This is a genomic window from Pedobacter mendelii (assembly GCF_014635725.1).
Lineage (GTDB): Bacteria > Bacteroidota > Bacteroidia > Sphingobacteriales > Sphingobacteriaceae > Pedobacter > Pedobacter mendelii.
Map to the genome: position 1 here is coordinate 1 of NZ_BMDJ01000015.1, position 57,671 is coordinate 57,671.

The window sequence follows — 57,671 nt, forward strand, 5'->3', positions numbered from 1 at the left end:
ATGCCAATACGGTAACTTTTAGTTCCGCCTTTTCACTTTTGCAGCCAGATGGACTTAGTTTCTGACTTACATAATATTTTATTTCACCTGCAGCCAAAGTAATAGGTGTTGGTGCGCCAGAAAGCACAGTTCCATTCGCATCATACCAGGTGAGGTTTGAACCAGTTGCCGTAAGCGGCAATGCAGCCTGGTTTTGGCAGTAAGTTAAACTAGTAGTTGCAGGAGCCGGTGGCAATGCCAATACGGTAACTTTTAATTCCGCCTTTTCACTTTCGCAGCCCGCCGGGCTTAATTTCTGACTTACATAATATTTTATTTCACCTGCAGCAGAGGTAACAGGTGTTGGTGCGCCAGAAAGAACAGTTCCATTCGCATCATACCAGGTGAGGTTTGAACCAGTTGCCGTAAGCGGCTGGATGTTCTGTTGATTAAGGCAATACTTTAAATCTGTAGTTGCAGGAGCCGGTGGCAATGCCAATACGGTAACAGTAATTTTTGTATTTGCACTTTCGCAACCATTTGGGTTCGCTTGAGTAACATAAAAATCGGTCGATCCAATATTTACAGTCGAAGGAATATAACCATCAGAAAGTATGGTTCCCTGACTATCATGCCATATCAATTTAGTTTCAGTAAGATTAGCAAAAAGAGGTAATGAAGGTTGATTTTGGCAATAATCTACATTATTGGAAGAAGGAGGATTCGGTCTTTTATAAATCGAAACAACAAAATCACTAATTTTTTCACCACAACCAATTGCCTTTGCTGTAATTGTTGCCGAACCAAAATATTCTAACGCCCAGGTAACGGTTCCTGTCGATGAATCTATTGAGCCAGATTCTGCAGGTAGTAGACTGTACACAATAGACTCACTATTGTTTGATACTGCTTTGTAAGTATCACTACCTGAACCTGTGCATCTAGTTGAAGTCAGTCCAGCAGCAAAAACCGGGGCCATAACCTCGCCTTTAACAATAATTCTACCTTTTTTAGAAACCCTGATTCCTCCAACTGTTGTAACAGTATATTCCAGTCCATCTAAAGGTGTCACCGTATTGGGTGTACCAGTAATTTTTATGGTCTTGGTTGCTGGGTCGTATGAGGAAGCAGTCAATCCATTAGGTAATCCTGTAACCTCGGCTCCAGATGCACCACCCCCAACTAAATATACGATATCATTTATTGGTGTATTTACACAAATGCTCCGATCAGCAGAACCTAATGGGGTTAAAGTTAATTCACCAAGTGTCGTTGAGGTTTCAGCCCAGCTATTATCATTTACAGGATTACCATCAACCTGTGTACCGGTAATACTTGCTTTATTTATGTGTGTACCTTCACTAACCACTTTTGCTTTTATCAAAAGTGTTGCTTCTCCTCCAGCAACCATAGAACCAATTGTCCAAAGTCCTGTTATTGGGTTGTAACTGCCCTCGGAAACGGTACTTAAAACATAGTAATAACCAGAAGGGAGTAAATCTGTAACCGATACACCAATAGCATTACCTACTCCTAAATTTTTTGCTTTTAATGTAAAAGTTACAATCTGATCTATTTCTGGGAGTGGGATATCAACTGTTTTCTCAATGGATCTATCAATATTACAAAGAGAAATAATTAAAGGGAGTGATTGAGCACTTAGGCCACATTCTAACGTTGAGCTTACTGTATAATTTCCTGATACTGTCGCCACGTAGGTATTGTCAGTAGCTCCAGCAATCTCCACTCCATTTAAAAACCATTTGTAGGGACCACCGCTGGAAGGGTCGGCAGTTAGTTTTGCAGCTGCACAATCCGTTAAATCGACACTAGGCTGTACTGCTTTCTCTGGAAATCGAGAAATAAAGTTCGACATGGAGAAATCACTACTTTGCTGTACCATAGATACTGTAAGTCTGTTGATACTATTAATTGTTATTACATCTGGATAACTAATGTTCGCATCCGTAAATTTAATCAGGTAAAGTCCTGTAGAACCTAGTTGTTTGCGTAATCCAATACCTGAAATGGTTTCAATATCTTTGGCAGTATAAGTTACTCCAGAACCCTTAGTGGTTAAATTAATTTTATCAGCATTTTTAGTAACGATGTATCCAAAATATGGAAGGTTACCATTGTTATAAGATGTAAATTTATAAGTTTCTACCTGTCTTGATCCAGCACACGAGGCTATAGGAACTAATGTAGCAACATCTACTTCGCAACCACCCCCAGAGGATACACCGCCTGTTCCCGAAAAAACTAAAATATTTTTATCTGCAACAATTCTAGAAGAAGAAAATCTACCTGTATTGCTTGATGTATTGTATGAACCATTAATCCAACCGTGATTAAAGGTTTTAAAATCACCTGCCGCTGTAAGGGTAATATTTTGAAAAGTCTTTTGAACACCATTCTCATCAAAAAACTCTACACGAATTTTTGTATTTGGTTCGGTACTAACTATTGTTGTTTGCTCTGCCGTTAGATTCCCTTCTCCCCTAACAATAACATATTCTGAGCCAAGTGAAGAAATTGGGGGAATAGGGTTATAAGCTCCATCACCACAACCTCCAGGTGCATCCAACCTTGCAGAAGTATTCATAACCGCAGCTCCGGATGACTCCACTAATGTTCCAATTGGGCACTGAAAAAGATAACTTTGACCAGCATTTAAAGTGGTAACTGCAACGCCTGCTATTTTTATAATTGTATTATTTTCAATCGCCATTATGCTGTATGTAGGCCGCTCATTACCAGCCAAATCATCATCACGATAGTAGCCAACCCGAAAAGCGGTACCTACACCCGCATCTCCAAAGCTGAACAAAGAAGCGTTACCTTTAATGTTTGCATCATTCCCATCACTACCCAACTGGTCAGAAGCAATATTTCTTAAATTAACAGCAATAGAACCATCAGCAGTAACAATCAACCCACCATCATTAATCACAGTATTAAGCGGATGAATCGGAAGTGAACCAGGTAAGCCGTCAAGTCTTTGTCTATAGGGCACACCTGCTGAACAGGTAAAGTTAAATAGGAGCGTACCGTCGCTTTTTTTAATTGTACCAGATATGGTAGCGAGGCTTTCGGTGGTAATAATTATCTGGTTTGCTCTGCTCCAGTACTGCCATGGTGCTGGTGCAATATAATGCTTGGAATAAGATGGTGGTTTGGCCGAAGTAGGTTGAAAAACTCTTTTAAAATTTGAATAGGTATTTGATTTTAGTGCAAAAGAAGAAAATAATTGTGGATTAATTACTTTAACATCTCCATATTGTTTTTTTGCATCGTTGGTTGTGGAAATATTTCCTGCGTGCAAAACTTCCGCAGAAAATACGCAGAGAATAAAAAAAACTAAAGCAGAAACTTTAAATAATATCGCGTTAATCATCAGCTTTCAACAACTCCAAAATTCAACATCACTATTTGTGAAAAAAGATCAAAATAGCCCAATAATAAAAATTAATAGTTTTTAGAAGAAATCATCCATTGCTCGAATTCAAACAGCATATCAAGAAATAAATAAGATCTATTTTTTAAGTTTTTCATTCAAAATTAATAGAATTGAGTTGAACAAATTATACTTAAAATGATTTTGTGACGTTAGCCAAGATGCTTATAACCAAACGATTACAAAATTTAAAGGATTAGCATTATAAATACTACATCAATAGAATAAAAAAGGTATAAAAATCACAAATAATCAACTGATAACCAGCTGATAAAACTAAAAAATCTAAGAAAATATAATTAATATAATGATTTGATAGTATTGCTAGAATTTTACACGAAAGTATAATTGTGCGTTTATTTTACGATATGACATATTCAGAGAAATGTTAGCGCTTAATAAAAGTTTGTTGTTCTTTTATGGCAAATCGACTTAACCAAATAAACAAATTACATTTAGAATCATCGTAACTACCAATCAGATCCCATGCATGAGTAAAAGTTTTTTCCAAAACTAAATTACACTTGGTTTCGTCTTTTATATTACGTGTAATTAAACCATAAATGGCAGGCGCATAGAATTTATATAAAGACTTGAATACCTCTTTATCTTTCGATTTAAGCTTGGCTAAAGAAATTTCATTTGCAGATACCCAAACCTTTGATAAAGGTAAGGAGGGAGCTTGATTGTTAATAATTGTCATCTGCATTATTCACATTATTCAATTGTCTTACAATTAGATGGTCAACATTAAGTTTAGCATATTGTTTAGCAAAAACATTAATAAAGTGACAACTTAAAAGAATAAGAACCTTTTTAAATTTATATTGTGAAAATATTTATCGCTTATTTTTTGAGCGAAACAAGGCAAATGTTGCAGAGATAGCCAACCCATCTCGAGATATTTAAGGATATTACAGCCATTAAGAAGCATAAACAAATTATTAGATAAATTTTAAACAAGCTCTAAGCTATTCAAATAAAGATAAAAGCATTTTAATTTCCATATTATCAATCAGGTTTTAAAAATTTCATTGTAAAAAATACTTACTTAACGAATTGATTAAAATTCATAGCTAACAGATACATTTATTTGCTTATGTTATTTGCTTAGAATTAATAAAATTCAAATTATTTTTTAATATGGGTATATAGCCATTTAGGTAAAACTAAAATTTCAATAATTAAAACCGATTTTGTATTTCTTCTGTTTAATAGTTAATAAGTCAACTTAAAACATTCACCTATGAAAAATCAAGATTATAATTTAACTGCAGAATATGATGTTACCAATATCGATCAATTTCAAATTGACCGCTCTGAGCATAATGAAAAACTCGAATTCGATATTGAAAATTCAGCCGATATTGAGCCAGACCCAATAGACAAAGAAGATGATGATGACAGCGAATACTCGGATGATGAAGTAGAATTCGCAGATGGTGAAGGCACTTTACTAAATGAAGAGTTTGATGAAGAGGATAATACAGATGAGTAACGTTATTTTCTAAAAATAAATTTTTTAAAAAAAGGAAGCTTAACAGTTTCCTTTTTTTAAAATTATAATTTGAAAAACATTACTTACTTTTAAGTATAATAACTGCCAAAGGTGGCAAGTTAACTGCTATAGAAAATTCTTGATTATTGTAAGGTTCTTCAACAGGCAAAATATCCCCTTTATTATTAATTCCACTTCCATAAAAGATAATATCATCAGTATTAAATATCTCATTCCACTTTGTTTTAAATGGAACACCGATTCTATAATTTTCGCGTACAACTGGTGTGAAATTTAATGCAATTATTAATGTATCCTTAGCTTTTGGGCCTTTACGCATGTATACGAATACAGATTCATCTCTGTTATCTGCATCTAACCACTCAAAACCTTCATAACTAAAGTTAAAATGGTATAAAGCAGGTTCTTTCTTATATAAAAAGTTTAGGGCTTTAACGGTTTCCTGCATACCTTTGTGTGGAGCGTATTGCAGAAGATGCCAATCCAGAGATTGTGTAAAATTCCATTCATTTGTATCTGCAAACTCATTACCCATAAATAGAAGTTTTGCCCCTGGATGCGTATACATGTAAGCATAAAGTGCCCGAAGGTTCGCAAACTTTTGCCATTCATCGCCAGGCATTTTATAAAGCATAGGAGATTTGCCATGAACAACTTCATCATGAGAAAAAGGCAACATAAAATTTTCGGTAAAAGCATAGGTCATGCTAAAACTGAGTAAATTTTGATAATGCTTTCTATCTAAAGAATCAACTTTAAAATACTTTAAAGTGTCATTCATCCAGCCCATCATCCATTTCATACCGAAACCTAATCCGCCCGTATGAACTGGATGCGTAACGCCAGAAAATGTACTGCTTTCTTCCGCAATGGTTTGCACACCTTCAAAATTACCGTAAATGGCAACATTCAAGTCCTGAAGAAATTGAATTGCTCCTAAATTTTCACTTCCACCATATTCATTTGTCGCCGAATCTACGTCTTCTCTGGAAAAGTTGAAATACAGCATTGAAGCAACTGCATCAACTCTTAAACCATCAGCATGATATTTATCTAACCAGAATAAAGCGTTGCTAATTAAAAATGAACGGACTTCATTCCGGTCGTAATTAAAGATGTAAGATTTCCAATCAGGATGAAAACCTTTTCTCATATCTGCATGTTCATACAAATGCGTTCCATCGAACTCATACAGGCCATGCCTGTCGCCAGGAAAATGTGATGGAACCCAATCGAGGATTACAGCAATATTTGCCTTGTGCAGTTCTTCGATTAAGAACATTAAATCTTGCGGAGAACCATAACGCGAACTGGCTCCGAAGTACCCGGTAATTTGATAACCCCAGCTTGGGAAAAACGGGAATTCCATTATTGGCATTAATTCTACATGGGTGAATCCCATCTCTAGAATATAAGGTACTAAAGCTACTGCAACTTCTCTGCAGTTTAAAACTCTTTCTGGTTCATTTGGATCGCGTTGCCATGAGCCTAAATGAAGCTCATAAACAGAAATTGGTTGATCTAAAGCATTTAATTTTGGTCGCTTGGTTAGCCATGATTTATCTTTCCATGTGTAATTCGTATCCCAAATTATACAAGCTGTTTGCGGTGGGTGTTCCCAACGGAGTGCATAAGGATCGCCCTTTAAATGTTCAGACTCATCGAAACCCTTAACAAAATATTTATAAACATCTCCTTTTTTAAGATTTGGAATAAAACCTTCCCAAATGCCTGATTTATCCCACCTTTTATTTAGGGCATGAGAATTTCTATCCCAACCATTAAAATCTCCAACTACCCCAACATTGATTGCATTTGGTGCCCAAACGGAGAAATAAGTCCCTGAAGTTTTTTCGACTGTTATCAAATGAGAACCCATTTTCTCATATAGACGGAAATGCTTACCAACAAGAAATAAATCAACATCGTAATCGGTAAATAAACTATGCGGCCACACGGCTAAACTCTTATCAATTTCAGGCAATGCTGCTTTTACTGCCTTGTTAGCGGGTGTTTTTGCAAATACTTTTTTTGCTGCTGACATTGTGTATTTCGGTTAGATATTAATAAACCCCGAAAGCTTTCTAAAGTTTTCGGGGTTATAGTTTTACAGACTAAAAATCTGTATTTCGGAGAAGTTTTTGTTACATTTAAAATGTAAACTGCTTTTATCGTCAGTATAAAAATCAAGAATTTCTTTTCCGTCGACAATTATTTTTTTCACCTTAAACTTAATACCCAACACATTACAATCATATAACTCATAATTTGGTGTGTATAAACCCTCTGTGAGTTGACTAATTTTTAGAGTTGAGACATCTCCCCTAACCGTAAATTTCTTTTCGAGGTAAATATCCTGTTCATAAGCGAAAGTATCACCATGATCTTCGTATAAGAAAGAATTCACTTCGTAATCGCTATAATATATGTTTAGCATTACCTCGGTAATTGCTTTTTCATCAACATACTGCATTACAGGATACTCAGGAATTACGGATCCGGCTCTAACAAACATTGGCATACTATCAATTTTCGCCTCTACAAAATGCTCGCTCTCGCCTGCTAAAACTTCATTTGTCCAGAAATTATACCAAGTTCCTTTAGGCAAATAAACTGTTCTTGCTACAGCACCTTGCTCTAAAACAGGGCAGATTAATAATTTATCGCCATAACAAAACTCATCCTGACGAAAATGATTACTGACATTTTCCTGCTCCAGCATAACAAGAGGCCTTAGAATTGGAAAACCATAGCGGTGATGTTCCCAAAAAACTGAATATAAATAAGGCATTAAGCGATATCTTAATTCAATAAATTTACGGTTAATATCTTCAAAGAAATCGCCAAAACTCCATGGTTCGCGTTCGGCTGTATCTCCTGCAGAGTGTGCCCTCATAAAAGGCGAAAATGTTCCTAATTGTATCCAACGTGTAAATAATTCACCGTCAGGTTCACCGCTAAAACCACCTATATCCGTACCACAAAAAGGTACGCCAGATATTGATAAACGCTGGCACTGAATATTTCCCATTTTTAAATGTTCCCAACTTGCGAGGTTATCTCCTGTCCAAACACTGGCATAGCGCTGCATACCTGAATAACCAGCTCTTGTAATGGTAAACGGGCGTTTGTTACGCATCAGTTTTTTCAAGCCTTCATAAGTTGATCTTACCATTTGCATACCATATACGTTATGCGCTTTTCTGTGCGAACCACGAAAACCATCATAATTATGGCGAACATCGTTAGGAAACGTTCCTGAACCAAAAACGGCAGGTTCATTCATATCGTTCCAAAAACCTGCAACACCCATATCAACCAATTCCTTGTATAAATTACCCCACCAGCTACGAACCTTTGGGTTTGTAAAATCAGGGAACTGGCAACGGCCCGGCCAAACATGCCCTTCCATATAGTAATCATCACTTCGGCGACAAAAAAATCTTTTTTCTTTTCCTTCTTTAAAAACCCAATAATCATCATCAACTTTAATTCCCGGATCAATCATTACAACGGTTTTAAAACCATCATCCGAAAGTTCTTTTATCATTCTTCTCGGATCGGGAAAATATTTTTTATTCCAGGTAAAGCAACGGTAACCATCCATATAATCTATATCCAGATAAATGGCATCGCATGGTATTTTTCTTTCGCGGAATTGTTTTGCAATTTCTTTAACTTTCGATTCAGGGTAATAGCTCCAGCGACATTGCTGATAACCTAAAGTCCACTTCGGTGGCATAGGATGTGTTCCGGTTAGGCTTGCATAACGTTTAACAACATCCATCATGTGCGGCCCATGAATATAATAGTACTGTAACTCGCCACCATCTGACCAAAAACTGGTTTTACTCACATCTTCTCCACCGAAATCAAAATATGATTTGAAGGTATTATCAAAGAAAATACCGTAAGCAGCCTGATTATGCAGGCCTATGTAAAATGGTATAGTTCTATATAGAGGATCTTGATTCCAACCAAAAGAATATGCATCAGTATTCCAGTTTTCAAACCTACGCCCTCTTAAATTGAAATTACCTGATTTATCTCCTAGTCCAAAGAAATTCTCTTCAGGATTGCACTTTTTGGTGGCATAAATATAATATCCACCGAAATCGGTATTCTCTTCCCAATGCATGGAGTTCGCTTCATCAACCATTATGGTACCGGTAATATTATCGGAGAACGAAATGTGGAAATTTGCTTTATCAATTTTACAGGTTACCGAGTGTGTTGAAACCGTAAAACTGTCATCATGCTCCTGCATTTTAAACACAGAAACTTTTTGATCAACTTCTGGTACTGCATAAGAAAAATCATCTAAAAAGACACCATGTGGCGCTAAGCGAATGCGAATAATCTCATCACTAACAACCCTAACTTCAACCCTTGCATCGCCATCTGAGAAATAAAACCGATTACCTTCTTTTTTTACTTTTTTAACTGTACCTAAATATTGCTTAACAATCGGTTTAACAGATATATCGACAGGATTATTTAAATGTTGCACCTCTTGCTCTTTCGCAATAAGCTCATTCACCTCGTTCGATTTGTCTTGTGTCTCTTCCATCCTTATTTATTGAAAATTAAATTAATAGCGCTTAAACTGGAATGTGCTTAAGAAAGTACTATAATACAAATATTTTGCAAAAGGCGAAGTAATAAATCATAAAAAAGCCCTCATTACTTTTCAACGCAATGAGGGCTACTGTAAGTTAATTTATTTTAAGGATTAAAAGTAAATGCCAAATAATAAATAGCACCTGCCGCCGGGTTACCATACGATGTAATATAATACTTGTTCATAACATTTGAACCACCCAACTTAATAGATGAATTTACCGAAGGAATTTTCAAACTAACCTGTGCATCCAATGTACTGTAAGCAGGCACATTGCCTGAAGCAAATGATGAATTCCAGTAAAATTTATCCTGCCAACGGTAAGAAATGTTGAAACCAAAGTTCTTGATGATTTCTTTATTACCCAAACCTAGATTGAAACGAACTTTTGGCGTATTAAAGTCATTTATGTAATTAACAGGAAGATCACCAATTTGATTATAAGATACGTTTCCACTCAAACTCCATTTATTCATTAAATAATCTAAGCCTAATGCTGCTCCATAAGAGTTAACCTCTCCTGTTGCGTTAACCGGAACACCGAACTTTACAAAAGTAGGACTAGCAAGTGTGCCAACATTCTGATAAACATCAACCGCAGTAATAAAATCTTTATAAATATTATAATAGCCGTATGCATCTACCAATAAGTTTGGTAAAATTAAACCTTTATAGCCTAACTCATAAGATTGAACACTTTCAGGACGGACTCCTTTTGCATCAAATGTATATTGTTGTAGCAAGGCTGGGTTGGGAACACCAGTTGCAACAGATCCTAAAAATGCACGATAGCTTACATCAGTATAGGCTTTATTTACATCGAGTTTGTACTTTCCGAACATAATTTCAGGCAAACCACCAATTAAGCGTTGAGAACCACCGCCTACAGATAAATCTATATATTGATTTTGAGTTGTAGGATTTCGGTAACCTGTTTGATAAGAAGCCCTAATGTTATTGTTTTTTGCTACTGTAAAAACACCGGTAATACGAGGTGTAAAACGACCTTCGAAGTTCATACTCTTATCATATCTTCCTGCAAAAGTGAACTTAACCTTATCATTGAATAGCTTTTTACCTATTTGCGCAAAAGCACCATATTCGTTAATATCGATTGATTGATTCAAATCATTAAAAATTGTTCCTGCAGAATTAAGATCATATAAGCGATAAGATGCACCTACCTGAAATTCAACAACGTTGTTAAATGCATTATTAAAATTGTACATACCCTCATAATGATATAAATTGCTTTTATCATCAAACTTAGCACCATAAACACTCTTTGTAGGATCTGTAGCATTAATTGAAGTTGCACTAATGGTTGTATTCATGATGGTATTCATGGCTGTTGCAAATTGTGGTGAACCAGGTTCAAAGCGACCTTGGTTAGCTACGCCTCTAGCAAATGTATGCGCTGCAACATCACCTTGTCCAGCGGCTCTTGCACCTACATAATTACCTATATATTGAGGAAACCATGTAGTTGAAGGTTTAGAAACCTCGTTTATATAACTACCTAGAATAGATGAAATATAAGAATCTCCTGAACGCTCTTGAGTGGTATATCCTTTCAGATAGAAATCCTGTCCTTTAACTTCCAGTTTGTATTGACCTATGCTAAAATTACGTAGAGAATAACGATCAGAACCGGTATAAACAGATGTTCCTGTTCCCCAGTTTGCCTGTGCAACCGCTTGAACGGTGTTAGTAATATTGTAGTAAACCGCACCAGATGCTTTTAAAGATTTTGTATCGTAATCTACCAGATTCACTTCATTGTATCCGGTTCTTGATACATTTTGATCAGGAATTAAATTCGCTTTTAAACCTACATAAAAGGGGAAATAGTTCTGAACAGCAGGACGTAGTGCTGCAGGCAAATTAGCCAAAAAACCTGCTTGTTGTGCTGCATTTGGAACAGCAGCACCGAAAGCACCATCCATTAGTGTTTTAATATTTGGTATTGCACCGCCCGAACCTGCACTAATACCAGAAATAGTTGCATTTTGAACACTCAGAGCAACATTACGCATGTTTTGGCTAACCTCATCTCCGTAAGAATTAATACCATCATAATTAGTATCGCTATTTCTATCGCCGGCTTTGGCTGTTCTTGAAACTCTATCGAAATTCGAGTAATTATTACCAAACCAATCTTTGGCTTGCAAAAACGAGAATGCTGCCTTTACCCCAAATTTGTTATTCCAAGATTTAGCCAATCTAACATCTAATTGGTTAAAAGGCTGCACACTACTATTATCATCATTAACATGGTTAACGCCAGTTTTGTACTGAAAACTTGCACCCTGATATTTGAATGGGTCTTTCGAGGTCATCAGTAGCGTTCCGTTAATACCGCCAGCGCCATACAAAGCTGATGATGCACCTGGCAAAAGTTCTACATTATCAACATCTAATTCTGTAATACCTACAATATTACCAACCGAAAAATTTAAACCAGGTGCCTGGTTATCCATCCCATCAATATATTGATTAAAACGTGTATTGCCATTAGAATTAAAACCACGGCTATTAATAGATTTAAATGTTAAACTTTGCATGCTGCTCTCCACCCCTTTCATATTATTTAGGGCATCGTAAAAAGATGGTGCTGCAATTTCTTTAATAAAGGCAGCGCTCATTCTTTCAATTGAAACAGGCGATTCGAGTATACGCTCTGGAGTTCTTGATGCAGAAATAACCACATCGCCACCTAAAATAGTTCCAGCTTCCATTTCAATTACTATTCCTGAGGTAGAAGAGGTAATTTGCTGTTCTATTGCTCCATAACCAACATAGCTGGCCGATAAAGTAAAAGGAGCTTTTGCTGCTGTTGTAAAAGTAAATACCCCTGAAGAGTTTGTTGATGTCCCTCCAGATTGACCTTTAACTACCACAGTTACTCCAACTAACGGCTCTTTTGTTTGTTTATCTTTAACGGTTCCGCTTAACGTTATGTTTTGAGCCTGTACCGCAAACCCAGTTGCGCACAAAAGCATAAACACATAGAATTGTGTAAAAAGTTTGCTCATAAGATGAATTACTATTTGGTTAGAATTTTTTAGTTAATTAAACTTAAGCCCTTTTTTTGAATTAAACAAATTATGTTAGCATAATAATTTTTTTTAGAATTTTATAATTTTGATTGATATTTAGTTTGTTGTAATTTGCGATGATATCGCTATACAATTAATTTACACAGTGTTGATCTCTGGCTAACCATTATGAATAAAATTAAAGCTCTTTTCTGCATCCTCGTTCCAATTGCTTTAGCATTATTGTTAAATATAAAAATAGGTAGCACCCCACCACTACTAAAATTCTTAAACCCTTTTATGGGGTTTTGGCAAAATGCAGAGAACAACCACTTTTTATTTAACCACAAAGCAAAAATAAAAGGCGCTGTTGATGAAATAGAAATTGTGTTTGATGACAGAATGATACCTCATATCTTCGCTAAAAACGATCATGATCTTTATTTAGCCCAAGGTTACGTAACTGCTATGCATCGCTTATGGCAAATGGATTTTCAAACCCGATTTGCAGCTGGTAGAATTAGTGAGGTTGTTGGCGATAAAGCAATTGAGGTTGACAGATACCAGAGAAGAATGGGAATGGTGTATGGCGCAGAAAATTCCTTAAAAGGAATGATGGCAGACCCAAAAGCCAAAGAAATGATTTTGGCTTACACAGATGGAATTAATGCTTATATAAAAACATTGTCTCATGCCAATTATCCAATAGAATATAAAATTTTAGATTTTAAACCAGAAGACTGGACACCCATTAAATGTGCATTGTTACTTAAACAAATGTCAGCAGTTTTAGCAATGGGTTCTGATGAATTTTACATGACCAACATCATGAAAAAATTCGGCACCGATGTAACTAAAGATTTATTTCCTGATTATCCTTTTCGTGAAGACCCGATTATTCCAGTTGGCACAAAATGGAATTTTTCACCACTTCCAACACCTAAAACACCCGAATCATTTACCAATGCGAAAACTGGTGATGTGAAAACAAAAGAGAAAATTGAAGGTATAGGAAGTAATAATTGGGCATTATCAGGCTCTAAAACGGCATCAGGCTATCCAATTTTAGCAAACGACCCACATTTGGATTTAACTTTACCATCCATTTGGTACCAGATTCAGCTACACGCACCAGGCGTAAATACTTATGGTGTATCATTACCTGGGGCGCCAGGCGTAGTTATTGGTTTTAATGGGAAAATTGCATGGGGTGTAACAAATGTAGCAGCTGATGTACTTGACTTTTATCAGATTAAATTTAAAGATAATTCACACAAAGAATATTGGTATAATAATACCTGGAAACCAACAACTTCTCGCCTTGAAACTATAAAAATCCGAGGAAAAAAAGATGAAATCGACACCGTTTACTACACCCATCACGGCCCCGTAGTTTACTTCCAAAAACCAAAATATAGCAAAGCAAACAATGTTCCCGTTGGCGATGCATTAAGGTGGATTGCGCATGATGAATCAAATGAATTGATGACATTTTACTATCTAAATCGCGGTAAAAATTATGATGACTACAGAAAAGCTTTAACCTTTTATACTGCTCCTGCTCAGAATTTTGTTTTCGCAAGCATTGATAACGATATCGCAATAACACCAAACGGTAAGTTTCCTTTAAAATGGAAAGACCAGGGTAAATTTATTTTGGATGGAACGGATAAGGCTTATGATTGGCAAGGTTGGATTCCCGCGGCTCAAAACCCAACTGTTAAAAATCCACCTAGAGGTTTTGTAAGCTCAGCCAACCAATCTTCAACCGATAAAACTTATCCATATTATATTAATTGGGAATTTGCTCCTTACGAGCGTGGTAAACGCATTAACGATCGCCTTGGGGCAATGAATAAAGCTACCGCAGATAGCATTCGCCTTATGCAAACAGATAATTATAGTATTATGGCTCAAAATCTATTACCAGCGTTAATGCCATTAGTTAATAACGAACAATTAAATGCTACGCAAAAAGAGGCGTATGGTTATTTAAAAAAATGGAATAAACGTTATAATGCGGATGAAATTGCAGCAAGTATTTTCGAAATCTGGACCAAACGCTTAAGTTTTGACATCTGGAATGATGAATTTGAAGTTGAGGGTATTCCGATGCGTTATCCATCTAGAGACAGAACCGTAGAAATGATTTTAAAAGAGCCAAATGCGAAGTGGTTCGATAACATAAAAACTCCTGCAAAAGAAACCCTTTCTGATTTGGTTAATGAGGCTTTTAAGTATAGCTGTGATAGTCTTGAACTTAGGTTTGGACCAATTAACAAAGATTGGAACTGGGCAAACGTTAAACAAACCAATGTCCCTCATCTAGCAAAAATACCTGGTTTCGGCTCTAAGATTTTACTTATTGGTGGAGCAAAAAGCACTATTAATGCCATCAGCGAAGTCAATGGCCCATCTTGGAGAATGGTTGTTGAATTGGGCAAAGTACCAAAAGGACATGGCGTATATCCGGGTGGGCAATCGGGTAACCCGGGGAGTAAATTTTATGATAATATGATTGATACCTGGGCAAGCGGTAAACTTTACGATCTATTCTATATGCAATCTCCTGATGATAAATCAGGCACAATAATTTCTCGTTTAAAAATCTCTAAATAGCTAAAAATGGTTTTCATCGTTATACTAATCATCTGTTTTCTACTTCAAATGATAGCACCATGGTGGGTTATTATCGTAATTGCTTTTGCCACCTGCGGAATTATTGGCAAAACAGGTAAAATCGCATTTTGGCAATCTTTCTTTGCCATATTTTTGCTTTGGATAGGTTACGCATTATTCAAGAGTCTTCCAAATGATAATGTATTGGCAAGTCGTGTTGCAATAATGACAGGCTTAAAAATTTGGTGGGTTTTATTATTGGTTACCGGAATATTGGGTGGACTTGTTGCAGGAATAAGTGGCTATTGCGGGTATCAATTTCGCAAAGCAATGCTTATTAAAAAAACTGACGAAAAATTAGCATAAGGCTTCGTACTTTTGCCTTGTGAATTTAACTTCTAAAATCATCTTTTCTATTAAAAATTCTGAAGAATTTGATTCTTTAGCTTTGGGAATTTTCAGGCATCAAGCTAATAATTGCTTAGTTTATGCTGAATATATTCGTCATTTACACATTGATATAAATAAAGTAAAAAATATAGGTGAAATTCCATTTTTGCCAATAAGTTTCTTTAAAACGCATTCGATTTTAAGTAATTCGAATCCAATTGAGATAAGTTTTCGCAGCTCAGGAACAACAGGAACATCTCAAAGTAGCCACCATATAACTGATGTAAAACTTTATGAACAAAGTTATCTTCAGGCTTTTAATCAATTTTATGGCAATATAGAAGAATTTTGCTTCCTGGCACTCCTTCCTTCTTACCAGCAACGTGCGGGTTCATCATTAATTTATATGGTAAATGATTTAATCGAAAAAAGCAAACATGCGAAAAGCGGTTATTTTTTATATAATCATGATGAACTTTTTGAAACCCTAAAAGAGTTAAAATCAAAAAATCAGAAGACTGCTTTAATTGGCGTTACCTATGCCCTGCTTGATTTTATTGAAAAGCATGAAATTAATTTTCCTGACCTTATCGTAATGGAAACTGGCGGCATGAAAGGTAAACGTAAAGAAATGGTAAGAGATGAATTACACCAGCAACTTACAAAAGGTTTTAACGTACCAGCAATACACAGCGAATACGGGATGACCGAATTGTTATCTCAGGCTTATTCATTAGGAGAAGGAATTTTTAAATATCCTAATTGGATGGAAATTCTGATTAGGGACACTAACGACCCTTTAACATTAATAGAAGGTGGAAGGACAGGTGGTATAAACGTAATTGACTTAGCCAATATTAATTCATGCTCGTTTATTGCTACGCAAGATTTAGGAAGAATAATTAGTGATAAAAGTTTTGAAGTTTTAGGTCGTTTTGATAATGCAGATATTAGAGGATGCAATTTATTAGTTCAGTAAATTACAAAAGTCTACTATCAAAATTGAAATTTTTAACCTCAATAATTTTAATTTTGTCGGCTAAAGGATGATTGACATTCATCAAAAAGTTAAACTCATCATCTATTACTGAAGATGGAACTTTTAACAATAAAAAATCATTCTCTTTAACAAAATTATCTCCTAATTTAGATAACGATAATGGAGCAGGATAATTTTTCCAGTTTTCAGGAAGATCTGTGATACCTAACATTTTAATAGATTTTTCTGGCAACTCAAAAACAGTTAAACATAAATTCGTACAATTAATCATCGAATTTTTATTTACTAAAACCTCTAAAGCAGCTAACGCACGGGTACTCGCCATGTAATGCAAAGGTGTACCAACAGAATTCCAACGCCCGCCAAATAATTTAGCACCGGTACCACTATAATCTTTCGCGTGCAAACAATTAGAAATTCTGTATAAAACCATTAGCTAAAAACGCCATATTCTAATCTGCCTAAAATATTTAAAACCATTTCGAAACCAATTCGGGTATCTAATAAATTAAATGGAATTTCGCCATTAAGAGCAAAATTTGGTGCTTTAACCCAAGTATTAAATGCCTTTTCACTACCTAAAACTTTGATGCCACGCTCATATAAACGAGCCAATTCTATTGCCCTATCGGCATATTCTGTTTTAACCAATGTTGTTGGAGTGTAGCGTTGTAGGGTACGCTCTGAAATATGAAGCACATTTGCAACCTCTTCAATGGTGAGTGAAATTTGTTTTGCTAACGCTGTTAATGATTTTTTAGAAATCCCCTTTCGGGCTAAATTAAGCAAGTCAAAATCAGTTGGGTTAGCATACTGATTACCCATCATAGCCACCATCGGTGTTTGGGATATGGCCGTGTAAGCAACCATAGGCTCCTCAACTAAATTTTGTTTTTCAATTTTTCTTTTCATAAAAACAGACAATTATGCTCAAATATATACATTTTGTCTGGTATTAAAAATATTTCAAAAAAAATCCCAATTCTCATCAGGATTTTAGTATCGTAGTTAGTTAATATCATTCTACAATTAACAGGAAATAATTCTTTTTTCCTTTTTGAACAACAATAAATTTATCATTAATCAAATGCGTGGAATTAAAAATCTGAGCAGCTTCAGCAATTTTTTCTTTGTTAATAGAAACACCTCCACCTTGTATTAACTTTTTAGCTTCACCTTTTGATGAAGCTACAGCAGATTTTTCTGCTAACAATGTTGCAGCATCTATGCCACTAGCCAATTCTACTTTTGAAATATGAAATTGCGGAATACCTTCGAACATTTCTAAAACCTGATTTGCTGATAAGCTTTTCAAAAATTCAAGAGAACCGTTTCCAAATAAAAATTCTGAGGTTTTAATCGCGGTTTCGAGTGCTTCCTTAGAATGGGTTTTTATCGTTATATCTTCAGCCAAGGCTTTTTGCAAAATTCTTAAATGAGGTGCTGCATTATGCTCTACCTCTAAATTTTCAATTTCTTGTTTCGTTTTTAAAGTAAATATTCTAATCCACTTTTTTACATCATCATCAGATGCATTTAACCAAAACTGATAAAATTTGTATGGAGAAGTTTTTTCAGGATCTAACCAAACGGCACCACTTTCTGTTTTACCAAACTTAGTTCCATCAGCCTTTTTAATTAACTGAGTAGTAATTGCATAAGCCGTTCCAGCATCTTTTTTTCTAATTAGTTCTGTTCCTGTAACAATGTTTCCCCATTGGTCTGAGCCTCCCATTTGCATTAAACAGTTATTATTTTTCCATAAATAATAGAAATCATAACCTTGAATTAACTGATAGCAAAATTCGGTAAATGATAAGCCCGAATCACCTTCTAAACGTCGCTTAACACTATCTTTGGCCATCATGTAGTTAACGGTGATATGCTTGCCAACATCTCTTATAAATGTGAACAGGTTCATATCCTTAAACCAATCTGCATTGTTAACCATCACTGCACCATTGCCTTCATCCTCAAATTTTAAAAATTTAGCCAATTGCGCTTTCATACCTTTAAGGTTGTGCTCAATCATTTCTTCAGTTTGAAGGTTCCGCTCGTCTGATTTCCCTGAAGGATCGCCAACCATACCTGTAGCACCACCAACTAAGGCAAATGGCTTATGACCAGCATTTTGAAAATGAATTAGCGTCATGATTTGAGTCAAATGACCAACATGTAACGAATCTGCAGTAGGGTCAAATCCGATATAACCAGAAGTCATACCTTCATTTAATTTTTCTTCAGTATTCGGCATAATGTCGTGTAACATGCCTCTCCAACGTAACTCTTCAACAAAATTTGTCATGGTATAAAATTATTGCGCAAAGATAGTTTTTTGAGTGTAAAGCTGAAAGTAGAAATGTAAAGCCGAAATTTCTATTTCACAATGAATTGTTATATTGTGGTTAAGATATTTTTTCAAACAGAAATTCGAAGCTATAAAAACTATATTTACGATATGAACTTTCTTTCTCATTTTTACTTTGACAGGTTTAATAACAACTCTAATGTGGTAATGGGCGTTGTATTACCTGATTTGGTAAAAAATGCATCGAAAGCCGCAAACCTATATCCTCAAAAAAACGAGTTTTTATTTATTGGCAATATTGATGAAGAATCGCTATTAAAAGGCTGGAAAAGGCATTTAGCTGTCGATTTGGTTTTTCATTCTTCACAATTTTTCTTAGAAAAGACCGCTGTGTTAAAAAAGTTAATTATTCCGGTAGTAGAAAACACGCCTATCAGACCATCATTCTTAGCGCATATTGGTTTAGAATTGCTGCTTGATCATCTGCTTATCGAACACAATTTAATACATGTTAATCATTTTTACGACAAACTAAGTGAGGTAAACAAATCATCATTACGCGACTTTTTAGAACATTGTAAATTGAAAAATCAAGAAGCATTCTTTAAATTTCTTGATCAATTTATCAGTAGTAAATATTTACTGAGTTATCAAAAGTTAGAAAACATCAGTTATGCACTAAATAGAATTTGCATGCGACTGTGGCCAGAAACTTTAAGTGAAAAGCAAATTAATGAGATAACTTTTCAGCTTTCCATTTTTAAGGAAATCTTACAGAAAGATTTTATGGAAATTTTCGATTCAATTGAAAGCAAATTGGTGTAAAACGCTCAACAAATTATCCTTTTTATTAGTCATTTCATTAACCAATTCAACCCTTTTTTTATATTTGTTCCATGTCGCAATCTACCGTAAAAGAAGAAATGGATGCCTTGGTTGAGGAATTAAACCAGCATAATTATAATTACTATGTTTTGGCAATGCCAACTATTGGCGATTTTGAATTCGATAAAAAACTAAAGCTTTTGACCGAATTGGAGCTGGCAAACCCAGATTTTGCAGATCCAAATTCACCTACACAACGCGTTGGTGGCGACATAACTAAAAATTTTATTACAGTTCAGCATAAGTACCCAATGCTGTCATTAGGAAATACTTATAATGAACAGGATTTACGAGATTTTGATGAACGCATTAGAAAAGCAATTGGTGATAATTTTGAATACGTTTGCGAGTTAAAATTTGATGGTTTATCCATCAGTTTAACTTACCAAGATGGAAAACTAATAAGAGCAGTAACCCGTGGCGATGGTACAAAGGGAGATGATGTTACCAATAATATAAAAACGATTAATACCATTCCTCATCAGATAAAAACAGACAATGCGCCCGAACATTTTGAAATTCGTGGCGAAATTTTTATGCATAAAGCTGCTTTTCTAAAGCTAAATGCATCACGGGAAGAACTAGGTGAAATCCCTTATGCAAATCCCAGAAACTTTGCATCCGGCACAATTAAAATGCAGGATAGTAAAGAAGTAGCAAAGCGACCTTTAGATGGATTTATTTATTTCCTTTACACTGATAAAAACGAATTTAAAACCCATTGGGAGAGCTTAAACGCCGTTAAAGACTGGGGCTTTCATGTTTGCGAGCACAACAGGTTAGTTAATAACATAGATGATGTTTTGGCTTTTATTCACCATTGGGAAGAAGAGCGCTTTAAGCTCAGTTATGATATTGATGGAATTGTAATTAAAATAAATAGTTATGCGCAACAACAGGAATTGGGTTTTACGGCTAAATCTCCACGTTGGGCAATATCTTATAAATACAAAGCAGCTGAGGTAGAAACAATTCTTGAAAAAGTAACTTACCAGGTTGGCCGCACAGGCGCTGTTACGCCAGTTGCAAATTTAAAACCCGTATTACTCGCAGGAACAACCGTTAAAAGAGCAACCTTGCACAATGCAAATGAGATCGAAAGATTAGATTTGCATGAAGGTGATACAGTTTTTGTAGAAAAAGGTGGTGAGATTATTCCAAAAATTATAAGAGTTAATCTTGATAAACGCCTGCCAGGTACGGAAAAAGTTCATTACCTACATAATTGCCCGGAGTGTGGAACCGAACTCATCAGAAAAGAAGGTGAAGCGGTACATTATTGTACCAACGATGAAGGCTGTCCGCCACAAATTGTTGGAAAAATACAGCATTTTATTGGCCGAAAGGCGATGAATATTGATGGTTTAGGCGATGAAACAATTGAAACTTTCTATAAAAGAGGTTTATTAAATCATATTAGCGACTTATATACCATCTACCAAAAATCTGACCAACTAAAAAGTATAGAACGATTTGGCGAACGCTCTATAGAAAATATGTTGGGAGGGATAGAGAAATCTAAAGAAATGCCTTTTGAGAAAGTGCTATTTGGTTTAGGAATTAGATATGTTGGTGAAACGATTGCAAAAAAACTTGCCATTGGAGTTAAAAACATCGATAATTTAGCCAAGGCTACTTTGGAAGAATTAATTGCCATTGATGAAATCGGACAAAGAATCGCTGAAAGCATTGTTGAGTATTTCGGAAAACAAGAACATTTACAACAAATAGAATTGCTAAAATCGGCAGGATTACGCTTTGAAATAGAGGAAAAAGTAATAACGCTGGATAGTGATTCACTAATTGGAAAAACATTCGTAATTTCGGGCGTTTTTGAAGCACATAGCAGAGAACAATTGAAAGGTTTAATCGAAGCAAATGGAGGCAAAATCCTAAGCGGTATTTCAGGAAAATTAGATTATCTGGTTGCAGGCGACAATATGGGTCCATCGAAACTGGAGAAGGCAAATAAGTTAAATATTCCTATAATCAGCGATGCTGAATTGCTAAAAATGATAAATTAAATGATAGAATCCTTGAATGAACGAATGTTATCACATTTCACTAAATCACTCATTCAAAATTCAATAATTATAAATTAAAATGAACAAATTTCAGGGAACTGGTGTGGCATTGGTTACACCTTTTAACACAGATGGGTCTGTTGATTATGATGGTTTAAAAAATCTGATTAATCATTTGATAGATGGAGGGATAGATTATCTCGTTTCTTTGGGTACAACTGGCGAAACAGCAACAATGACAAAGGATGAGAAGAAGAAAGTGTGGGCCTATACTGCTGAAATTAACAATAACAGACTGCCTTTAGTCGCCGGCATTGGTGGTAATAATACGCTAGCCGTTGCAGAAGATATCAAAGCTTTTGATGCGACAGGTTATAGTGCAATATTATCTGTTAGTCCTTACTACAATAAACCAACTCAGGAGGGCATTTATCAACACTACAAATATTTAGCAGAAGTTTCTCCACTGGATTTAATTCTTTATAATGTTCCAGGGCGTACAATGAGTAATATGAATCCTGAAACAACATGCCGATTGGCACATGATTTTAAAAATATCATAGCAACTAAAGAAGCATCAGGAAGTTTTGACCAGTTCAATCAAATTATGCGTGATAAACCTGAAGACTTCCTATTGATTTCGGGTGACGATCCTATTACTTTACCTATGATCGCTTTGGGTGCTTCAGGAATTATTTCGGTTATTGCCAATGCAATTCCAAAACACTTTTCTACCATGGTAAGGCTTTGTTTAGCTGGCGATTTTAAAACTGCTATTCCAGCTCATTTAAGTCTGATTGAATTTACCCGTTTGGCTTTTTTAGAAGGAAATCCAGCTGGAGTTAAGGCAGCGCTTAAACACTTAGGAGTTTGTGGCGATACCGTGAGGTTACCACTTATTAAAGCGAGTTCAACACTAGAAGATTTAATAATAAAAGAGATAGAAAAGTTAAGTGTAGTTGCTTAAAAAAAAGGCTATTTAAAGAGAGACTGTATAATAAATCAATTTATCTTCGAATCTTGTCACGTTGAGCTTGTCGAAACGCCTTAAAAGGCAGTTTTTCAAGTCCTTCGACAAGCTCAGTATGACATTTCGTATTTACTATACAGCCTCTTTTGCGTTTAATTAGTAGCCTTTAGTGGTTTGAGCCGTTTTTAAATTAGCATTTCTATCTATTGCAGTTTGCGGATAAGGCATTAACATAAATTTATTATCCCAAACCCTGGTTTGTACAATGCTATTTGTAATGTCGTAAGTTGTTTTCATAACATCTATAGCAATATTCCAGCGTCGAATATCCGCGTATCTTTGTCCTTCACCAGCCAATTCTATTCTCCGCTCATTTCTAATAAAATCGCGTAGTTTTTCTTTTGTATTTATTGCTGTTTGATTTACGGCAGGCATACCCGATCTGGTTCTGATATCATCAAGTGCTGCATAAATTGTTGCATCAGGACCACTCAATTCGTTTTTGGCTTCTGAGAAAGCTAATAAAACCTCAGCATATCTTATAATAGGGAAATCTTGAGAACCATCCCATTCGTTTTGAGAACTTTCTGGCGATGGGTCTACCAGTTTTTTAAAGTTGTATCCTGTTACGCTATTATTTCCACCACCTTTACCCCAAGCGAAGCTGAAACCTGCGTTAATTCTTCCCCATGGTGTTCCCGGAAACAAAATGGATGCATACAATCTGGTATCACGGTTTTTGAATTCATCGTTGTAAGCTGCGTTTGGTTTTCCACTATTATAATTTGTTGCTCTAACATTTGCTGCAGGAGGTGTAAATGCATCACCATTTTTATTCCAGTAAGCATTAACTAAATCTTGCGTTGGCGTAATTGAACTCCATCCACCCAAATCACTAGACGGAAAAAGAGTCCTTAAACCATTTCCATAATCGTAAGATGAGTTGGAAATATTTTGAGATGCCAAAATTAATTCTTTATTATCAAGTTCATTAGCCGCCCAAAATTGTTGCTCATAACTTGCTAATCCTTTATAAAATTTATCTTTATCTGCAGCATTAGCAAATGTTAGGTAGCTGCTAAAATCATCTGTTAAATCATCAGCAGTTAATGTATTTTTTCTGAAAAGTTGATAACCTAATGATTTTACTTTTTCTGCACTTACAACTGCATCAGCATATTTTTGATATTGTAGCTGTATTCTGGCAAGAAAAGCCCAGGCAGCGCCAGCGGTAATTCTTCCACTCTGTACAATTGCTGGGTTTAAATCGGCCACCGCAGATTGGATTTCACTAATAGCAAAATTAATCACATCAGCTTCCGACGTTGGTGCAATAGCAGTTTCAGATGGTTCTGCATAAGCCGTTTTTAATAATGGAACCGGGCCAAATACTCTTGCTAAATCATAATAAGTTATTGCCCTTAACACTTTAGCTTCAGCAACGTATCTTTTCATCATTGCTACAGATAGTGGTGCTTTACTTACATTATCCAGAAAATAATTATACCTTCTGATGTAAACATATCTGCTACCATAGCCTTGATCTATTGTTGCATTTATATTCCCAGCAGCAATTGGTGTGGCATTACTTTCCCAAGGGTATTGTGCATAAGCATTATCACTTGCACCATCATCATAAGCATTGCTATATGCATTGCTAAAATAACCATAACAAGCATTTAAAGCGAGTGTTGCATCCTTCTCTGTTTTCCAAAAAGAATTACTGGATAGTTGGTCTTGTGGAACATAATCCAAATCTGATTTTTTGCAGCTACCCATCGCGATTACTGCAAAAACAAATGCTATATAAAATATTTTTTTCATGTGTTTATAGGGTTAGGTTTATGCCGAAAGAATATGTTTTTAAAGTTGGATAAGAAGCTCTCGCTGAAGGTGTTTCAGGATCGAAATCTTTTAATCGTTTATCTCCTCTTATTGTAAATGGATTATTACTTGAAGCATATACCCTTAAACCTCCAATTTTTAATTTATCTAAAACCTTTTTAGGTAGGCTGTATCCTAAAGCAATTGTTTTTACTCTAAAATAATCAGCATTAAATAGCCAGAAATCAGACTGAACGAGGTTTTGACTGTTATCTGCAGAGATTAAAACTCTTGGGTACACAGCATTTGGATTTGGATTAGCAGCTGTCCACCTTTCCAAAACATAAGATTTTGCACCTGCACTATTAAAAAATGCCTGAGATGCCTCACTCTCTAAATAAACTTTTACATCATTCACACCCTGACCCAAAACCGAAAAATCGAAATTTTTATAATTTGCTGTAAAATTAATTCCATATATAAAATACGGAACATCATTACCTGTAATTACACGATCATCTCCATCAATTTTTTTATCTCCATTTTGATCAACATATTTAATATCACCGGCTTTCGTTGCTGTAGATTGGAATGCATGCGAGGCAACTTCAGCATTTGAAGAAAACAAACCGTCAGACTGGTACATGTAAAATGAACCAATAGCTTGTCCTACCCTATTGATGTAATAACCGCTAGGTGCTGTTTCGTTAGTACCACCTAAATCAACAACTTTATTCCAAATTTTACTTACGTTACCACCAATTGAATAAGTAAAATCATTAACTTTTCCATTGTAGCTTAAAGAAAGTTCGAATCCTCTGTTTCTTACCTGACCAAGGTTTATTGATGGTGCTTCACCCGAAGCCAATCCCGCTTCTGCTGGAATGTTGGGATTAGACAGTAAAATATCTTTGGTTAATCTGTTGAATACATCTACTTGTAGGTTAAATGATTTAAACAAAGTTGCATCTAAACCAGCATTGTACATATCAACCTTTTCCCAGCTTAACAAATTGTTAAATATTTTACCAGGGTAAACGCCATCTTGTTTTGTTTCATCCAAAATCACCACTGTACCAGTGTTTAAGCCATCATAGAAATCGTAATTTCCTACGTTGTTAATATTACCCAATTTACCGTATGATAATCTAAGCTTTAATTCATTAACTGCTCTAACATCTTGCATGAAACTTTCTTTTGAAATACGCCAGGCAGCAGAAAATGAAGGATATAAGCCACTTCTATTTCCTGAGGCAAATTGAGATGATGCATCGTTTCTTAAACTAGCTTCTAATAAATATGTATCGTTAAATGAATAGTTTAATCGGCCAAAAACTGAAGCAAAAGCACGCTGTTGAATTCCACCACTTGCCGTTGTATTTTCTGGCAATTGCGAACCACCGTTAATTGCATTTAAATCGTTATTTACAAAATTTTTGCGAATGGTACTGATAGTTCGATTGTTATAGTTTTCATAAGATGCGCCCACTAAAGCTTTAAAATAATGCTTACCAACTGTTTTTTCATAATTCGCAGTTGCCTGTGCTAACATTCTACCAGTGTTTTCCCAAGATTCTGTTAGTTGATTGGTGGTTACAGCTGTACTTGCAATTGGCAATCCGGTAAAGAAATTATTAATGGGATTCATTGTGTTTATGAATGCGCTATTTAATGTATTGTAAAAATTGTAAGAGAACAAGCCGCCAATCTCTAGACCTTTTACCGGAGTGTAAGTTCCATTTAAATTGCCAATGAAGCGGTTTGTATTGTAAGAGTTTCTTCCTCCTTCTTCTAATTTTCTCAAGGTGTTATCACGTGCCAAAGTTGCATCAATAATACCTCCATTAACACTTCCCCATTGTCCATTAGTTTGCTTTGCTACTAAAAGAGGGGTTTCTCTTGATAATGTTGTAAAATTAATCGCACCTTTTTCATTATCGAAACCATCTCTTACAAACGAAAGATTGGTACTAATTTTAAATTTTTCCGAAACCTGGTTTTCCATATTTGCTCTTAATGAATAGCGCTTTAAATCTTTACCAGGAATTAATGAATTTTGAGTAAAATATGCACCACTTAAATAATACCTCGTTTTATCTCCACCAGAAATATTAAGTTGGTGTTCCATCATTGGTGCATTTTTTTTAAGCGTTAATGCAAACCAATCATTATCAGGATATTTATCGGGATCAGATTGATTTTTGATTATATCTAATGCTGTGGCAGAGTAAACTACAGATTTTCCTGCATTTGTAGCAGCTTCATTTCGTAGTACAGCATAATCGTAAGCACCAACAAAATCAGGAAGATACAAAGCAGTTTGATTTCCATAATAAGCATTATAGGTAACCTTAGCTGCGCCACTTCCTTTTTTGGTAGTAACTAAAATTACTCCGTAAGCTGCTCTGGAGCCATAAATTGAAGATGATGAAGCATCTTTTAACACAGAGATGTTTTCTACATCATTTGAATTGATACGGGCAAAATCTCCGGAAGGTACGATTACTCCATCGACAACGTATAATGGTTCTGATGCGCCTAAGTTACCTCTACCCCTTACATTTATACTTCCTAAATCAGCGCCAACATCTCCAGGAGTAGATTTAATGGCCATACCTGGCACTGTTCCCTGTAGTGCATTTATAAGCGAAGTTACAGGTCTGTTAACTATTGCCTTAGTATTTACGGTGTTTACTGCGCCTGAGAGGTTAATCTTTTTTTGAGTACCATAACCTACAACCACTACTTCATCTAAATTGGATAATGGTGCATCTGCAAGTGTTACATTAATTTCATTCTTATTGTTTATTGCAATCTCTTGCATGTTATATCCAATAAAAGAAAAAGTTAGTGTAGAATTAGCCGGAGCACTAATAACATAAATTCCATCAGGACTAGTGGCCACCCCAAGCGAGGTTCCTTTTACCCTTACGCTTACACCCGGTAATGGTTGCCCGCTATTATCTTTCACTACACCTTTAATACTAATTTGCGCATAACTCATTAGTGATAGAAAAGCACAAATACTGGTTAGGAATATTTTTCTTCTATTTTTTTTTACCATAAGACATTTTGTTAATTAGTTGTTTAGTTATGGTAAAAATATATTAATAATGAAGGCCAGAGCAGTTTTTACGGATACAAAATGCAGACAAACGTTTGATTCCTATCAAAACAATAGATTTCAGAAAGACCTATTTCTGTACAGAATCTTAGTATTTACCGCAAGTTGAATAAACATAAGCCATATGTTAATCAGAATATTGAAGTTGGGGAAAGAATAAATTGTAATGCTTACTACCTAACTACTACAATTAAGAATTGAGGCAGTATTTCAATTATAATTCTGGAATTGAATTGTAGAAATTTTTAAACGAGATATTTTTATGGTCAAACGATTGCGCAGAGAAATATTCTTATAGAGAATATTGAATATTTTTATAAAAACTATGAAATAGCAATTGAATTGATTTAACCTATTTTTGAGCATTAAATTGCTTACTAAAAGTTAAAGTAAATTTCAATCCGAAACTGATAATTAGAATACATCAAACATTTTCATACTTCTAAACTGAGCTAGCTGTATTCTCTAATTTTGAAGGAAAGTAACATTCAAATAATACTATATAAAAAAAAAGGCTGTCTCATAAATACAAAATGTCATCCTTAGCCTGTCGAAGTATTCTCAAAACTGACTTTTAAGGCGTTTCGACAAGCTCAACGTGACAAGGTGCAAAGATAAATTGATTTATGAGACAGCCTCTGTTTTTAAAATATATTTATTCGCCTAAGCTTTATTTTTCGTATCCTGAACTTCTAAACGAATGGCCTGCGCTAAATTTTTCAAATCTTGCATGCCTTTACGTATGCGTGTACCCGCTGCACTATTTCCTTTTGTATAAAACTTGTCTGCATCAGCTTCTAAAGCTGAAATTAAACTTTTGACTTCTTCGAATTTTTTCATTTTAATGGCTCCTGTAAATTTTAGGTTTTTAGTTTTGATTTTTTGTACCTCTAATTTAACGTGTTTAATTAAATAAAAAAACTTTTATCGGCACAAAAAAAAGCCTCTAAGTTGCTTTTTTTCCACATTTTAAACGTTTATGAACATCTATATTATAAAAAAAATAAATTAAATGACTAAAAATCAAATAAATTCAAAAAAAACAGCAAACAGTAAAGCCCTTTAAAATGAATTAAAGGGCTTTATAAATATTAATTTAAGCCTAAACTGCGGCGAATTGATTCTCTTTATAATAACCGTTTTCCAGTTTTTGAGAAACCTCACTAAATGCATCCAGCGTACGCTGTACATCTTCAAGGGTGTGAACTGCAGTTGGAATAAGGCGTAATTCTATTAAACCTTTTGGAATTACCGGAAAGATTACGATTGAGCAAAATATTCCGTAGTTCTCACGCAAATCATAAGTAATGGCCGTAGCATCAGTTAATTCTCCTTTTAAGAAAACAGGTGTTACCACGGTATCAGTAATACCTAAATCCAAACCACGTTCACGTAAACCCTTTTGTAAAGCCATCGCTATTTCCCAGAGTTTATCTTTAAGTTCGGGTTTTGTTTTCAAAAGTTCTAACCGTTTTAACAATCCGATAACCATTGGCATAGGCAATGCTTTGGCAAAAGTTTGAGAACGCATATTGTATCTCAGGAAGTTGGTAATATCAACCGTTGAAGCAACGAAAGCACCAATACCAGCCATAGATTTTGCAAAAGTTGAAAAATAAACATCGATATCTTCAATACAATCCTGCGCCTCGTGCGTACCCGCTCCTGTTTTACCCATCGTACCAAAACCATGTGCATCATCAACCAAAATACGGAAAGTAAATTCCTTTTTAAGTTCGATGAGTTCTTTTAATTTTCCCTGAGCACCACTCATTCCGAAAACACCTTCTGTAATTAAAAGAATACCCCCACCTGTTTCTTCAACCAGCTTTGTAGCACGTTCTAATTGTTTGCGGGCACTTTCAACATCATTGTGCTTATAAACGAAGCGTTTGCCCATATGCAGACGTAAGCCATCAACAATACAAGCGTGAGACTCTGCGTCATAAACAACAACATCATTTCTATCAACTAAAGTATCGATAATAGAAACCATACCCTGATAACCGAAATTTAATAAAAAGGCATCAGGCTTACCAACAAATTCAGCTAATTCTTGCTCTAATTGCTCATGATATTTTGAGTTACCGCTCATCATACGTGCACCCATCGGGTAAGCCATTCCAAACTTAGCAGCTGCTTCCTCATCTGCTTTTCTAACTTCAGGATGATTGGCCAAACCTAAATAATTGTTTAAGCTCCAAACCAAATGTTCTTTTCCGTTAAATTGCATGTGTGGTGCAATTTCTCCTTCTAATTTTGGAAACGAGAAATACCCATGAGACCATTTCTGGTGTTGCCCTAAGGGGCCCATGTGTTTCGTTATCTTATCAAATATATCCAATGTAATATGTATTTATTGTATTTAAATTGTTGCGAATTTAAGGTTTATTCAGCTTAAAATCAACCCGATTCATCTTTGTGATGTCAATTAAGAAAATTTAACAATCTAATTTTATGCCAAAAAAGCCCCGAGTACATATTCGGGGCCTTAAAATTATATTTGGTTTACATTAATCAACATTATCATGCAGGAAAGAATTGTTAGGTTTTATCTCAGTTCCCCCATCTTCATCATTGCTCAAAGTAAAACGACTAATCTGTGATTCTGAAGAATGCTGAACTTGTTGCAACTGCATTTGTTTACGTTTATAAGCAGGTTCATTTTCCAATTCTTGCAAACCATTTGTAGTACGAAGTTTCATGCTTAAATCTTTTAGACGCATTATACGTTCTCTTGATTTTTTTAGCTGTTCCTCTACCGATTCATCATTTTGGTTATCATCTAAACCAGCAATAGGTAATTCTGGTTCAGGCTCAGGCATTGCAGTAACAGGTTCAAATACAAACTCTGTTTCCGCCAGCTTAATTTCAAATTCAAAACCAGTTTCAGCAGGTGCTTCTGCCTGTGGCTCTTCTTCTACTAAAGTATGGCGAACCACATTATTTTCTGGCTCCTGATACTTTGGAGCTTCTGGCTTACTGAACATTCCGCCGAATAAGTCAGCTTGCGGAGCTTCTTCTTTTGTTTTTAAAACAGGTTCGTAAGATGGAACCGATTTAGGTTGTATAAAAGAATTAACAGGCTCAACAGCTCTAACTAACGGTGCTTCTTCTGGTGTTAATAATGATATTTTTTTCTTATTTTTTTCTTCATTTACGCGTTGCTCAGAGGTTTGGAAACCCGTAGCAATGATGGTAACAGAAAGTCTGTCACCTAAAGTTTCATCTGTACAATTACCCCATATCAAATCTGCAGATAAACCTGCCTTTTCTTGAATATAATCAGTAATTATCGAAACCTCATCCATGGTTACCTCACGTAAACCAGAACTTATGTTTAATAAAATATAACGAGCACCCTCAATTTCATTGTCTTTTAACAGTGGAGATGCAAGCGCACCTTCAACGGCTGTTAAAGCACGGTCTTCTCCATCGGCTGCAAAGCTACCCATAATCGCCACACCGCTATCTTTCATCACAGTGCGTACATCTTTAAAATCCACGTTTATGTAACCTGGAACTGTAATAATCTCTGCGATGCCTTTCGCGGCTGTTGTTAAAATATCGTCAGCCTGACCAAATGCAGAGCCTAAAGTCAGATTACCGAATATTTCACGCAATCTGTCGTTAGAAATAACAAGATAAGAATCTACATATTTCTTCAACTCTTCCATACCTTCATCAGCCTGTAACCTACGTCGCTTGCCCTCAAAAGAAAATGGTGTTGTTATAATTGCTACAGTCAAAATATCAAGTTCTTTAGCAGCTTTGGCAATAATAGGGCTTGCGCCCGTACCTGTTCCACCACCCATTCCTGCTGTTATAAACAACATTTTGGTGGTGCTACCAAGCATGGCTTTTATATCATCTATATTTTCTATTGCCGAGTTTTTTCCAACTTCAGGAATAGAACCGGCACCCATTCCTTCAGTTAAGCTTGCGCCTAATTGTACCTTGTTAGGTATAGGACTAGATTCCAAAGCCTGGGCATCGGTATTACAAATAATAAAATCCACACCAGTAATACCCGACAGGTACATATGGTTTACTGCGTTGCCGCCACCGCCCCCAACACCAATTACTTTGATGATTGACGACTTATCTTTTAACATTTCGAACTGCATAATCTTATGAATCAGTTGTTTAAAATTCTTAAATTCTGTTCATTACCAAACGTAATATTAACACTTTTTCAACATAGGTTTTCCACAAGTGTTCATAATGTGGAAAACTCATCTTTTGTTGAAAAAAATTAGCTTTTAAGGTAATCTTCATCGCTAACGTCCATGTCATCCTGAATGAAAGTCCTGGTTTTCGCAAGTAACTTATCAAATAAACCTGGTCCGCGTTTTTCCTTTTCTTTTGCTGTTTTTGGTTTTTCTACAAAAACACCAGGTTGTTTCATTTCTTCAATCAACTCTTCAGCTTTTTGAATTCCTTTAATTAATAAACCCACGCTGGTGGCATACATCGGACTTTTTAAATCATCGTAAATGGTTTTCGGCATATCTTCATATTTAGATAAATGCTCATTTGGATAACCAATGCGACAATCTAAACCTGTTACATATTCAACAGCCTGACTTAAGTGTTTTAATAAAGCGCCACCACCGGTAATCACAATACCGCCAATTAATTTTTTCTCGTAACCCGACGCTTTAATTTCATAATAAACATGCTCGATGATTTCTTCCATTCGAGCCTGGATTACGTAAGCCAGGTTTTTTACTGAAATTTCTTTCGGCTCTCTTCCGCGTAATCCTGGTACACAAATAATTTCGTTTTCTTTATTTTCTTCGGCTAAGGCAGAACCGAAACGCGTTTTTAATAACTCGGCCTGGTTGCGCATTACAGAACAACCTTCGCGTATATCTTCGGTAACGCTATTGCCACCGAATGGAATAACTGCCGTGTGACGGATAATGCCTTCATGAAAAATCGCAATATCAGTTGTACCACCACCAATATCAACCAATGCAATACCAGCTTCTTTTTCTTCATCGCTCAACACCGATTCAGAAGAAGCCAGCGGCTCAAGAATTAAATCCTGAGTTTGCAGACCAGCATTGTTTACACATTTAATAATATTTTTTACAGCAGTAACCTGACCTGAAATAATATGGAAATTAGCTTCTAAACGAACGCCAGCCATCCCAATCGGATCTTTAATACCAGGTTCATTATCGATGGTAAATTCCTGAGGCAAAACATGGATAATTTCCTCACCTGGAGGCATAACCAGTTTAAACATATCATCGATTAGTTTATCAATATCCTTCTTTCCTATTTCGTTGTTTAATTCCCTTCTGGTTAAGATACCCCGGTGTTGAAGACTTTTGATGTGCTGACCTGCAATACCCACATTCACAACTTGTATCTCTACATTAGATTGGCCGCTCGCAACTTCTACAGCTTGAGCAATCCCTTGAACGGTTTTCTGAATGTTAGAAACCACTCCTCGGGTTACGCCTGCAGATTCGGCTTTGCCAATGCCTAAAACTTCTATTTTGCCATGCTGTGTCCTGCGGCCTACAATAACACATATTTTTGTAGTACCAATATCCAGGCCAACTACAATTGGAGACTGACTGGTAAATTTTGCCTTGTCCATATTCGTTAATTTTGTTGAGTTATATATTTTATTTTCAGAGGGATCTTATTTATTCTTTTTTTCTGTTGTTGTTTTTTTCTGATTTGTTTCAGGTTTAATTGCCTTGGCACCTGCCATTTTCGCTGCAAAAGTTTTATCCTTTTTGGCTTCTGGTTTTGAATCTGAAGTTTTAGGTTTCTCCTTTTTCTCATCTGCCTTAGGCGTTACTGCCTTTGGCTTTTCTTTCTTCACTTCGGATTTTGTTTCAGCAGGTTTAGGTTTCGGGGCTTCCGTTTTAACAACCTTTGGCTTTAATGCAGCTACAACTGGCTGCTCATCACGCTGATCGGATTCCCTATCTTCTTTTACTTCGCCATTTTTAATGGCCTGCCCGATAACATCTCTTATTAAAGAATCTGATACCTTTCTGGTTATATTCAAACTATCTGCAGCGGTAAATTCTTTAGGTCTTTTAGCCATTAATGATGAATCTCTTTTCTCACAAACAATCTGATTGGTGTACTTAATATTTATTGTTCTATAAGTTTCCCACCCAACTTGCGGCATAGCTTTTTTATAGAAGATTAACAGATTTTTCATTTTTTTGTCTAAAGAATCTGCGCTGCCTAATATTATACGCTGATTCCCAACTCTTGGTATCAATTCGATATCATTTTTACCATCAACAATAATTTGTTCAATCTGATTATCCCAAAGTGTATCTTTTTTAATGTATTGTGCTGTTTTATATAAATCACGAGCCATTTGTGTTCTTAAAGTATCAACACGCGTACCAAAAACCTCCTGAATATTCCCAGTAGCAACAAGGACATCCGCCGTAAAGTTTGGCGAAATCGGCATTTTTAGCCCATCGTTATCAATATAAAAATCCTGCCCCAAAGAATTTAAAATCCTTAGGATTGGTTGTCTTTGCTTAATCTCTATGCGAAGTACGCCATCCATATCTGCATAAACTTTTGCAAAACCGATGTAGGGATTAGATTGAAGCTTTTGTTCAATTTGGTGAATATTTATCTGTTCTAAATTCCGTCCAACTAAAACGCCCTGATCTTCTCGTAAAATCTGATCAACTTCTTCACGTTCGATAAAATTATCAGCACCCGGAATTAATATTTTTACTTCGGTACATTTAACGGTTTGCTTTTTTACGTTGATGAAACTTAAAAGCACCACTACACCTGCAAGACTGATTAGCCAAGCGAAGCCAGTAAAAATTGCGCTCCAGTTTATCCGATTAAGCATTATTTATAATGTTTTTTAATGGTTCAATTAATGTATCTACATCACCTGCGCCAACTGTTAAAAGTAATTCAGGTTTAGTTTGTTTAACATGCTGAATAACAAAATCTTTTCCACATACTTTCTTATCCTCCAATGTAATTTTATCAAGCAAATATTGACCATTAATGCCTTCAATCGGTAATTCCCTTGCTGGATAAATTTCCAATAACATTAGTTCATCAGCTGTGCTTAAAACTTTTGCAAATTCATCAGCAAAATCCCGCGTTCTGGTAAACAAATGTGGTTGAAAAATAACCGTTAATTTTTTATATGGATAGAGTTGTCTTACCGCATCAAAGCAAGCTTTTAATTCTTCAGGGTGATGTGCATAATCGTCGATATAAATCTGTTTATCGTTATTCACTACATATTCAAATCTTCTTTTAACGCCTTTGAAGTTTGCAACGGCTTGCTTAATTTTTTCAGTATCAATGCCGAGTTGTAGAGCGATGGCAATTGCAACCGCTGTGTTTTCAACATTATGTTTACCAGGCAACATCAAACTCAAATCTTTTATGGTGTAGTTTACATCAGAATAATCGAAAATAAATTTTGATCCTTCTACGCGAAGATTTTCAGCCCTCGCATCAGCAGATGAACTTGCCGCATAGCTTACACTATTTTGAATAGGTAAACCTTCGTGAGCGTATACATGACCACCAGATTTTAGCTGTCCTGCAAAGAGATGAAATGATTCTTCCAGCTTACTTTTATCTCCATAAATATCGAGGTGATCAGCATCCATGGAAGTTATAACGGCCACATCAGGATGTAAAGTTAAAAATGATCTGTCGTATTCATCTGCTTCAACAACTACTACATTGTTATTTCCAAATAGAACATTGCTGTTATAATTACTTGTAATACCACCTAAAAAAGCCGTACAATCGTAACCGGTATCTTTTAAAATATGAGCAACAATTGATGATGTTGTAGTTTTACCATGCGTACCGGCAACTGCAATACAGAACATACCTTTACTAATAATACCTAAAACCTCTGAACGTTTTTTAAGGCTAAAACCTTTGTTTATAAATTGATTTAAAATTTTCGAATCTTTTGGAATGGCAGGTGTGTAAACAATTAACGTTTCATCATGATTATCCTGAAATTCAAATGGCAAAGAAGCTGCTTCATCCATATATGAAATAACAATTCCTTCCTGCTCCAGAGTTTCAGTTAGCTTGGTGCGGGTTTTATCGTAACCACACACTAACTGGCCTCGCTTAGCAAAATAACGGGCAATAGCACTCATACCGATACCACCGATACCAACAAAATACACCCTATTTATTTTACTTAATTCCATATTTTTAAGCTGAAAGTAGAAGCTACCTTTCAAATCGTTTAATTTTTTTAGCTTCGAGATTGTTTCTTAAATGCAATAACGTTTTGTAATTGCTTTGGTCTTTCGGTTTTATTCTTTTATCTTTTTATCAATTTTAAAACTTCATTAGCTATAATTTCATCAGCATTTGGAAGTCCCATTTTCCCAATATTATCAGATAAAGTAGCGCAAGTGCTTTTATCATTTAACAGCTTTAAAGCTTCTGACACCAATGTATCTTCAGCAGACCTATCATTAATTAATACAGCGGCATTGTTTTTCACTAAAGCCAATGCATTTTTAGTTTGATGATCTTCAGCCACATTTGGCGAAGGCACTAAAATCACTGGCTTTTTAATCAGACATAATTCTGCAATGGTTCCTGCGCCTGCTCTACTAATAATTACATCGGCAGCAGCATAAGCCAAATCCATTTTATTCAAAAACTCTAAAATCCGAACATTTGGATGATAGTCTGGTCCTAATCTTTCGATAATTCCTTTATAATAGAATTTACCTGTTTGCCATATCACCTGAACATCTTGCGCTATGATTTCAGGTAGGTGTTTTTCAATACTTTTATTTAAAGTGCCTGCTCCTAGGCTACCACCGGTTACCAAAATAGTTCTCTTTTGCGGATCCAGTTTCAAAAGTTCAGCACCCGAAAAATGTTTTCCCTTAATATCTATAACTTCCAGACGAACCGGATTTCCTGTTTTTAATGTTTTATCTGCCGAAAAAAACTGTTCCATATCATCAAAAGCGACACAAATTTTGGAAGCCTTTTTCCCAAGCCACTTATTGGTTACACCAGCATAAGAATTCTGTTCCTGGATGAGGTAAGGAATGCCTTTCAATGATGCAGCATACAATAACGGACCTGAAGCATAACCGCCAACACCAACTACTGCATCTGGCTTAAAATCAATTATCAGTTGCAATGCTTTGCGAACACTTCCTAAAACTTTAAACGGTAAAGCCAGATTCTTTACAATTGAGCCACGCTGTATTCCACTAATATTTAAGCCAACAATTTTATATCCTGCTGCAGGAACTTTTTCCATTTCCATACGGCCTGTTGCACCCACAAACAATATTTCACAGGCAGGCACAATACGTTTTAATGCATTGGCAATGGCAATGGCGGGAAATATGTGCCCGCCTGTGCCACCTCCTGATATGATAATTTTTGGGGAATTATTCATTTTTAATTAATTAGTGAATTTTGAATGAGTGATTGAATGAATTTTACAAGCGATTGCTTCATTCAATAATTCTATCATCTTAATTCAATTATTGTTTATTAGTACTTAATGTTTTTCTTTCTTTGGCCACAATGGCTAAAATTTAATTTACTTCTTTTAATAGTGGTTGAGCACTCAAAGAATCTGTAATATTTGATTCTGTTAAAATTTCAATCCAAAATGCTGTTTCATCAGCTTCTTCAACAACTATACTGAGTTTTGCATAAAACTCAGCCTTTGATCTGCTTCTGCAGGCAGCTCTGTAATTAGCTCCAACTGATGATGCAGATCGAATAAATTGCCTTCCAATTATTCTGGCCTCTTCTGCCTTTGGAAGTGATTGATAAAACCTTATCGAATCTAAAACAAGCTTTTTTGTTCTCGCCTTTATTGCAGTAACAAAATCTACTTTAGTTGCATGCTCCATCGTTATTTAAATAAATTAATAAAAAAAACTTTGGGATGCTTTATTCAATCACTCTCTCATTCAATCATTCTCTCACTCTCTCATTCAATCACTCCCTCATTCACCAATTCAACACCCTCTCATTCAACATTTTTTATCCAAATGCCGGTATCTCACCAACTATTACTTTATTACTAACTTTTGTTTTATCTGGTACTGCTTTACCCGCAACATTTTCTTCAACATCACGGCTAACACTTAAAATAATACCGAAAGCCACACTGGTAAATATCATCGATGTTCCACCCATACTTACTAATGGAAGTGGAACGCCAGTAACTGGACCTAAACCAACCGCTACAGCCATATTTGCAAAAGCCTGTATCGTTAAACTGAAACTCAAACCGGCAGCTAGCAATGCACCAAATGCTTTGGGTGCCCGGGTTACTATTTTTATACATCGGTATAAAAGCACCAGGTAAAGTATCATAATCACCATTCCTCCAAACGTTCCCCATTCCTCAATAATAATGGCAAAAATAAAATCAGAATAAGGGTGCGGTAAGAAATTGCGTTGTGTACTATTACCTGGTCCTTTACCGAAAACACCACCAGTAGCCAAGGCAATTTTTGCCTGATCTGCCTGGAAAGTTTTGTCAGAATGTTGCTGCTCTGGATGTACGAAAGTTTTGATCCTTGAAATATATGTTTTCCCTCGGGGACCAAATAATAAAACGATAACCAATAAAATGCCACCAGCAAAACTGACGATTGCAATTTGCTTAATACTAATCCTGCCAATTATTAAAAGCAAAATACTTACGCCAAACAGCATCATTGCCGTCGACATATTTGCATATGCAATTAGAACAGTTACTAAACATACTGAACCAATGATAGGAACAAAAGATTCTTTGATATCCTTTATATTTTCCTGTTTTCGGGATAGCATTCGAGCAAGAAAAGTTATGAGTGCAAGCTTTGCCAAATCTGAAGTTTGAAAAGTCAACCCAATAACTGGAATTTTCACCCAGCGAGAAGCATCGTTAACATGTGCTCCAAAAATTAGTGTGTAAACAAGCAAAGGAATTGTTATTATCATTAATATTTTAGAAATACCAGCATAATAGCGATAGTCTAGCAAATGGGATATGTATATCATCACAATACCCATTACCACAAAAATAAAATGTTTAAATAAAAACAACTTTTCAACCGCCTCGCCCCTTTTGTAAGCGAGCGTACCTGTAGCGCTGTAAACTGCCATTACAGATATTAGCGAAAGCAGGATGATGATTAACCAAATCCATCTGTCGCCTTTTGTTTTATTAAGTAACGTTTGAAACATCTGTTAACCTCCTTTTATAATTCTTTTACTGCCGCTTTAAACTGGTTACCGCGATCTTCATAATTTTTAAACAAATCAAAACTTGCACAAGCCGGAGAAAGTAAAACGGCATCTCCGCGCTTGGCCAAATGGAAAGCAATTTGTGTAGCCTCCTCTGCCGAAAATGTATTAACAATAACTTCTACATCATCTTCAAAGGCATCGTGAATGCGTTTATTATCTTTACCTAAACAAACAATTGCTTTAACTTTACTTTTAACCAAATCCTTAAGCATGTTGTAGTCGTTTCCTTTATCTACGCCGCCCATTATTAAAACCACATCTGTTGTCATGCTTTCCAAAGCATACCATGTAGAATTTACATTAGTTGCCTTACTATCATTAATGAAATCAATTCCTGAAATTTTGGCCACATGTTCTAACCTGTGCTCAATATTTTTAAAACTGCCCATACTTTCACGAATGGTTTCATTCCTTAACTCTAAAACCTTCGCTACAATACCAGAAGCCATGGAGTTGTAAATGTTGTGCTTGCCCTGTAAGGCTAATTCTGTAATAGACATGGTTAATTCTTTATTTGGTTCTGTAAGGATGTGTATTGTATTGTGTTCTAAATAAGCTCCGCTTTCAATCTTTTTTGTGATTGAAAATGGATATGTTTTTGCTTCTATTCTAAAAATTTGAAGTGCTTTTAGGCTTTCTTCGTCATCTGCGCAATAGATAAAAACATCATTGTTGGTTTGATTCTGGATAATACGCATTTTCGATGCTGCATAATTTTCAAGTTTATAATCATACCTGTCTAAATGATCTGGAGTAATATTTAATAAAACGGCCACATCTGCTTTAAACTTAAACATATCATCGAGCATAAAACTTGATACCTCCAGCACATACCAATCGAAAGATTTATCAGCAACTTGTGCTGCAAAACTACTACCGATATTTCCGGCCAAACCCACATTTAACCCCGCATTTTTTAGGATATGATATGTAAGCAGACTTGTAGTGGATTTCCCGTTAGAGCCAGTAATGCAAACTGTTTTGGCATTCGTATATCTTTTAGCAAATTCAATTTCAGATACGACTGAAACACCCTTCGCAACTAGTTTTTTAATTATCGGAGCAGTTGCCGGAATGCCCGGGCTTTTTATTACCTCCGATGCATTTAGTATCAATGCTTCGGTATGTTGTTCCGATTCAAAAGGTATCGCCAACTTTTCAAGTGCAGCTTTATACTTATCTGTAATTACACCGTAATCCGAAACAAAAACATCGAATCCTTTCTGCTGCGCTAACTTTGCAGCGCCTGTACCACTTTCGCCAGCTCCCAAAATAACCACACGGTTTTGCCCTGCCATTCCTGACTTGGTATTATCGTTTGTATTTTGATTGGTGCTCATTTTTTTTATTCGTTTTTTACCTCAATTTCAATGTTACAATTGTCATTATTGCCAACATAATTCCTATAATCCAGAAGCGGGTAACAATTTTCGCTTCATGGTAACCTTTCTTCTGGTAATGGTGGTGCAGAGGTGCCATAAGTAAAATACGTCTACCTTCCCCAAATCTTTTCTTGCTGTATTTGAAGTAAGAAACTTGCATAATTACAGAGACCAATTCGATTAAGAAAATACCGCATAAAATCGGTATCAGTAATTCTTTACGAATCATAATTGCAAACGATGCGATTATGCCTCCAATTGCTAAACTTCCGGTATCGCCCATAAAAACCTGTGCAGGATAAGAGTTGTACCAAAGAAAACCGACACAGGCACCAACAAATGCACCTGCAAAAATCATGAGTTCGCCCGAATTAGGGATGTACATTATATTCAGGTAATCTGCAAAGCCAACGTTACCCGAAACATAAGCAAGGATACCAAGCGTTGTTCCGATTATGGCTGAAGTACCGGTTGCAAGCCCATCAATTCCATCTGTAATATTTGCACCGTTTGATACTGCCGTAATGATAAATACTGTAAAAGCCAGGAAAACAAGAAATGCATATTTCTCATAACCAGTTCCTAAAAACTTAAGTACTTTAGCGTAATCAAATTCGTTATTTTTATAAAATGGAATATTAGTCTTAGTTGATTTCACATCCTGTGTATAATAAAAGGTTTCGCCTTTCTGACGTAATACCATAGGTGCAGCATTGGTTGTTTTAACATTATCCTGAACGGTTTCTCTAACAACAATATTCGGGTTGTAATACATTGTCCACCCAACAATTAAACCTAAACCAACCTGACCAACAACTTTAAAACGACCAGCTAAACCTTCCTTATTTTTTTTAAAAACTTTAATATAATCATCCAAAAAGCCGATTGCACCCATCCAGATGGTGGTAACAATCATCAGAATCACATAAACATTTGTAATGTTCGCAAACAACAAAGTTGGTATCAGAATACCAAGTAAGATAATAATTCCACCCATTGTTGGTGTACCTTGTTTTTGCATCTGACCTTCAAGGCCTAAATTTCTTACCGTTTCACCAACTTGTTTTTTATGTAAATAATCTATCAGGCGGCGGCCATAAACCGTGGTGATTATCAATGAAAGTATAATGGACACCGAGGCACGGAATGTAATGTACTGGAACAACCTCAATCCAGGTATGTCATAATGCTTATATAGATATTCGAATAATAAGTATAACATTAGCTGCGAGGGTTAAATTGTTCAAGTAAAATTTCCTTATCATCAAAATGGTTCCGTACACCATTAATTTCCTGGTATTTTTCATGGCCCTTTCCAGCTACAAGAATAATATCGCCGCTTTTTGCCAAATGGCAAGCAGTTTTTATTGCTTCCTTTCTATCCAAAATGGATATTGTTTTACGCTTATTTGTTGGTGAAACCCCTGCTTCCATTTCATTTATGATAGCTTGAGGATCTTCAGTTCTTGGATTATCAGATGTCAGTATTACTTTATCGCTCCAGTCGCAGGCTACTTGAGCCATCACCGGGCGTTTAGTTTTATCTCTATCGCCACCGCAACCAATAACCGTTATTACCTGCTCTGTTCCTTTTCTAATATTAGCTATAGTACTTAAAACATTCTGAACTGCATCAGGTGTGTGCGCATAGTCTACAATTCCAATTATATTATCTGTCGAAATAATGTAATCGAAACGACCTTCAGCACCTGTCAAACTGCTTAGCAAAGTCAACACTTTTAGTTTATCCTGTTCTAAAAGAATTGCAGTTCCGTAAACAGCGAGCAAATTATAAGCATTAAAAGAACCAACCAGCTTAAAGTAAACATCTTCATTATCAATATCGAGATGCAAACCGCTAAACTGGTTTTCAATAATTTTAGCTTTGAAATCGGCCAATTGCTTTAAGGCATAGGTTTTTTTATAGGCCTTTGTATTCTGCAACATCACCATACCGTTCTTATCATCGATATTGGTTAATGCAAATGCTGATTTAGGCAGCACATCAAAAAATGCCTTTTTGGCTTTTAAATATTCATCAAAAGTTTTATGGAAATCAAGATGATCATGTGTCAGGTTTGAAAAAACACCACCTGAAAATGTTAAACCTTCAATTCTATGTTGTGCAACTGCGTGAGAGCTTACTTCCATAAAACAGTAATCGCAACCGGCATTAACCATATCACGAAGCAATGCATTTAATACAATCGGGTTTGGCGTTGTGTGCGTTGCGACAACAACAGTATCATTGATATAATTTTCTACCGTTGAAAGTAATCCTGTTTTATAACCCAAGTCTTTAAAAAGCTTAAATAAAATGGTTGCAATTGTAGTTTTACCATTTGTTCCGGTAATACCAATTAGTTTTAAATCGGCTGAAGGATTACCGTAAAAATTACCAGCCATTATACCCAAGGCTACTGAAGAGTTATCAACTTTTACATAGGTAACATCAAAATTGTCGATTTCGGGTAGGTTTTCACAAACAATCACTTTAGTACCTTGATCCACAGTTTGGTTTATAAAAAGGTGACCATCGGCCGCAGTACCAACAATAGCGAAGAAAACATCATCACTGGTAACTTTACGCGAATCGAAAGTAAGGGCATTGACTTCCCTGTCGGTTCTGCCAACCAATTCCTTTATTGTTACGCCGTATAGTAAATCCTGTAATTGCATTCCTTTTTTTAATTATTGAATGAGTGAATTTTGAATGAGTGAATGTTAAGCAAATCGCTACAATTCCATCATTCTCTAATTCAATCAACCTATCATTCCCTTTTTTAATTATTGAGTGAGTGAATTTTGAATGAGTGAATGTTAAGCAAATCGCTACAATTCCATCATTTTCTAATTCAATCAATCTATCATTCCCTTTTTTAATTATTGAGTGAGTGAATTTTGAATGAGTGAATGTTAAGCAAATCGTTATAATTCCATCATTCTCTATTTCAATCAATCCATCATTACGTTTTCTAATCTAACTGTATATCTATTTGCAAACCTTTGCCCACTTTTGTTCCGGCCTGAACAGATTGTCTAATTACTTTACCCGAACCTGTTACCCTTGTTTTAAGACCTGCATTTCCAAGCAGATAAAGCGCATCTTTTAAACCCATTCCTGCTACATTCGGCATAACGCCTTTACGCTCATTGTTCTCCTGAAAAATGGTTCCAGCACTTGTATCAATTGTATTATAATATTCAGATTTTGAAGCAAAAAGTGGCTTAAAACCAAATGCCTTATATACTTTTTGAGTTGCTTTACTTTGTCCTGATTTTGTAGGTGGATTGCCAGTATTACCAACCAAGCGGGTTGGCACATCGTTATACATCTGCATATCACTGGCGTAAATCCTGTCAGCAATTTCCCTAAAAACCGGACCTGAAACCAATGCACCATAGTAACCTCCTTTAGGATCATTAATTACAACAATCATAGAATACTTTGGCTTATCAGCAGGAAAATAACCAACAAAAGATGCCTGATACTGTTTCTTCGCTTTGTAACCCTTATTTGCATCGGCAACCTGTGCCGTACCTGTTTTACCTGCAATTTTGTAGAGTGGGTTATAAACGTAGGTTTTACCGCTACCTTCAGTTACCACGCCTTCGAGCATTTTCTTAATTTTGCTAAGGGTTACATCAGAACATATCTGTTCATTAATCACTCGAGCTTTAAATTGCTCTATAGGGTTGCCCAATCTTCTAATTTCCTTTACAAAAATTGGTGCAATGTATTTTCCATCATTCGCAACTGCATTGTAAAATGACAACATTTTAAGTGGTGTCAACATCATCTCATAACCATAAGCCATTTGTGGTAAAGTCATGTTTTTGTTCCAACTCTTATTTGTTTTAGGATTTTTAATAACCGGCATTGCCTCGCCAGGTATTTGAAGTTCCATTTTCTGGTTAAGGTGCCAATCATACAAATGATCTGTAAACTTTTTTGGGTCATCGCGATAATTTGAATTAACCAGGTAAGCTACTGCGGCATTTGATGATTCTTCAAAAGCTTTTTTAACGGTAACCGTACCAATACTTCCATGCGAATCGGTAATTAATTTTCCTGGAATTTGATAAGTACCCGTTCCTACCATTGTATTGGTATCAACCAGTTTATCCTCAAGTAAAGCCATATACGAAGCCAGTTTAAAGGTAGAACCCGGATCTTGATTTCCGGCAATGGCATAGTTAAATTTTTCTTTATAAACGCCTTCCTCTACTTTTGAATAATTTGCTACAGCCCTGATTTCGCCTGTAGCAACTTCCATTACAATCACAGTACCGTGATCTGCATAATATTTTTTAAGTTGTTTTTCTAGCGCACTCTGGGCCAAATCCTGCATGTTAATATCAATGGTTGAAATAATATCTGCACCATCTTTGGGGGCAACTTCTTCCTCTTCGTTAACCGGAACGTAAACCCCACCTGCAATACGTTGCATTAACCTCTTGCCTGTTTCTCCATTTATATACTCTGTGTAAGCGCCTTCTAAACCAACTCCATTTTTTACATTTGCGTTTTTATATCCGATGGTACGGGCAGCCAAAGCCTGGAATGGCAGGATACGCTTATTCTGCTGAACTGCAATTAAGCCGCCACTAAATTTACCAATATTATACAAGGGAAAAGTTCTTATGGTTTTTAAATCTGAATAACCAACCTTGCGGTGAATCAATAAATAGCGAGCACTATCCTGACGACCTTTGCGTAGGATTCTTGAATAATCCTTTGCAGATTTATCCTGAAAAATACCAGCAAGTTTCATCCCTAAAGAATCTACTTTTTCATTAAAAATTTTATCGTCCTGGATGCCACCAGCAAACATATCCATATGTAATTCATATTCGGGAACTGAAGTTGCAAGCAAACTTCCGTCGTTAGAATAAATATTACCTCTGGTAGCTTCAACAACCATGTAACGAGTAGAAAGACTATCTGCCATAGCTTTCCATTTATGTCCCTGTACAAACTGCACCTGACCAAGGCGTAAAAATACCGCCAGGGCAAAAAGCACAATTAAGCCAAATGCCAGATATACACGAAGCAGTATGTTTGCTCTAATATTCATCGCTTTTAACAATTAGTTTTTTGGGTGGTTCTATTAATTCTTTTATTCCAAGAGTATCTACTTTTTTAGCAACCTCTGTTAATTTGCTTTTAAACATGAGGTCGGCCTTTAAAGATTTATATTCCCATCTTAACTCTTTAACTTCTTTATTTAACTTATCAATGCGGCGAACGTTGTTAACTGCAAAGTGGCTATTAGCGATGTAAACCATACCTAAAAATGCCAAAAAGCATAAAAATGGCAATGCATCGGTAGCCGCTTCTTTTGATATTACGCCCTCGGTAAAAAACTTACCAATAAAAGTTTCGCCAAATTTTCTATCATATTCAGGCTTAACCTTTTCGGATTTCACCTTTAATTCAGGTTCAGGTCCGATTTCTTCTTCGTCTGCTCTGAACTTGTTCATATTTTTTCTGCTATTCTTAATTTCGCACTGCGAGCCCTATTATTCTTTGCAATCTCTTCCTCAGACGCAATTATTGCTTTACGTGTAATTACATTAAAAGGCTTTTGCTGATTTCCAAAGAAATCCTTTTCAACCTCGCCCTGAAACTTACCCTTTGCCATGAAGTTTTTAACCGGCCTGTCTTCCAGCGAATGGTAAGACATCACCACCAAATGACCACCAGGTTTTAAAACATCAGCAGCTTGTTGCAGAAAATCTTCAAGTACTTTAATTTCTGCGTTCACCTCTATACGTAATGCCTGAAAAACCTGCGCCAAATACTTATTCTCCTTTCCTTTCGGAATATAATCTGAAATAGAAATTTTGAAATTGTCTATATCCGTAAAGGGTTTTTCTAACCGGGCAGTTACTATTACACGAGCCAAGGATTTTGCATTTTTCACTTCGCCATAAATACCAAAAAGCTTATGAAGCTTATCTTCTGAATAAGTATTTAGAACCTCTGCAGCGGTCAAAGTTCCGTTCGGATCCATACGCATATCTAAATCCGCATTAAAACGAATGGAGAAACCGCGTTCGGGTACATCGAACTGATGAGAAGATACACCCAAATCGGCCAGTATACCATCAACCTGCTTAAAACCTTTAAGACGAAGGTTATTTTTTAGAAAACCAAAATTCTGATCGATAAAAATAAAGCGTTCGTCTGCAGGAATATTTGATTGAGCATCAGGATCCTGATCGAAAGCGATTAATCTTCCTTCTGGACCCAAATGTTTTAATATTTCTTTTGAATGCCCGCCACCACCGAATGTTACGTCAACATAAACACCATCAGATTTGATGTTTAAACCATCAATGCAGGGCTGCAGCATTACAGGTGTGTGGTAATTATATTCCATCAGCGGCCCCTTTCTTATCAACCATTACTTTTTGTGCAAGTGCTGCAAAGTTTGCAGGCGTACTATCCAAAGTCTCTTCATAAGCATTCTTATCCCAAACCTCAATGCGATCTAGTTGACATGAAAGCATAATATCTGTTCCTATGCCCGCATACTCTGTAAGTGATTTTGGTAGCAATACCCGACCAGCAGCATCTAAAGAAAGCTCTGTGGCACCTCGGGTAAAAGCCCTGATGAATTTTCGATTCTCTTCATCATACACATTAAGCGTGCTTAATTGAGCAACAATTGCATCCCAAATACTTTTCGGATAAATCACGAGATTTTTTTCAAAACCGCGGTTAATTACCAACCCCTCCCGCTCTACATCAGGCAATTGTTTCTTAAGCGCAGAGGGAACCATTAAGCGGCCTTTTGCGTCAAGTTTACAATCAAATTCTCCTAAAAGATGGGTCATAGTGGTATTTACACTTTTTATGTAGTGTAAAAGTAAATAGTTCTACCACTTTTTACCACTTTTTACCACAAAAAAGTTTTCCACATATACTTTCTCCCACTTTGTCCCCTAAAAGAACAGAAAAGAAACCAATTAAAATTCATAAAAACCGCTTAATCACTGATAAAAAGCGAGTTAACTACAAAAATTAGTATTTTAAAAAATCATCGTTAATGAAAATATTTTTATACAATTGTCAATTTAAAAGCTCAAAGCTAACGACATTATCGGCTCATTATCCAAAATTTTACCCACAAAATGCTTAACCTAAAATATGATTTTCGTTTTTTATGACCTTGACCGAATAATTTGTTCCTCAATGCTTAAATAAAAACAAATTATTAAAACAATCTTAGCGAAAATTAAAATTAAAAAATTGGATTACAGAACATTACATAAAAAATAGCTATTTTTATTATTAAAATCATTAGCCATGAAAAGAAGTTCCTTTTTTAAAGCGGCGGCTACCTTAATGTCGCCTACTATCCTACCATTCAGAAGCTTTGCCGAACTGTTTATTTCTTCAGAAGCTAGAAAAGGTTTCAAGGTAAAAGCAGGAGCAGATAGATTTGAGAAACCAATAACCTTATTTGAAGGAGATACATTTTATACAAAGGTATCTTCAAAAGATACAAGTGGAGACTTGTTTGTTTTCGAATCTTCCCGGGTAAAAAAAGGTGGACCGGCACTTCACTACCACTACGCTCAGGATGAAATCTGGTATGTACTTGAAGGTGAATTTTTAATAAAGGTTGGTGATGTATTACATCAAGCTAAGCAAGGAGATACCGTTTTTGGACCAAGAGGTATTCCACATTCTTTCTCAAAAACGAGTGAAGGTTTGGGAAGAATGATCATGACCTTTCAGCCTGCAGGGAAGATGGAGGAATTTTTCATCGCCGTATCCGAAGGAAAACTAAAGAACACAACTCCCGAACAGCAGCAGGAAATGAGAAAAGCACATGGATTTGAATCTGTTGGTGAAGGTGTCGGTTATCAGAAAAAATTCTAAAGTTAGCCGTCAAAAAATTCTTCAACTTTCTTCCATCAAAATTGTTAGATTATTACCATAAAAGACGGCATGAAAGAAGAAAACATTAAAAAAGCAGCCAAAATATTATTGGGTGCAGGCTTAATATTTGCGGGAATTGGCCATTTAACATTCGCACGAAAAGCATTTCAGGCACAGGTTCCAGATTGGGTACCTTTGAAAAAGGATGAAACGGTAATACAATCAGGAATAGCTGAAATTGCCTTAGGCAGTGCATTAATTTTAGCCCCTAAAAAACATCAAAAAGTAATCGGCAAAATTGCTGCCGGTTTATTTATTGCAGTCTTTCCAGGTAATATTTCGCAATTTACCAATAGCAGAAGTGCTTTCGGTTTAAATACCGATGCCAAAAGATTCGCAAGATTATTTTTCCAACCGGTGTTGGTTTATTGGGCACTTAAGAGCACAAAAAACTTAAAATAAAATTTTAACCAAAACTATTCATCTTTAACCATAGCAATAACTTTTCTACCCCCATCATATCAATTGTAATAAATCAGATTCAAATGGAATAAATTATATTTGGCGGGCTAATAATTTAAGATGGCAAAAAGCAGAAACACCATTAAAATAGAAGAAATTTCATTCAAACAACGTCTTTCCTCGCTCAAAAACCTACCTGTATTTTTCAAAATGGTGTGGAAAAGTAATCCGCAAAAGACAGTTATAAGCCTTATATTACGTATCCTTAGGTCTGCCATGCCTGTTGCTCTACTTTATACTGGTAAGCTTATTATTGATCAAGTGGTTGCTTTAAACTCAGGAACACCTTCTGCAGATACGCAGAAACTTTGGGAACTTGTTGGCCTGGAATTCTTACTGGCAATAACCACAGATGGCCTAAATAGAATGATTAACCTTACAGACAGCCTGCTGGGTGATTTGTTTTCAAACCACACTTCTATGCGAATTATGCGCCATGCAACTGAACTGGATTTGGACCAATTTGAAGATTCGGTATTCTATGATAAACTGGAGCGGGCGAGACAACAAACTGTTGGCAGAACAATTCTACTCTCGCAAGTAATGAGCCAGATACAAGACTTTATCTCGATGGCCTTTTTATTAACCGGTTTAATCGCATTCAATCCATGGCTCATTTTAATGCTATTAATTGCCATTATACCTTCCTCTTTAGGTGAGTCTTATTTCAATAGTAGAAATTATGCGCTTTCCAGAAGCCAAACTCCCGAACGCAGAGAACTGGATTATGTTCGATACCTTGGTGCAAGTGATGAAACAGCAAAAGAAGTAAAGGTTTTTGGCCTTTCAGAATTTATCGTTAAACGCTTTAAAACACTCTCGGATAAATTCTATGCGGATAACAGTAAACTAGCGATAAGCCGTTCGGGATGGGGTACACTTTTCTCTATTTTAGGTACAATTGGTTATTATGGTGCTTATGGCTTTATTATTTACCAAACCATAAATGGAAAAGCAACACTTGGTAGCCTGACATTTCTTGCCGGTTCTTTTCGCCAGCTTAGCGGCCTAATGGAAACCATGCTTTCCCGCTTTACTTTGGTTTCGCAAGGTGCAATATACCTGAACGACTTTATTGAATTTTTTCAGATTAAACCAAGAATTACCGAACCCAAAAATCCACTCCCTTTTCCTAACCCTATTGTAAGCGGATTTACTTTTGAAAACGTTGGATTTCAATATCGGAATGCGCCAAAATATGCCTGCCATAATTTAAATTTCACACTTAACCCAGGCGAAAAACTCGCACTTGTAGGCGAAAACGGCGCTGGCAAAACTACGCTGGTAAAGCTATTGGCTCGGCTTTACGACCCGACTGAAGGTAGAATATTACTGGATGGCATAGACTTAAAAAATTACAGCCTTTCGGATTTAAGGCATAATATGGGCATTATTTTTCAAGACTATATTCGTTACCAGATGACCTTATCGCAAAATATAGCGGTTGGGAATATTGGGGAAATTGACAACATAAGCCTGATTTCAACAGCGGCCAAACAAAGTTTAGCTGATTTACTGGCTGCAAAATTCCCGCTTGGTTATGAACAATGGTTGGGCAGAAAGTTTAATGATGGCGTAGAACTTTCGGGTGGTGAATGGCAAAAGGTTGCGCTTGCCAGGGCTTATATGAAAAACGCCCAGGTACTTATTTTAGACGAACCTACATCTGCCCTGGATGCGAGGGCAGAATATGAAGTATTTCAACGATTTGCTGAATTGACAATTGGAAAATCGGCAGTGCTTATTTCTCACCGTTTTTCTACAGCGAGGCTTGCCGATAGAATACTGGTGCTGGAAAAAGGTACAGTACTCGAATCTGGCACTCATGCAGAACTTCTTGAAAAGGAAGGAAGGTATGCAGAGCTGTTTAATTTGCAGGCCAGGGGCTATCAGTAATAAAAGATAATGGTTAAATCATCAAAGAAAAACAAACTGAATTCAATAGATTATTTGATAATGGTTAGGCTTCCGGAAACTTTTTTCCCATCATTAAAATTGACCACATAATAATAAGTCCCTGGGTTTACGGCCTTACCTTTAGAAGTCCCATCCCAAGGTATTTTGTAGCCAATTGATGAAAAGATTTTTACACCATACCTATTAAAAACACTAACAGCACACCGCAAGTTTGTTTCAAGATTTTTGATAATCCAAAAATCGTTTATACCATCGCCATTTGGCGAAAAACCATTTGGAATTGCGCCTAATACCGGACGCTCAACAATCGATAGCGTTCCATTTCGATAAGTAATCGTATAATTTGGCGAGAACGCACTACTCACCAGTATGGGATAGTCACCTAAAGGAGACGATTTCACTGCAATTGTTGTTAATACAGGCTGGGCGAAAAGTTTTAAAGGCGTATCATTATTTACGAACCCACTGTATGTAGCGGAAAATGTAGGATTGTCATCCTCAAAAACCTTCGTTTTATTATCAGCGATAATCAATAGTGGTGCCGGGTAAACATGGCTTAGCGGCATTGCCAATTCCATAGAAATCTCCGGGCTACTCCCGATCAGAATTTGTCCGGCATAATCACCAACCGGAACAGTCGATTTAAGCCTGATATAAACCTTTACATCTGTCAAATCGCCCATAGAACCAATTGTTAAAACCGAACTAAAAACGTTATTATCGATGCTTATTTCGAATCCTTCTGGCGCATTAATCACTACCGGAGCTGTTAAATCTTTTCCTGAGATGGTAAAATTTGTAGCAATTGATACGCCTCCATATATAGAATTTAACGATTCTAAAACACCTGATGTTAATACTTTAGGGATTGGTGTACTTGGATTAACAGTTATTGTAAATGTAATTGGCTTTGCTGCACAGGAGTAAACAAAATGCCCAATTGAGTAAGGATTAGACCCGACATTGATATTGGCAGCAAGGGTATTATTTGTTGTATTTACAACTTGTACATTACCAGGAACCTGGTTTATAATATACAAACGTGAGCCGTCCTGATTCAATGAGATGCCTTCTATATATTGTCCTGCAGGATACCTTATAACTGTACTTTTGTCAAATGTATTAATAACCGTAACAGAATTACCTCCTGTTGTTACATATAAAAATTTTCCATCTGAGCTTAGCATTGTAGCATATGGATTAGAAATAGCAATGCTGGAGGTTACTAATCTGGTTGCTGTATTGATAATCTTAATATTATTATCCCGGGTGCTGACATATAAACTTCCGCCATCAGGACTTAAACACAATGTGTTCGAATTTACACCAATTGGAATTGTATATTCTACAGCGTTTGTTTGGGTATTAAAAACAACTACATCATTACCATAATTCGAAGCAATGTAGATAAATTTTCGATCCGCACTAAAACACATACTGTAACTTGTAATATTTAAAACCAGTGACTTAATTATGGCGTTCGTAGATGTATTAATAACAGAGAACTTTCCATTACCACTTATGGTGTAAAGCGTGCTAGCATCATCACTAACAATAAAACCCAGTTGGTAATCATCAGTAATAATATTTGATTTTACCATGTTTGTAGAGGCATTAATAACAGAAACTGAGCCGCCATGATAATTTGCAACATAGACCAAACTCCCATCAAGACTAATTTCTACGTTGTGGGGATTCAAACCAACCGGAATTGTAGCAACAACAAGGTTTGTCAATAAATTAATTACTGATACCACATTTAAGTAAGTATCGGCAATATAGGCGAATCCGGAACTTTCAGGTGTAGCGGTAATTGTTGCGGTAATTGGTTTAGATGTATTATTAACTGCTACAAATGAACCTATATCTCCATTACCACTGGCTGCTAAACCAATACCCGGAGTATCATTCGTCCATTTATATTTACAAACTGAGCCACCAAAATTTATTACATTAGTTTGCCCGCCATTTAAAACGGTTTGATTGGTTTGCGCCTGAGCAAATGAATATTGAAAAAGAATGGAAAATAATATATAAAGGAGAGAAAAATATATTTTCATGAGAGCGATAAGGAAATAAATTAGAAAATTACGGGTTAAATTAACAATTCAACCCGCAATATATTTAATTATTCATTAATTGCTTTTACGCCAGGTAATTCTTTACCTTCCATATACTCAAGCAAAGCACCCCCACCTGTTGAAACATAGCTCACTTCATTTTCCATTCCGAATTTCGCAATAGCCGCGGCAGAATCACCACCACCAATTAATGAGAAAGCACCGTTATCTTTTGTTGCAGCAACAACGGCTTCTGCAACAGCTTTGGTTCCTGCTTCAAAATTCTCCATTTCGAAAACCCCCATTGGACCGTTCCACAATAGCGTTTTAGAATTTTTAATTACATCCTGAAATAAGGCAATTGATTTCGGGCCAATGTCCAATCCCATCCAATCAGCCGGAATCTGACCAGAATCTACATCTCTTTTATCGGCATCGTTTGCAAATTTATCTGCAATAACGGTATCCGATGGAAGAATTAGATTTACACCTTTTGCTTTAGCCTTTTCTATTAATTCTAAAGAAAGCTCCTGTTTATCTGCTTCTAATAAAGATGTGCCGATTTCCCCACCCTGCGCTTTTGCAAAAGTATAAGCCATACCGCCACCAATAATCAGGTTATCTACTTTATCCAATAATTTCTCAATTAACAAGATTTTATCAGAAACTTTAGCACCACCCATAATTGCAGTAAATGGTCGTTCCGGGTGATTTAAAACCTTTTCTGCATTTTCTAATTCAGAAGCCATTAGGTAACCAAAATATTTTGCATCAGGGAAAAACTGAGCAATAACTGCGGTAGAAGCATGCGCACGGTGTGCTGTTCCGAAGGCATCATTTACATAAACATCGCCTAGGGAGGACAATTTTTTAGCAAAGCCAACATCCCCTTTTTCCTCTTCTTTGTAAAAACGAAGATTCTCTAATAACAAAACCTGGCCCGGATATAAATTCTTGGCTTGGCTAACAGCAGATTCACCGATACAATCATCTGCAAACTTTACTTCTAAATCTAACATGCGTGATAAATCTCCAAGAATATGCTTTAAAGAATATTTATCCGTAGGACCATCTTTCGGGCGGCCTAAATGCGACATTAAAATTACCGATCCGCCGTCATTCAAAATCTTTTCAATGGTTGGAATTGCTGCTCGCATTCTTTTATCATCCGTAATTTTAAAATCATCATCCAATGGAACATTGAAATCTACTCGTATTAACGCTTTTTTATCTTTAAAGTTAATCTGGTCTATCGTTTTCATGCTTTATTATTTTTGATTTAAATTTAATTTCATTTCGTAATGGAAACCGATTCCAGGAATATCAAACTCGGGCGATTCGGTTGTAAAGCCAATTTTTTTATAGAATACTGCTGCAGAAGAACGGGCATTACACCACAAATATGCGGTTTTATATTCTTTCAAATACTCAATAGCGAAAGTTATTAAGGCAGCGCCATAACCCCTTTTCCCGAAATCGGGATGTGTTGCCATGCCTCTTAACTGATAGCCTTCGCCCTCTCCTTCAAAAAAATCGTTGCGCATAAAACTTGCTACCGATCTTATTTCACCATCTACTTCGTAACCTAAATGAAAAGTGTCATAAGCTTCATCACCATCAAAGTGGCAAAAATCATAAGATTTACCGTTTCTAAGAACCAGGCTCCTAAGGGGAAGAACTTCTTCATCAGAGATAAATTTTACCATAAAATTTAATTAGTGGATGATTGAGTTTTTAAGGAGAGAATTAGCGGCTGGCTGAGTTTGGTTAAATGGGTTATGGACTGAAGTATTTATTTTAATTGCTTCTATTTTTTTAATTAAATCGACCAAACGACTGCTATAGCCATATTCATTATCATACCAACCAACCACTTTTACTAAATCGCCTACTATCGATGTTAGCTGGGCATCAAATATACAAGAATGCGGGTTATCTATAATATCAACGGATACAATCGGGTCTTCGGTATATTCCAGCACCTGTTTAAATTCATTTTCAGCAGCGGATTTAAATGCTGCATTAATTTCTGCGATAGTTGTTTTAGTTTTGAGGATACAGGTAAAATCTGTTAATGAACCATTTAACACAGGCACGCGAATACCAGCGCCTCCAAGCTTACCTTCCAATTCCGGAAAAATATGCGTAATCGCTTTTGCTGCACCAGTTGTTGTTGGAATAATAGATGCAGAAGCTGCTCTTGCTCTACGTAAATCTTTATGATCGCTATCGTGCAAGTTCTGATCGCCGGTCATCGAATGGATGGTGGTGATATAACCTTCTTCCACACCCCACCTATCATTTAAAATTTTTATCATAGGTGCAATGTTATTGGTGGTACAGCTCGCATTAGAAAGCACATTACTTGTTAAATCTATACTGTCTTCATTAACGCCCAATACAACCATCGGAATATCATCTGCAGCAGGAGCAGAAATAATAACCTGTTTAGCCCCTGAAATAATATGGGCTTCCGCATCTTCATGTGTTAAGTTTTTACCAGTACAATCAACCACAATATCTACTTTTAATGCCGACCATGGCAAATGAATAGGGTGCTTAATAGAAAATATCGGAATGGATAAATTATCAATAATTAAGGAATCTGGTTTTGCTGAAACTTTACCTTTGAATACGCCATGAACCGAATCATACTTAAAAAGATGAGCCATTGTTTTTGGTTCCGACAAATCGTTAATTGCCACCACCTCGAAACCTTCGGCAAGTGCCAAACGTAAGAAGGTTCTGCCTATGCGGCCAAAACCATTTACTGCTATTCTCATTTATTAAAATTAGAATGCAAAATTAATGTTTATTTTGAGATTGTGGGAGATAAAGAGTAGCTTAAGAAAACTTCATCAGGATGGCTCCAACTTAGTTCTTTCTTTATTAGCCGAAAGTATTTTATAGCTAAGGAGATTTACTTTCCGATTTTGCGGAGGTTGTAGAATAACATCAAATCAAATAGTACACATAAACCGATAAGAAAGGAAATAAGAAAAAAATTACCTAAATCCCTCATTAATATAGTCATTGTTACCATACAAAGGTTTAAACCTGCAGTTACCAGCATAATTAGAGGTGGCTTTAGTCCTAATCTTTCTAATCTATGATGAATGTGGTTTCTATCGCCCATAAATGGTGATTTTCCTTTTAGCACCCTAACAGTAAAAATTCTTAATGAATCGAAAATTGGCACAATTAAAATAGATACAGCAATTGCAGGAGCCGAGCGAATAAACGGGTTAGAAACTGTTCCAAATTTATTAAGCTCAATAAATTTTATTGCCAGCGCAGCTGTAACCAGACCAATTATAAGCGCTCCGGTATCTCCCATAAATATTTTTGCAGGATACCAGTTGTATTTTAGAAAGCCTGCGATTGAGCCTACCAAAGAAAATGCAATAAAAGCATAAGTAACCTGATGCATCAACGAGAAAAATATTCCGAAAATTAAACTAGTAACAATCCCTATGGTGCCGGCAAGACCATCGATGCCATCTATCAGATTAAATGCATTGTTCAGGAAAATTATCAGAATTATTGAGAAAATACCTCCCCAAAGCAAAGGCATATCCCAAATTCCTAATACACCATATAAACTGGTTAACTTAAATCCGCCAAAGAAAACTAAAATAAAAGCAACAACCAATTGCAAAATAAGCTTCGTGCGGGTATTGCTCCCATAAACATCATCCTTTAAACCTAAAGCAGCCAAAATAATACATGAAGTGATGAGGAAATTTGCCTCCTCAAATTTTATCAACGTCGAAAAAAGCAAGGTTGTTATTGTGAAACTCGCTACAATGGAAATACCCCCCAAACGCGAGATATTACGTTTATGCGTTTTCCTATACATATCGTTTTTATCGAACAAATTGTATTTTATTGAGGTATGCATAACCGAGGGCAAACTCGAAACTACAATAACACAAGCCATAAAAGCAATGGCTATATAAAAAAATGTAGGATTTGTATTAAATAAATTTGTAAGCAAAACTGTAGAAGGTTTGCTAACAAATATAACATTTCAGGAAGTAATGTTTGTATTCATTTTAGCCATTATCTACAAAAGACATTGTAAAAATTGTAAAGCACTTACTTAATTTTCTACGTCTATGGTTTATAACAGGCTGCGTAAACCACCTCTGGCACTTTAGCTTCTTAAAGAGGAAAGATTCAGGAAAAAGCCCTAAACAGTCCTCCCCAGACGAAATGGAGTAGCAATTGGATGGAAGATTATTTTAAGCTATTTACCAAAACTGTTTAATCTTAGATAGTTTTTTTCTTATAATAACCAATAAAGGATTGGGTATGGCATTTTTTTTCAAAGCCTTATAATCATTTACAAGAGCATTAAACAAGCTATTAAAAGAATTATTACTTACTCCTCCGGTTCTCATTTTTACCATTAAAACCGGAAGGTATTTGACATTTAACTTATGTGTAAAAAAAAATCTTAAAATTAAATCGTAATCGGCTGCCGTACCTAAGTCTAATGCATAATTACCATACTTTTCAAAAAGATTTCTTTTTAGGTATAAAGTTGGGTGTGCCGGCATCCAACCTAATTTAATATCTTCGAGGGTTATAGGTTTAGATTTCCATTTACGTATAATATTCAAATGAACAGGATGGATATAATTCAGATCTCCATAAACACCTTCAATTTCAGGATTCTGTTTAAATGAATTTACAATCTCTTCTACTACATTTTCATTTGCGAACACATCATCAGCATTTAAAACACCAACGATTTCGCCAGTTGCTAAACAAATACCTTTATTTATGGCATCGTATAAGCCATTGTCTTTTTCCGAGATGAAATGATGCAGGTATTGCTGGTATTCCTCTA

At 35.9% G+C, this 57,671-nt stretch carries 42 protein-coding genes (1 of these 42 running past the window's edge); 10 read left to right on the forward strand and 32 right to left on the reverse strand.

The genetic code is table 11. The annotated features are described in order from the left end of the window. Both IEV50_RS18545 and IEV50_RS18550 read right to left on the reverse strand, forming a co-directional pair. The coding region (locus IEV50_RS18545) for a DUF11 domain-containing protein (RefSeq protein WP_188417238.1) at positions 1–3,376 on the reverse strand (3,376 nt) is incomplete at its 3' end. A gap of 448 nt (positions 3,377–3,824) precedes the next feature. After that, a complete protein-coding gene (locus IEV50_RS18550) occupies positions 3,825–4,139 on the reverse strand; it encodes a hypothetical protein (RefSeq protein WP_188417240.1) in 315 nt (104 codons plus the stop codon). A gap of 543 nt (positions 4,140–4,682) precedes the next feature. Here IEV50_RS18550 and IEV50_RS18555 point away from each other — a divergent pair. Next, positions 4,683–4,934 (forward strand): hypothetical protein, encoded by a 252-nt coding sequence (locus IEV50_RS18555; protein ID WP_188417242.1) that lies wholly within the window; start codon positions 4,683–4,685, stop codon positions 4,932–4,934. A gap of 79 nt (positions 4,935–5,013) precedes the next feature. Here the strand turns inward: IEV50_RS18555 and glgB are convergent, their stop codons facing one another. From glgB to IEV50_RS18570, 3 genes are all read right to left on the reverse strand, one after another. Next, positions 5,014–6,999, reverse strand: a complete 1,986-nt coding sequence (glgB, locus tag IEV50_RS18560; protein ID WP_188417244.1) for a 1,4-alpha-glucan branching protein GlgB — start codon at positions 6,997–6,999, stop codon at positions 5,014–5,016. Between the two features lie 63 nt (positions 7,000–7,062). Next, the gene (locus IEV50_RS18565; RefSeq protein WP_188417246.1) at positions 7,063–9,525 is read right to left on the reverse strand and encodes a glycoside hydrolase family 31 protein; all 2,463 of its coding nucleotides are present in this window, start codon (positions 9,523–9,525) and stop codon (positions 7,063–7,065) included. A 155-nt stretch (positions 9,526–9,680) separates the two neighbouring features. Beyond that, complete coding sequence (locus IEV50_RS18570; RefSeq protein WP_188417248.1) at positions 9,681–12,611, reverse strand: TonB-dependent receptor; 2,931 nt, start codon at positions 12,609–12,611, stop codon at positions 9,681–9,683. Positions 12,612–12,803: 192 nt separating this feature from the next. On the opposite strand from IEV50_RS18570, the gene IEV50_RS18575 reads away from it, so the two are divergent. The 3 genes from IEV50_RS18575 to IEV50_RS18585 are packed head-to-tail and all read left to right on the forward strand — an operon-like array spanning position 12,804 to position 16,602. After that, on the forward strand, positions 12,804–15,233 hold the full coding sequence (locus tag IEV50_RS18575; protein ID WP_188417250.1) for a penicillin acylase family protein: 2,430 nt from the start codon (positions 12,804–12,806) through the stop codon (positions 15,231–15,233). A 6-nt stretch (positions 15,234–15,239) separates the two neighbouring features. Continuing rightward, positions 15,240–15,599, forward strand: coding sequence for a hypothetical protein (locus IEV50_RS18580; protein ID WP_188417252.1), 360 nt, complete (start codon positions 15,240–15,242; stop codon positions 15,597–15,599). Positions 15,600–15,618: 19 nt separating this feature from the next. Then, positions 15,619–16,602 (forward strand): LuxE/PaaK family acyltransferase, encoded by a 984-nt coding sequence (locus IEV50_RS18585; RefSeq protein ID WP_188417254.1) that lies wholly within the window; start codon positions 15,619–15,621, stop codon positions 16,600–16,602. A 1-nt stretch (position 16,603) separates the two neighbouring features. Here IEV50_RS18585 and IEV50_RS18590 read toward each other — a convergent pair whose 3' ends face one another. The 3 genes from IEV50_RS18590 to tyrS all read right to left on the reverse strand — a co-directional run bounded on the left by IEV50_RS18590 (position 16,604) and on the right by tyrS (position 18,928). Continuing rightward, the gene (locus tag IEV50_RS18590) at positions 16,604–17,056 is read right to left on the reverse strand and encodes an RES family NAD+ phosphorylase (RefSeq protein WP_188417256.1); all 453 of its coding nucleotides are present in this window, start codon (positions 17,054–17,056) and stop codon (positions 16,604–16,606) included. After that, a complete protein-coding gene (locus tag IEV50_RS18595) occupies positions 17,056–17,535 on the reverse strand; it encodes an Xre family toxin-antitoxin system antitoxin (RefSeq protein ID WP_188417258.1) in 480 nt (159 codons plus the stop codon). The genes IEV50_RS18590 and IEV50_RS18595 overlap by 1 nt, the downstream gene beginning before the upstream one ends. Positions 17,536–17,641: 106 nt before the next feature. Beyond that, positions 17,642–18,928 carry a tyrosine--tRNA ligase gene (tyrS, locus tag IEV50_RS18600; RefSeq protein ID WP_188417260.1) on the reverse strand — a complete coding sequence of 429 codons (1,287 nt, stop codon included), beginning with the start codon at positions 18,926–18,928 and terminating at the stop codon, positions 17,642–17,644. 153 nt (positions 18,929–19,081) lie between these two features. On the opposite strand from tyrS, the gene IEV50_RS18605 reads away from it, so the two are divergent. The 3 genes from IEV50_RS18605 to dapA all read left to right on the forward strand — a co-directional run bounded on the left by IEV50_RS18605 (position 19,082) and on the right by dapA (position 22,807). Next, positions 19,082–19,756: an ACP phosphodiesterase gene (locus IEV50_RS18605; RefSeq protein ID WP_188417262.1), complete on the forward strand. Its 675-nt coding sequence runs from the start codon at positions 19,082–19,084 to the stop codon at positions 19,754–19,756. Between the two features lie 71 nt (positions 19,757–19,827). Next, the gene (gene ligA, locus IEV50_RS18610; RefSeq protein WP_188417264.1) at positions 19,828–21,840 is read left to right on the forward strand and encodes an NAD-dependent DNA ligase LigA; all 2,013 of its coding nucleotides are present in this window, start codon (positions 19,828–19,830) and stop codon (positions 21,838–21,840) included. A gap of 79 nt (positions 21,841–21,919) precedes the next feature. Next, positions 21,920–22,807 carry a 4-hydroxy-tetrahydrodipicolinate synthase gene (gene dapA, locus IEV50_RS18615; protein WP_188417266.1) on the forward strand — a complete coding sequence of 296 codons (888 nt, stop codon included), beginning with the start codon at positions 21,920–21,922 and terminating at the stop codon, positions 22,805–22,807. Positions 22,808–22,966: 159 nt separating this feature from the next. Here dapA and IEV50_RS18620 read toward each other — a convergent pair whose 3' ends face one another. The 18 genes from IEV50_RS18620 to mraZ all read right to left on the reverse strand — a co-directional run bounded on the left by IEV50_RS18620 (position 22,967) and on the right by mraZ (position 47,266). Next, positions 22,967–24,634 (reverse strand): RagB/SusD family nutrient uptake outer membrane protein, encoded by a 1,668-nt coding sequence (locus tag IEV50_RS18620; protein WP_188417268.1) that lies wholly within the window; start codon positions 24,632–24,634, stop codon positions 22,967–22,969. Between the two features lie 4 nt (positions 24,635–24,638). Next, positions 24,639–27,698 carry a SusC/RagA family TonB-linked outer membrane protein gene (locus tag IEV50_RS18625; protein ID WP_229746800.1) on the reverse strand — a complete coding sequence of 1,020 codons (3,060 nt, stop codon included), beginning with the start codon at positions 27,696–27,698 and terminating at the stop codon, positions 24,639–24,641. Positions 27,699–28,421: 723 nt separating this feature from the next. Continuing rightward, positions 28,422–28,598, reverse strand: a complete 177-nt coding sequence (locus IEV50_RS18630) for a BF3379 family histone-like protein (RefSeq protein ID WP_188417270.1) — start codon at positions 28,596–28,598, stop codon at positions 28,422–28,424. Positions 28,599–28,860: 262 nt separating this feature from the next. Continuing rightward, the gene (locus IEV50_RS18635; RefSeq protein ID WP_188417273.1) at positions 28,861–30,102 is read right to left on the reverse strand and encodes an aminotransferase class I/II-fold pyridoxal phosphate-dependent enzyme; all 1,242 of its coding nucleotides are present in this window, start codon (positions 30,100–30,102) and stop codon (positions 28,861–28,863) included. Positions 30,103–30,271: 169 nt separating this feature from the next. Then, a complete protein-coding gene (gene ftsZ, locus IEV50_RS18640) occupies positions 30,272–31,885 on the reverse strand; it encodes a cell division protein FtsZ (RefSeq protein ID WP_188417275.1) in 1,614 nt (537 codons plus the stop codon). A gap of 128 nt (positions 31,886–32,013) precedes the next feature. Next, complete coding sequence (ftsA, locus tag IEV50_RS18645) at positions 32,014–33,372, reverse strand: cell division protein FtsA (RefSeq protein WP_188417276.1); 1,359 nt, start codon at positions 33,370–33,372, stop codon at positions 32,014–32,016. Positions 33,373–33,417: 45 nt separating this feature from the next. After that, a complete protein-coding gene (locus IEV50_RS18650) occupies positions 33,418–34,614 on the reverse strand; it encodes a cell division protein FtsQ/DivIB (protein WP_229746801.1) in 1,197 nt (398 codons plus the stop codon). After that, positions 34,607–35,962, reverse strand: coding sequence for a UDP-N-acetylmuramate--L-alanine ligase (murC, locus tag IEV50_RS18655; protein WP_188417278.1), 1,356 nt, complete (start codon positions 35,960–35,962; stop codon positions 34,607–34,609). The genes IEV50_RS18650 and murC overlap by 8 nt, the downstream gene beginning before the upstream one ends. 116 nt (positions 35,963–36,078) lie before the next feature. Beyond that, positions 36,079–37,185, reverse strand: a complete 1,107-nt coding sequence (murG, locus tag IEV50_RS18660) for an undecaprenyldiphospho-muramoylpentapeptide beta-N-acetylglucosaminyltransferase (RefSeq protein ID WP_188417280.1) — start codon at positions 37,183–37,185, stop codon at positions 36,079–36,081. Between the two features lie 142 nt (positions 37,186–37,327). Next, the gene (locus tag IEV50_RS18665) at positions 37,328–37,651 is read right to left on the reverse strand and encodes a four helix bundle protein (protein ID WP_188417282.1); all 324 of its coding nucleotides are present in this window, start codon (positions 37,649–37,651) and stop codon (positions 37,328–37,330) included. 133 nt (positions 37,652–37,784) lie between these two features. After that, complete coding sequence (locus IEV50_RS18670; protein ID WP_188417284.1) at positions 37,785–38,978, reverse strand: FtsW/RodA/SpoVE family cell cycle protein; 1,194 nt, start codon at positions 38,976–38,978, stop codon at positions 37,785–37,787. Between the two features lie 14 nt (positions 38,979–38,992). Then, positions 38,993–40,381 carry a UDP-N-acetylmuramoyl-L-alanine--D-glutamate ligase gene (gene murD, locus IEV50_RS18675; RefSeq protein WP_229746802.1) on the reverse strand — a complete coding sequence of 463 codons (1,389 nt, stop codon included), beginning with the start codon at positions 40,379–40,381 and terminating at the stop codon, positions 38,993–38,995. A gap of 16 nt (positions 40,382–40,397) precedes the next feature. After that, positions 40,398–41,645, reverse strand: coding sequence for a phospho-N-acetylmuramoyl-pentapeptide-transferase (gene mraY, locus IEV50_RS18680; RefSeq protein WP_188417286.1), 1,248 nt, complete (start codon positions 41,643–41,645; stop codon positions 40,398–40,400). Continuing rightward, positions 41,645–43,102, reverse strand: a complete 1,458-nt coding sequence (locus tag IEV50_RS18685) for a UDP-N-acetylmuramoyl-L-alanyl-D-glutamate--2,6-diaminopimelate ligase (protein ID WP_188417288.1) — start codon at positions 43,100–43,102, stop codon at positions 41,645–41,647. Before IEV50_RS18685 ends, mraY begins: the two co-directional genes overlap by 1 nt. A gap of 296 nt (positions 43,103–43,398) precedes the next feature. Next, positions 43,399–45,501 carry a PASTA domain-containing penicillin-binding protein gene (locus IEV50_RS18690; RefSeq protein ID WP_188417290.1) on the reverse strand — a complete coding sequence of 701 codons (2,103 nt, stop codon included), beginning with the start codon at positions 45,499–45,501 and terminating at the stop codon, positions 43,399–43,401. Continuing rightward, positions 45,491–45,907, reverse strand: coding sequence for an FtsL-like putative cell division protein (locus tag IEV50_RS18695; protein WP_188417292.1), 417 nt, complete (start codon positions 45,905–45,907; stop codon positions 45,491–45,493). The genes IEV50_RS18690 and IEV50_RS18695 overlap by 11 nt, the downstream gene beginning before the upstream one ends. Continuing rightward, positions 45,904–46,809, reverse strand: coding sequence for a 16S rRNA (cytosine(1402)-N(4))-methyltransferase RsmH (gene rsmH, locus IEV50_RS18700; protein ID WP_188417294.1), 906 nt, complete (start codon positions 46,807–46,809; stop codon positions 45,904–45,906). The genes IEV50_RS18695 and rsmH overlap by 4 nt, the downstream gene beginning before the upstream one ends. Then, positions 46,799–47,266, reverse strand: coding sequence for a division/cell wall cluster transcriptional repressor MraZ (gene mraZ, locus IEV50_RS18705; RefSeq protein ID WP_188417296.1), 468 nt, complete (start codon positions 47,264–47,266; stop codon positions 46,799–46,801). Before mraZ ends, rsmH begins: the two co-directional genes overlap by 11 nt. Positions 47,267–47,738: 472 nt before the next feature. On the opposite strand from mraZ, the gene IEV50_RS18710 reads away from it, so the two are divergent. The 3 genes from IEV50_RS18710 (at position 47,739) to IEV50_RS18720 (ending at position 50,735) form a co-directional block, all read left to right on the forward strand. Then, entirely contained in the window at positions 47,739–48,317 is a 579-nt protein-coding gene (locus IEV50_RS18710) for a cupin domain-containing protein (protein ID WP_188417298.1), read from the forward strand. 69 nt (positions 48,318–48,386) lie between these two features. Then, the gene (locus IEV50_RS18715) at positions 48,387–48,779 is read left to right on the forward strand and encodes a DoxX family protein (protein ID WP_188417300.1); all 393 of its coding nucleotides are present in this window, start codon (positions 48,387–48,389) and stop codon (positions 48,777–48,779) included. Between the two features lie 120 nt (positions 48,780–48,899). Further along, positions 48,900–50,735: an ABC transporter ATP-binding protein gene (locus tag IEV50_RS18720; RefSeq protein ID WP_188417302.1), complete on the forward strand. Its 1,836-nt coding sequence runs from the start codon at positions 48,900–48,902 to the stop codon at positions 50,733–50,735. Positions 50,736–50,785: 50 nt separating this feature from the next. Here IEV50_RS18720 and IEV50_RS18725 read toward each other — a convergent pair whose 3' ends face one another. The 6 genes from IEV50_RS18725 to IEV50_RS18750 form a co-directional block, all read right to left on the reverse strand. Then, complete coding sequence (locus tag IEV50_RS18725; protein WP_188417304.1) at positions 50,786–52,816, reverse strand: T9SS type B sorting domain-containing protein; 2,031 nt, start codon at positions 52,814–52,816, stop codon at positions 50,786–50,788. Positions 52,817–52,884: 68 nt separating this feature from the next. Further along, positions 52,885–54,078 (reverse strand): phosphoglycerate kinase, encoded by a 1,194-nt coding sequence (locus IEV50_RS18730; protein WP_188417306.1) that lies wholly within the window; start codon positions 54,076–54,078, stop codon positions 52,885–52,887. Positions 54,079–54,084: 6 nt separating this feature from the next. Continuing rightward, complete coding sequence (locus IEV50_RS18735; protein ID WP_188417308.1) at positions 54,085–54,522, reverse strand: GNAT family N-acetyltransferase; 438 nt, start codon at positions 54,520–54,522, stop codon at positions 54,085–54,087. Positions 54,523–54,531: 9 nt separating this feature from the next. Next, positions 54,532–55,599, reverse strand: a complete 1,068-nt coding sequence (gene gap / locus IEV50_RS18740) for a type I glyceraldehyde-3-phosphate dehydrogenase (RefSeq protein ID WP_188417317.1) — start codon at positions 55,597–55,599, stop codon at positions 54,532–54,534. A 137-nt stretch (positions 55,600–55,736) separates the two neighbouring features. Then, on the reverse strand, positions 55,737–56,813 hold the full coding sequence (locus IEV50_RS18745; RefSeq protein WP_188417319.1) for an MraY family glycosyltransferase: 1,077 nt from the start codon (positions 56,811–56,813) through the stop codon (positions 55,737–55,739). A gap of 256 nt (positions 56,814–57,069) precedes the next feature. Beyond that, positions 57,070–57,671, reverse strand: partial view of a glycosyltransferase family 2 protein gene (locus tag IEV50_RS18750; protein ID WP_188417320.1) — the 3' portion only. Its footprint extends 142 nt past the window's final position; the window shows 602 of its 744 coding nt (coding positions 143–744); its start codon lies beyond the right edge, outside the window; its stop codon occupies positions 57,070–57,072.

What these genes read in the sequence shown, in the direction of transcription:
- IEV50_RS18550 (WP_188417240.1), bottom strand. Translation starts at nt 4,139, where the DNA reads ATGACAATTATTAACAATCAAGCTCCCTCCTTACCTTTATCAAAGGTT.
- IEV50_RS18555 (WP_188417242.1), top strand. Translation starts at nt 4,683, where the DNA reads ATGAAAAATCAAGATTATAATTTAACTGCAGAATATGATGTTACCAAT.
- glgB (WP_188417244.1), bottom strand. Translation starts at nt 6,999, where the DNA reads ATGTCAGCAGCAAAAAAAGTATTTGCAAAAACACCCGCTAACAAGGCA.
- IEV50_RS18565 (WP_188417246.1), bottom strand. Translation starts at nt 9,525, where the DNA reads ATGGAAGAGACACAAGACAAATCGAACGAGGTGAATGAGCTTATTGCG.
- IEV50_RS18570 (WP_188417248.1), bottom strand. Translation starts at nt 12,611, where the DNA reads ATGAGCAAACTTTTTACACAATTCTATGTGTTTATGCTTTTGTGCGCA.
- IEV50_RS18575 (WP_188417250.1), top strand. Translation starts at nt 12,804, where the DNA reads ATGAATAAAATTAAAGCTCTTTTCTGCATCCTCGTTCCAATTGCTTTA.
- IEV50_RS18580 (WP_188417252.1), top strand. Translation starts at nt 15,240, where the DNA reads ATGGTTTTCATCGTTATACTAATCATCTGTTTTCTACTTCAAATGATA.
- IEV50_RS18590 (WP_188417256.1), bottom strand. Translation starts at nt 17,056, where the DNA reads ATGGTTTTATACAGAATTTCTAATTGTTTGCACGCGAAAGATTATAGT.
- IEV50_RS18595 (WP_188417258.1), bottom strand. Translation starts at nt 17,535, where the DNA reads ATGAAAAGAAAAATTGAAAAACAAAATTTAGTTGAGGAGCCTATGGTT.
- tyrS (WP_188417260.1), bottom strand. Translation starts at nt 18,928, where the DNA reads ATGACAAATTTTGTTGAAGAGTTACGTTGGAGAGGCATGTTACACGAC.
- IEV50_RS18605 (WP_188417262.1), top strand. Translation starts at nt 19,082, where the DNA reads ATGAACTTTCTTTCTCATTTTTACTTTGACAGGTTTAATAACAACTCT.
- ligA (WP_188417264.1), top strand. Translation starts at nt 19,828, where the DNA reads ATGTCGCAATCTACCGTAAAAGAAGAAATGGATGCCTTGGTTGAGGAA.
- dapA (WP_188417266.1), top strand. Translation starts at nt 21,920, where the DNA reads ATGAACAAATTTCAGGGAACTGGTGTGGCATTGGTTACACCTTTTAAC.
- IEV50_RS18620 (WP_188417268.1), bottom strand. Translation starts at nt 24,634, where the DNA reads ATGAAAAAAATATTTTATATAGCATTTGTTTTTGCAGTAATCGCGATG.
- IEV50_RS18625 (WP_229746800.1), bottom strand. Translation starts at nt 27,698, where the DNA reads ATGGTAAAAAAAAATAGAAGAAAAATATTCCTAACCAGTATTTGTGCT.
- IEV50_RS18630 (WP_188417270.1), bottom strand. Translation starts at nt 28,598, where the DNA reads ATGAAAAAATTCGAAGAAGTCAAAAGTTTAATTTCAGCTTTAGAAGCT.
- ftsZ (WP_188417275.1), bottom strand. Translation starts at nt 31,885, where the DNA reads ATGCAGTTCGAAATGTTAAAAGATAAGTCGTCAATCATCAAAGTAATT.
- ftsA (WP_188417276.1), bottom strand. Translation starts at nt 33,372, where the DNA reads ATGGACAAGGCAAAATTTACCAGTCAGTCTCCAATTGTAGTTGGCCTG.
- IEV50_RS18650 (WP_229746801.1), bottom strand. Translation starts at nt 34,614, where the DNA reads ATGCTTAATCGGATAAACTGGAGCGCAATTTTTACTGGCTTCGCTTGG.
- murC (WP_188417278.1), bottom strand. Translation starts at nt 35,962, where the DNA reads ATGGAATTAAGTAAAATAAATAGGGTGTATTTTGTTGGTATCGGTGGT.
- murG (WP_188417280.1), bottom strand. Translation starts at nt 37,185, where the DNA reads ATGAATAATTCCCCAAAAATTATCATATCAGGAGGTGGCACAGGCGGG.
- IEV50_RS18665 (WP_188417282.1), bottom strand. Translation starts at nt 37,651, where the DNA reads ATGGAGCATGCAACTAAAGTAGATTTTGTTACTGCAATAAAGGCGAGA.
- IEV50_RS18670 (WP_188417284.1), bottom strand. Translation starts at nt 38,978, where the DNA reads ATGTTTCAAACGTTACTTAATAAAACAAAAGGCGACAGATGGATTTGG.
- murD (WP_229746802.1), bottom strand. Translation starts at nt 40,381, where the DNA reads ATGAGCACCAATCAAAATACAAACGATAATACCAAGTCAGGAATGGCA.
- mraY (WP_188417286.1), bottom strand. Translation starts at nt 41,645, where the DNA reads ATGTTATACTTATTATTCGAATATCTATATAAGCATTATGACATACCT.
- IEV50_RS18685 (WP_188417288.1), bottom strand. Translation starts at nt 43,102, where the DNA reads ATGCAATTACAGGATTTACTATACGGCGTAACAATAAAGGAATTGGTT.
- IEV50_RS18690 (WP_188417290.1), bottom strand. Translation starts at nt 45,501, where the DNA reads ATGAATATTAGAGCAAACATACTGCTTCGTGTATATCTGGCATTTGGC.
- IEV50_RS18695 (WP_188417292.1), bottom strand. Translation starts at nt 45,907, where the DNA reads ATGAACAAGTTCAGAGCAGACGAAGAAGAAATCGGACCTGAACCTGAA.
- rsmH (WP_188417294.1), bottom strand. Translation starts at nt 46,809, where the DNA reads ATGGAATATAATTACCACACACCTGTAATGCTGCAGCCCTGCATTGAT.
- mraZ (WP_188417296.1), bottom strand. Translation starts at nt 47,266, where the DNA reads ATGACCCATCTTTTAGGAGAATTTGATTGTAAACTTGACGCAAAAGGC.
- IEV50_RS18710 (WP_188417298.1), top strand. Translation starts at nt 47,739, where the DNA reads ATGAAAAGAAGTTCCTTTTTTAAAGCGGCGGCTACCTTAATGTCGCCT.
- IEV50_RS18715 (WP_188417300.1), top strand. Translation starts at nt 48,387, where the DNA reads ATGAAAGAAGAAAACATTAAAAAAGCAGCCAAAATATTATTGGGTGCA.
- IEV50_RS18720 (WP_188417302.1), top strand. Translation starts at nt 48,900, where the DNA reads ATGGCAAAAAGCAGAAACACCATTAAAATAGAAGAAATTTCATTCAAA.
- IEV50_RS18725 (WP_188417304.1), bottom strand. Translation starts at nt 52,816, where the DNA reads ATGAAAATATATTTTTCTCTCCTTTATATATTATTTTCCATTCTTTTT.
- IEV50_RS18730 (WP_188417306.1), bottom strand. Translation starts at nt 54,078, where the DNA reads ATGAAAACGATAGACCAGATTAACTTTAAAGATAAAAAAGCGTTAATA.
- IEV50_RS18735 (WP_188417308.1), bottom strand. Translation starts at nt 54,522, where the DNA reads ATGGTAAAATTTATCTCTGATGAAGAAGTTCTTCCCCTTAGGAGCCTG.
- gap (WP_188417317.1), bottom strand. Translation starts at nt 55,599, where the DNA reads ATGAGAATAGCAGTAAATGGTTTTGGCCGCATAGGCAGAACCTTCTTA.